The organism is Streptomyces sp. NPDC031554 (genome assembly GCF_055580685.1).
Genome location: NZ_JBVIKX010000005.1, coordinates 57,672 through 115,342, shown reverse-complemented (window position 1 = coordinate 115,342; position 57,671 = coordinate 57,672). Strand labels below are relative to the sequence as shown.

Here is a 57,671-nt window from a genome sequence, read left to right as displayed (position 1 = left end):
CCAGCGGCGCAGGGCGAGCCCGAACGACGGGGGCTGGTGGCCCTCGATGTCCCGCACCTCCAGACCGAACAGCTTCTTGCCCAGCGTGCGGCCCCACCGGGCGGTCGGCAGCGCCTCGTACACGATCCCGAAGCAGAGCAGCACGGCCAGGACCACGCCGAGGTACGCCGCCGTGGTGCCGTCCAGCAGCCAGACCGTGACGGTCTCGCCGGTGAGCTTCGCCGCGTCGATCTTGTCGTCGACGTGCTCGACCGCCTTCAGGCCGAGCGGGACCGCCGCCGCCCCGGTGACGGCCGCGAGGACGAGCGTGTCGACGAGCCGCGCGCCCAGCCTCCTGCCGATCCCGGCGGGACGCGCCGCCGCCTGCCGGCGGGCGGCGGCCTGGAAGACGTCGTCCACCGGCGGCTTCCACGGCGCCACGGGCCGGTCGTCGCCGGCGCCCGCGAGCCGGTGCACCTGCTGCGCCCAGGACTGCTGCCCGCCGCCGGGCCCCGCGGCCATGGGCGCGCTCCCGGCGTCCGGCCCGGCCGCCCGGTCCCCGTCGGCCCGCGGAGGGAGGCCGGGGGCGGGCGCGGAGACGCCGGGCACGGCCTCCGGGGGGCCGGAGAAGGGCTGGGCACCCGGTGCGGGGGCGGTCTGCGAGGCGGCCGGGGCCGTCCGCGCGGCGGGGGCGCCCTGCGCGGGCACGGCCTGAGCCGCCGCGGCACGGTCGGCGGCGGCCTTGCCCGCGCCGAATCCGGGCCTGCCGGGTGCGGCGGGCGCACCGGCCGCCGTCGGGCCCGCCGCACCGGATCCGGGCCCGGCGTCGCCCGGCCCCGCGGCACCCGGCGGGCCGAAGACCCCGGCGCCGGCCCCCGCGCCGGGCTCACCGGCGGAGCCGGCGCCCGTACGGTCCGGGGTGCGCGGGGAGGGCGTGCGGAAGGTCATCGTGCCCTCGTCCGTGGACGCCGGGCCCACGGTCGGACGGCGGGACATGAAGGTGGCGTCCGGCGCCTCGGCGGACGGCGCCGCGGCGGACGGCGGCACGGCGGACGGCGTCGTGCGGGGGTCCGGGGTCCGCGGGCCGGTCTGCGGGCCGCCCCAGGAGACGCGGCGGTCCTGGTCGCCGCCGAAGCCGGACTGGTGGGAGCGGTCCGCGCCCCACGCGGAGGCCGGTTCGGGCCGGCTGCCGTACCGCTGCGGGTCCTCGTCGAAGAAGTGCGGGCCCGTCTCCTCGACGGGGGCCGGAGCCGGGGCGGGGGACGAAGCCGGGGCCGGAGCCGGGGACGCTCCCGGCGCGGCGAGCGGTTCGCCGCCGGACGGCGCCGGTCGGCTGGTGCCGGGCACCCAGGAGGCGCCGTTCCAGTACCGGACGTATCCGGGGATGGACGGGTCCGGGTAGTACCCCTCGCGGGGGCTGTCGTCGCCTGGTGCCGGGGTTGGGGCGCTCATGTCCGTCGTCCCGTATCTGCTCGGGGGTGGGATGGGGGCCTCCACATCTACCAGACGGGCGCAACTCCCATCGCCGGTCCGGCCGTACCCACTCCTTTCCGGGCAATGACGGGCACGCGCTTCACACGTTCGGACCGCCCGTGAGAAAAGTTCTCCGAACCCGCGTGACGCTCGGCGTCCGAACCCCTTCTCCCCCGCGTACGCATCAGGAGCGAGGGGAGACACGGACATGCACCACACCGTGGTGGAACGGGAACTGCGGCTGATCCTGGGGCGGGCGGGCGGCTCGGCGTCGGTGAGGCGCCGGCCGAGCTGCTCGCCCTCCCCCTTCCGGCGGAGGACCCGTGGCCGGGCGACCCGTGGCCGTCGGACCGGTCGGAGGACGGTGGGTGACGGCGTGCGGCTCAGAACAGCTTGCCGGGGTTGAGGATGCCCAGCGGGTCGAAGACCTGCTTGAGCCGCCGCTGCATCTCCAGGCCGACGGGGCCCAGTTCGCGCGCCAGCCACTCCTTCTTCAGCACGCCCACGCCGTGCTCGCCGGTGATGGTGCCGCCCAGTTCCAGGCCGAGCGCCATGATCTCGTCGAAGGACTCGCGGGCGCGCCGCGCCTCGTCGGGGTCGGCCGCGTCGAAGCAGACGGTGGGGTGGGTGTTGCCGTCGCCCGCGTGGGCGCAGACGCCGATGGTCAGGCGATGCTTGTCGGCGATGCGTTCGACGCCCTCGAGCATGTCGCCGAGGCGGGAGCGGGGCACGCACACGTCGTCGATCATCGTCGTGCCCTTGACCGCCTCCAGGGCCACCAGCGCGGACCGCCGGGCCTGGAGGAGGAGTTCGGACTCGGCGGCGTCCTCGGCGGGGACGACCCGGGTGGCGCCGGCGGCCTCGCACAGGGCGCCGACGGCGGCGAGGTCGGCGGCCGGGTCCGGGGTGTCGAAGGCGGCCAGGAGCAGGGCCTCGGTGGTCTCCGGCAGGCCCATGCGGGTCAGCTCGTTGACCGCCGCGACCGTCGTACGGTCCATCAGTTCGAGGAGGGAGGGGACGTGGCCGCCCGCCATGATCCGGCAGACGGCGTCGCAGGCGGCGCCGGCGGAGGCGAACTCGGCGGCCAGGACCAGGTGCCGCGGCGGCCGCGGCCGCAGGGCCAGGACGGCCCGGACGACGACGCCGAGGGACCCCTCGGAGCCGACGAACAGGCGGGTGAGGTCGTACCCGGCGACGCCCTTCGCGGTGCGGCGGCCGGTGGACATCAGCCGTCCGTCGGCGAGGACGACGTCCAGGCCGAGGACGTACTCGGCGGTGACGCCGTACTTCACGCAGCACAGGCCGCCGGAGGCGGTGCCGATGTTGCCGCCGATCGTGCACGTCTCCCAGCTGGAGGGGTCCGGCGGGTAGTACAGGCCGTGTTCGCCCACCGCGCGGGAGAGCGCGGCGTTGACGACTCCCGGTTCGACGACGGCGACGCGGTCGACGGGGCTGATCTCCAGGATGCGGTCCATTTTCGTCAGGGAGAGGACCAGGCAGCCGTCGGAGGCGTTGGCGGCGCCCGACAGGCCGGTGCGGGCGCCCTGCGGGACGACCGGGACGCGCAGCTCGGTGGCGGTGCGCAGGACGTGCTGGACCTGCTCGACCGTGCGCGGCAGCACGACGGCGGCCGGGGTGCCGGCCGGGCAGAAGCTCGCCATGTCGTGGGCGTAGGAGGCCGTGACGTCGGGGTCGGTGAGGACCGCCTCGGCGGGCAGGCCGTCGAGCAGTCGGTCCAGGAGGTTGCCGGTCGTCTCGTCGCGAGGGGCTTCGATACGGCTCATGATCACAGCGTCGCACCCGCCGCCATCGGTGTGAACCCCGTCTGCGGCACCCGGCGGACAACGGCGCGCGGCCGTCGCCCTGGCGCACAGTGAGCGCCATGGAGAGCGCTGCCGAGACCGCCGCCGAGACCACCGACGCCACCGGAGCCGACGCGGCTGCCGCCGCCGGAGACCCGGCCGGGACCGCCGGTGCCGCCGCGACCGACACCGCCGCAGCCGCTGCCGCCGGGAGGCGGTCCGGGGCGGCGGGGGCCCGTTCCCGGCCGCGCCGCCGGGTGCCGGCCGGCGCGGCGGCCGGCACGGTGGCCGGCGTCCTCGTGCTGGGCGGGGTCCTGCTGTGCCTGCCCGGCGGTGAGGCGGACCGGCCGGCGTCGGCGCCCGCCGCGGGGGCGCGGGCGCAGACGGCGGTCCGGACCGGGACGGCGGCCGCGCTGCCCGATCTGGCGGTGCTGATCGGCGAGCGCGAGGCGCGGGTGCGCGCCCGTCCCGGGGACGCCCGCTCCTGGGCGGTCCTCGGCGCGGCCTACGTCGAGCAGGGCCGGCGCACCGCCGACGCGGCCGGCTTCTACCCCCGGGCCGAACGGGCGCTGCGGACCTCCCTGTCGGTGCGTCCCGCGCGCAACACGGAGGCCCTGGTCGGGCTGGCCGGCCTGGCCAACGCCCGCCGGGACTTCCCGGCCGCGCGGTCCTGGGGCGAGGCCGCGCGCACGCTGTCCCCGAAGCGCTGGACGGTGTACGCGCAGCTGATCGACGCCTACACCGGGCTCGGCGACCACAAGAAGGCGCAGGCGGCGCTGGACCGGCTGCTGAAGCTGCGCTCGGGGCCGGTGGCGCTGGGGCGGGCCGCGGCCGTCCACCGGGACCGGGGCCGGCGCGAGGACGCGGCGGCCGCGCTGTCGGACGCGGCGGCCGGGGCGACCGCTCCCGCCGAGCGGGCGGCCTGGCTGGAGCGGGCGGGGCAGCTGGCCTTCGAGCGCGGTGACCGGGAGCCGGCGCTGCGGTACTTCCAGGAGGCGGTGCGGCTGGATCCCGGCCAGTGGGCCGCGCGGGCCGGGCAGGGACGGGTGCTGGCGGCGCTGGGCCGGACCTGGGAGGCGCTGAGCGCGTACCGGGCGGCCCTGGCCGGGCAGCCGTTGCCGCAGTACGCGCTGGAGCTGGGCGAGCTGTACGAGTCGCTGGGGAGGCCGCGGGCGGCGCGCGCGCAGTACGACCTGCTGCGCGAGCGGGTCCGGCGGGAGGCGGCCGGCGGGGTGGACGGGGCGCTGGTGCTGGGCCGGTTCGAGGCCGACCACGGTGATCCGGCGGCGGCGGTGCGGCGGCTGGGCGCGGAGTGGCGGCGCCAGCCGGGGATCGAGGTCGCCGACGCGCTGGGCTGGGCCCTGCACCGGGCCGGGCGGCACGAGGAGGGGCTGCGGTACGCCGTGATCGCCACCGACCGGGCGCACCGGGGCACGGTGCGCAGCGCGCCGTACCTCTACCACCGGGGCATGATCGAGCGGCGGGTGGGACGGGAGGGGGCGGCGCGGCGGCATCTGGAGGAGGCGCTGCGGATCAACCCCTCCTTCTCCCCGCTGCACGCGCGGACGGCCCGCGCGGCGCTGGTGGCGCTGGGCGAGCCGTCGGTGGCGCGGGTGCCGGACTTCTCGTGACCGGCCCGGGCAGCCGGTGGGCGGCTGCCCGGGGCGGTTCCTAGAGGTTGCCGCGCTTGGCCTGTTCGCGTTCGATCGCCTCGAAGAGGGCCTTGAAGTTGCCCTTGCCGAAGCCCATCGAGCCGTGGCGTTCGATGATCTCGAAGAAGACGGTCGGCTTGTCCTGGACCGGCTTGGTGAAGATCTGCAGCAGGTAGCCGTCCTCGTCGCGGTCGGCGAGGATCTTCAGCTCGCGCAGGGTCTCGACGGGGACGCGGGTGTCGCCGACCCACTCGCCGAGGGTGTCGTAGTACGAGTCGGGGGTGTCGAGGAACTGGACGCCGGCGGCGCGCATGGTGCGGACCGTCTGGACGATGTCGCCCGTGTTGAGGGCGATGTGCTGGACGCCCGCGCCGCCGTAGAACTCCAGGTACTCGTCGATCTGCGACTTCTTCTTCGCGATCGCGGGCTCGTTGATCGGGAACTTGACCTTGAGGGTGCCGTCGGCGACGACCTTGGACATGAGGGCGCTGTACTCGGTGGCGATGTCGTCGCCCACGAACTCCTTCATGTTGGTGAAGCCCATGACGTTGTTGTAGAACTCCACCCACTCGTTCATCCGGCCGAGTTCGACGTTGCCGACGCAGTGGTCGACCGCCTGGAAGGTGCGCTGGGCGGGCGGCTCGACGATCGGGCTCGCGGCGACGTAGCCGGGCAGGTAGGGGCCGTCGTAGCCGCCGCGCTCGACGAGGGTGTGGCGGGTCTCGCCGTAGGTGGCGATCGCGGCCAGCACCACGGTGCCGTGCTCGTCCTTCAGCTCGTACGGCTCGGCGACCGAGCGGGCGCCGTGCTCCAGGGCGTAGGCGTGGGCGGCGCGGGCGTCCGGGACCTCGATGGCGAGGTCGACGACGCCGTCGCCGTGCGCGGCGACGTGCCCTTCGAGGAAGTGGCCCCAGGCGGTGTCGGCCTTGATCACCGAGGTCAGGACGAAGCGGGCGGAGCCGTTCTCCAGGACGTAGGAGGCGGTCTCGCGGCTGCCGTTCTCCGGTCCGGAGTAGGCGACCAGCTGCATGCCGAAGGCGGTGGAGTAGTAGTGCGCGGCCTGCTTGGCGTTGCCCACGGCGAAGACGACCGCGTCCATTCCCTTCACCGGGAAGGGGTCGGCCTGCCGGGCGGTGTCGGGGGTGTGGTGTGTGGTCTGCGTCATGGCCGAAGCGTCGCGCCACCCTGCAAGGTGCGCAATAGTTCGCCGTACCGCTGGACAAGGTGACCAGTGGTACGGCGGTCGTGGCGGCTTTTCTGTACAGGGTGACCATCTCGGAGGCGGGCGTGGCGATCGATCATCTGGACGGGCGGATCCTCGTACTGCTGGCGCGGGAGCCGCGGATCGGCGTGCTGGAGATGTCACGGCGGCTGGGGGTCGCCCGGGGGACGGCGCAGGCACGGCTGGACCGGCTTCAGTCGAACGGAGTCATCCGCGGATTCGGCCCCGAGGTGGACCCGGCGGCGCTCGGCTACCCGGTCACCGCGTTCGCCACGCTGCAGATCCGGCAGGGCCAAGGCGCCGACGTACGGGCCCACTTGGCGTCGGTGCCGGAGGTGCTGGAGCTGCACACCACCACCGGCACCGGGGACATGCTGTGCCGTCTGGTGGCCCGCTCCAACGCCGATCTCCAACGGGTCATCGACCGGGTTGTCGGCTTTGATGGGATTGTCCGGGCCTCCACCGCGATCGTCATGGAGAACCCCGTGCCCCTGCGGATCATCCCGCTGGTGGAGCAGGCCGCGGACGATCGGGAAGGACCGGGCCGGACGACGGGGTGAGGGCGTGTGAGCTTCTGGGAGTACCTGGGCAACCGACATCAGCAACTGCTCACCGACGCCTACCAGCACGCCAGCGTCGTCTTCCAGTGCATGCTGCTGGCCACGCTGATCGGCGTGCTGCTGGGGGTCGCCACCTACCGCAGCGGCTGGGGCGGCAACCTCGCCACCACCACCACCTCCACCCTCCTCACCGTCCCGTCGCTGGCCATGATCGGTCTGCTGATCCCGGTGGTGGGGCTGGGCGTGCCGCCGACGGTGATCGCGCTGACGCTGTACGGGCTGCTGCCGATCGTGCGCAACTCCATCGTGGGGCTGCGGGGCGTCGACCCGTCCCTGGTGGACGCGGCCAGGGGGATCGGGATGTCCGGCGCGATGCGGCTGGCGCGGGTCGAGCTGCCGCTGGCCTGGCCGCCGATCCTGACCGGCATCCGGGTCTCCACGCAGATGCTGATGGGCATCGCCGCCATCGCCGCCTACGCCTCCGGGCCCGGCCTCGGCAACGAGATCTTCCGCGGCCTGGCCTCCCTGGGCAGCAAGAACGCGCTCAACCAGGTCCTGGCGGGCACGCTCGGCATCATCGTGCTGGCCCTGCTGTTCGACGCCGCCTACGTCGTCCTCGGCCGGCTGACGATCCCGAGGGGGATCCGTGTCTGAGTCCCACGGTGCCGCGATCGAGCTGGAGAACCTCACCAAGCGCTACCCGGGCAGCACGGCTCCGGCCGTGGACAACGTGAACATGGAGATCAAGGCGGGTGAGATCGTCATCTTCGTGGGGCCGTCCGGCTGCGGGAAGTCGACGACCCTGAAGATGATCAACCGGCTGATCGAGCCGAGCGGCGGGCGCATCCGCATCGGCGGCGAGGACGTCACCGACATCGACCCGGTGAAGCTGCGCCGCAAGGTCGGTTACGCCATCCAGTCGTCCGGGCTGTTCCCGCACATGACGGTCGCGCAGAACATCGCGCTGGTGCCGGGGATGATCGGCTGGCCGAAGGGGCGGATCAGGGACCGGGTGGAGGAGATGCTCGACCTGGTCGGGCTGGACCCCGGGGAGTTCCGGCAGCGGTATCCGCGCCAGCTGTCCGGCGGTCAGCAGCAGCGGGTCGGCGTGGCACGGGCGCTGGCGGCCGATCCACCGGTGCTGCTGATGGACGAGCCGTTCGGCGCCGTGGACCCGATCACCCGCGACCACCTCCAGGACGAGCTGATCCGGCTCCAGCACGAGCTGCACAAGACGATCGTGTTCGTCACCCACGACTTCGACGAGGCGATCAAGCTGGGCGACCGGATCGTGGTGCTGCGCGAGCACTCGCGCATCGCCCAGTTCGACACCCCGGAGGCGATCCTCACCAATCCGGCGGACGACTTCGTGTCCGGGTTCGTGGGCGCCGGGGCGGCGCTGAAGCGGCTCAACCTCACGCGCGTGCGGGACGTGGAGATCACCGAGTGGCCGACGGTGGGCGTCGACGACCCGCTCCAGAGCATCTTCAACCGGATCCGCTCCAGCGGGACGAACGAGATCCTGCTGCTGGACAGGCGCGGCCGGCCCTACAAGTGGCTGCGGCGCGGCGACCTGATGCGGGCCAAGGGCTCGCTGGCCCGCGCCGGCACGCTGGTGACCGACACGGTGACCCGGGACGCGACGCTGCGGGACGCCCTGGAGGCGGTCCTCACCGACAACACCGGGCGGGTCGCGGTGACCGGGCGGCGCGGCGAGTACACCGGGGTCGTCGACATGGAGACGCTGATGAACTCGGTGCACGAACTGCTGGAGGCCGACCGGCTGGAGGCGCTGGAGGCCCAGCACGAACTGGAGGAGGCCCGAGCCGCGCAGACGCACGCGGAACAGGAGGGTCCCGGCGGGGAGGCGAAGGCATGAGCACCTCCGGGCTGGACGACCGGCCGGACGACCGGCTGGACGAGGAGGAGTCCCCGGCTCCGCCGCCCGCGCCCGCGCGCCGCCGCATCGGCTGGCCGAAGCTGACCCTCGTGCCGGCGTTCGTGGTCGCGATGCTGCTCGCCACCTGGCTGTGGTTCGCGCAGGCGGACCTGGACACGGTCTCCGAGAACGCGCTGGCCCGCGGGCAGGTGTCCAAGGCGCTGTGGCAGCACATCCAGTTGACGGTGATCTCGACCTTCTTCGTGCTGGTCATCGCGATCCCGCTGGGCATCGCGCTGACCCGGCCGGCCTTCCGCAGGGCCACCCCGGTCGCGATGACCGTCGCCAACATGGGCCAGGCCACCCCCGCGATCGGCCTGCTCGCCCTGCTGGTGATCTGGCTCGGCATCGGCCGCCGGGCGGCCCTGATCGGGATCATCGCCTACGCCGTCCTGCCGGTGCTCTCCAACACCATCGCCGGGCTGCGGGCGAACGACCCGACGCTGCTGGAGGCGGCCCGCGGCATCGGCATGTCCCCGCTGGGGGTGCTCACCCGTGTGGAACTGCCGCTGGCGGTGCCGCTCATCCTCGCCGGTGTCCGTACGGCCCTCGTGCTGAACGTCGGCACGGCCACGCTGGCGACCTTCGGCGGGGGCGGCGGACTGGGTGTGCTGATCACCGCCGGCATCACCAACCAGCGCATGCCGGTGCTGGTGCTGGGCTCCGTCCTGACGGTGGCGCTGGCCCTGCTGGTCGACTGGCTGGCCTCGCTGGCCGAGGTGCTGCTGCGGCCGCGCGGTCTGGAGGTGGGACCGTGAGAAGGACGCCGTACGCCCTCGCGGTGCTGCTGGTGCTGGCCTCCGGCTGCGGGCTGACCAGCGGTTCCCCCATGGTCGACGACGTCTCCCCCGGCTCGATCGGCAAGGGGGAGCCGCTCAGGGGCGCCGACCTCACCGTGACGTCGAAGTCGTTCACCGAGAGCCTCGTCCTCGGCGCGATGATGGGCATCGCCTTCGAGGCGGCGGGCGCGGACGTGCTGGACCGCACCGGCATCCAGGGCTCCATCGGCGGCCGGGAGGCGATCCGCAAGGGCGACGCCGACGCCATGTACGAGTACACGGGCACCGCCTGGATCACGTACCAGGGCAACAGCGAGCCCATCACCGACCCGCGGCGGCAGTGGGAGGCGGTGCGGGACGCCGACGTGCGCAACGGGGTGACCTGGCTGCCGCCGTCCCGGCTGAACAACACCTACGCGCTGGCGATGAACCGGGCCAACTACGAGAAGTACGGCACGAGGACGCTGTCGGAGGTGGCCGCGCTGTCCCGGTCCGACCCGGGGGCCGTCACGCTGTGCGTGGAGAGCGAGTTCGCCAACCGTGCGGACGGGCTGCCGGGCATGCAGAAGGCGTACGGCATGGACGTGCCGGCGAACCGGGTCACGCAGATGGACACCGGGATCATCTACACGCAGACGGCGAAGGGGAGCTGCACCTACGGGGAGGTGTTCACCACCGACGGCCGCATCAAGTCCATGGACCTGGTGGTGATGACCGACGACAAGAAGTTCTTCCCCAACTACAACGCGGCGCCCGTGATCAACAGCAGGACCTTCGAGAAGTGGCCGGCCATCGCCGAGGTCATCGATCCGGTGACCGCCCGGCTGGACAACGCGGTGGCGCAGGAACTGAACGCGAAGGTGGACGTGGACGGGGAGGACCCGCATCAGGTCGCGCTGGACTGGATGAAAGCGGAAGGGTTCGTGAAGTAAGGGCGCCTTCCGTTCCCGTGGCGGATTTCGTGGGGAATCCGTGACCGTCCTGCACGATTTTCGACTCCTACCGCGCGCGGAGCTTTCAGAATTGACCGGAAAACGACGCTCCGCTCCGTCCGACGCGCCCTCCGGGCAAGGGCCCCACGGCATCCGGCGCCCGTGATCGCCCGTTGTGCGGGAAAGGAACCGGGAGGAGAACACCGTTTCCCGGGTACCACGACGCCCGTTCCCGGCAGCGCCTTTGCGACGAAATCGGCTCCCCGGCAAGGAGGGCGATCGGTGAGATCACCACTCCCGACGCAATGACTAGCATGAGCCGACACCTGGATCGGAAAATCACATCTTTCTTCTTTCCGGGCCTGCGGCCGTCGTGTCGGTCGATCCGTTCTTCCTGCTCTCGAGGACCGAGGAACCGCGGAATGCCTCTGCCTGCACCACACCGTCAGCGCCGGTCAGCCCCCCTCCCCTCCACCTCGTCGGCCGTGCCCGTGACCGTGCTGCTGCTGAGCGCCGCGGCCGCGGGTGCGGCCGCCGCCACGGCCCCCGCCGGCGCCCGCACCTGGACGGCGGCCACGGCCGCGGCCGCCTGGTGCTGCGTGGCGGCCACCGTCCTCGTCTGCGGCCTGCTGCTCCGGCGGGCCCGCCGGGCCGCCGCCGCGACGGACGCCGAAGTCGCCCGGCTGACCGCGCGGTCGGCGCAGCAGTCGGCCGAGTCGGCGCACCTGGTGAACGTCACCGTGCCCGCCCTCGTCAGCCGCCTGCGGGACGGGGTGCCGGCGAAGGACGCCCTGGAACAGGTCACGCCGCCCTCCGAACCCCAACTGCGCCGGATCCTGGAGTCCTTCGGCTCCGCCCTGGAGCAGACCGTGCGGTACGCGGCGGCCACGGACGCCGAACGGCTGCGCACCCGGGAGGAACTGGCGCAGGTCACCGAAGAGGTGGCGCAGGTGACGCGGACGATCCTGCCCGACATGGTCGGTCAGCTGCGGGAGGGCAACTCGGCCGACACCGTGCTGGCCGGGTGGGAGTGGCCCCCCTCCTCCCTGCTGCGGGCACCCGTCGAGGCGTTCGTACGGGAACTCGCCCGCAGCGAGCGGCGGGCCGCCGCCGCGCAGGCCGCCTCCGCGAAGGCCCTGAGCCGGGTCCAGGCCAAGACCGTGAGCATGCTCGCCGACCTGCGCGAGATGCAGGAGCGGCACGGCGAGGAGGTCTTCGGCGACCTGCTGAAGCTGGATCACGGCACCTCCCAGCTGGGCCTGATGACCGACCGGCTGGCGCTCCTCATGGGCGGCCGGTCCAGCCGCGCCTGGAACAAGCCGATCGTGATGGAGAGCATCCTGCGCGGCGCGGCCGGCCGGATCGCGGCCTACCAGCGCGTGCGGCTGCACTGTTCGACGAACGCCGCGATCTCCGGGTTCGCCGCGGAGGGCGTGATGCACCTGATCGCCGAACTCATGGACAACGCGGCCAACTTCTCGCCGCCCATCGACGAGGTGCACGTGTACGTCGACGAGCACAGCGCCGGGCTCGTCGTCACGATCGAGGACAGCGGCCTGAAGATGGCGGACGCGGCGATGCGGCACGCCGAGGAGGCCGTGGCGGGGCACATGACCGACCTCGCCTCGCTGCCGGGCACCCGGCTCGGCCTGGCCGTGGTCGGCGGACTGGCCGTCAAGTACGGCATCAGCGTCAACTACCGTCCCTCGTCCCGCGGCGGCACCGGCGTCGTCGTCCTGCTGCCCCGGCAGCTGCTCGCCCAGCGGCGCGAGGCCGCACCCCGGGAGACGCCGCAGCGGCCTGCCGCGGCGACGCCCGCGCCCGGGTCCGGGTCCGGGTCCGCCCGGATCACGACGGGCTCCGCGCGACCGGCGACGGGGGGAACGTCCGTGCCGGGTGGAGTGACGGTGCCGGGTGGGGTGTCGGGAGCGAGTGAGGTGTCCGGGACCGGCGGGCCGCCCGCTCCCGCCGTACGGCCGGCCGCCGCGGTCCCTCCGCCGGCCCCGGCTGCGACCCAGGCCCCGGATGCGGCTGCGGCTGCGGCTGCGGCTGCGGCTCAAGCCACGGTTGCGGCTGCGGCTCAGGCCTCGGCTGCGGCCCGGACCCCGGCTGCGGCCCGGACCCCGGCTTCGCCTTCGGCCCCGTCGGAGGGGCACGGTCGTGACGCGTCCCCCCGCCCGTCGGCGGCCACGCCGAACGGTCTGCCCGTACGCGCCCCCGGCCGCACGATGGCCGAGGCCGAGCAGGAACGGCGGCAGCGCAGGGCGGCGGCCGACTCCCCCGCGCCGAACGGCGCACCGGCGACGCCTCCCGCCGCACGCGACGCGGGCACCCGCTTCGGGGCCTTCCACAGCGGGCGCACCTCCGCCGGCGAGGCCGGCCCGTCCGGGACCGGCCCCGGCACCCGGCCCGAACCGCCGGCCTCCCGGTGACCCCACGTCCTTCCCGTCCGGCGCCGGAGCCACGGCGCCCTCTTCCCGCTTCAGCTCGTGAGATCGGAGGAACGGGCCGGTGACGGGGCTCCCGGGCCCCACCGTCCCCACACCCACCATGCAGACCACCGACAACAGCCTGACCTGGCTTCTCCAGGGCCTTCTGGAACGCGTTCCCGGCGCCCGGCACGCCCTGGTCCTGTCCCGGGACGGCCTGAAGCTGTGCTGGACCGAACACCTGGCGCTCGACCAGGCGGACCAGCTGGCGGCCATCTGCTCGGGCATGCAGGCCCTCGCCCAGGGCGCGTCCGTCGAGTTCGGCGACGGGAGCGGTGGCGTCCGCCACTCCATGACCGAGTTCCACGGCGGTCAGCTCTTCATCGTGCAGGCGGGCGACGGCGCGCACCTGGCGCTCCTCGGCGAGGAGAGCGCCGACCCCGGAGTGGTGGGTCACCAGATGACCGAGCTGGTCGAGCAGATCGGTGAGCACCTGCGGGCCGAGCCCCGCGGGAGCGCGCAGGGGAGCACATCGTCGTGACGCGTCGGCCCGTGGACACCGGTGATCCCGACCGGCTCTACACGATCACGGGCGGACGCAGCCGTGCGGACGACGCGTTCGACCTGGTCACCCTGATCGTCAGCGAGAGCGCGCCCACCTCCGGGATGCAGTCGGAGCACACGCGGATCCTGGATCTGTGCCGGCATCCGACGGCCGTCGTGGAGGTCGCCGCGGAGATGGGGCTGCCGATCACGGTGGTGCGCATCCTCCTCGGCGACCTGCTCGCCATGGGCCGTATCACCGCCCGTCACCCGCCCGCGCCGCGGTCCCTCGCCGCGCTCCCCGACTCCGCCCTTCTCAAGGAGGTGCTGCATGGGCTCCGCAACCTCTGACCTGCCCTCCCTGCGTACGCCCCTGTCCGATGCCGCCGAGACAGGCCTGAAGATCGTCGTCGTGGGCGGCTTCGGCGTCGGCAAGACGACCCTGGTCCGCTCGGTCAGCGAGATCCGGCCGCTCAACACCGAGGAGGTGATGACGCAGGCGGGGGTCGGCGTCGACGAGACGCGGCAGGTGGCCACGAAGACCACCACGACGGTCGCCTTCGACTTCGGCCGGATCAGCCTCAACAAGCGCATGGTGCTGTACCTGTTCGGCGCGCCGGGCCAGGAGCGGTTCTGGTTCCTGTGGGACCGGCTCTTCTCCGGCACGCTCGGCGCGGTCGTCCTGGTCGACACGCGCCGGATGGACGACTCCTGGTACGCGATAGACCGGCTGGAACACCACAGGACGCCGTTCGTGGTGGCCGTCAACCGGTTCGACGACGAACCCCGGCGGTACTCCCTCGACGAGATCCGCCAGGCGCTCTCCCTGCCCGCGCACGTGCCGCTCGTCGACTGCGACGCGCGGGTGCGGTCGTCGGGCAAGGACGTGCTGATCACCCTCGTGGACCACCTCTACGAACTGGCCATGGCCCAGGAGATGACACCGTGACCGACACCGGATCCCGTTCCCCGCACGCGCCCGGCCCGGGGTGCCCCGCGCACGCGGGCGCCGTGCGGCTGGGCGGTCTGGAGTACCAGCAGACCCCGGCGCAGCTGTACCGGGCCCTGCGCAGGGAGCACGGGGCGGTGGCACCCGTGCTGCTCGACGGGGACGTCCCCGCCTGGCTGGTCCTCGGCTACGCCGAGGTCGGCTACGTCACCGCTCACGACGAGCTGTTCGCCCGCGACTCGCGGCGCTGGAACCAGTGGGAGAACATCCCCGCGGACTGGCCGCTGCTGCCGTTCGTCGGATACCAGCCCTCGGTGCTGTTCACCGAGGGCGAGGAGCACCGGCGGCGGGCCGGGGTCATCACCGAGGCGCTGGAGGGCGTCGACCAGTTCCAGCTGTCGCGCGACTGCCGGCTGCTCGCCGACCGGCTCATCGCGTCGTTCGCCGGAAGCGGCCGGGCCGAGCTGATGAGCATGTACGCGCACGCGCTGCCGATGCGCGCCGCGGTCCAGATGTGCGGGATGCCGCACACGGGTGAGGCCACCCGGCAGCTCGTCGAGGACCTGCGGATCTCCCTGGACGCCGCGGAGGGCGACGACCCGGTGGCCGCGTACACGCGCGTGGGCGAGCGGATCCAGCAGCTGGTGAAGGAGAAGCGGGAGCGTCCGGGCCCGGACGTCACCTCGCGCATGCTGCTGCACCCGGCCGGGCTGACCGACGAGGAGGTCGTGCAGGACCTGATCTCCGTCATCGCCGCGGCGCAGCAGCCGACCGCCAACTGGATCTGCAACACGCTGCGGCTGCTGCTCACCGACGAGCGGTTCGCCGTCAGCGTGTCGGGGGGCCGGCTCAGCGTGGGCGAGGCGCTCAACGAGGTCCTCTGGCTCGACACCCCGACCCAGAACTTCATCGGCCGCTGGGCCGTGCGCGACACCCAGCTCGGCGGACGGCTGATCCGGGCGGGCGACTGCCTGGTGCTGGGGCTCGCCGCGGCCAACACCGACCCGCAGATCTGGCCCGAGTCCCACGTGGGGGCGGAGAGCTCAGCGCACCTGTCGTTCAGCAGCGGGGAGCACCGGTGCCCCTACCCGGCCCCGCTGCTGGCCGACGTCATCGCGCGCACCGCGGTGGAGACCCTGCTGGAACGCCTACCCGACCTGGTGCTCACGGTGGAGCCGGAGCAGCTCTCCTGGCGGCCGTCCGTCTGGATGCGGGGCCTGCACTCGTTGCCGGTGGAGTTCACCCCGGTGGTGCGGTAGCGGGGCGAGGGGGAGGGTCGGCAGGCACCTGCCGACCCGGCCCGCGTGCGCCCGGGGCCCGGGGCGCGGGATCGGCCCGGGGCCCGGCGTCAGCCGGTGACGGGGGTGAAGCGCACGGGCAGTGTCTGCGGTCCCCGCGTGAAGACGCCCTGTTCCACGAGTTCGGCACCGTCGGCGAGGCGGAGGTCCGGCATGGCGTCGAGGAGCTGGCCGACCCCGATCTCGACCTCGGCCTTCGCGAGCAGGGCGCCGACGCAGAAGTGGCGGCCCAGCGCGAAGGAGAGGTGGTCGGCGGCGGCCGAGAAGGCGGTGGTCGTGGTCAGGTCGTCGCGGAAGATGTCGAACCGGTCCGGCTCCCGGTAGCGGTCCTCGTCCCGGTTGGCGGCGCCGATCAGACAGGTGACCGTGGCGCCGGCCGGTACGACACCGCAGCTGAGCGTGACCTCGGCGGCCGACTGCCGCATGATCATGTGCACGGGGGGCGTGTAGCGCAGCGTCTCGGCGAAGGCGCGGGCGATGAGCCCGCGGTCCTCCCGGACGGCCGCCAACTGCTCGGGGTGCCGCAGCAGGTTGGCGAAGATGCCCGCGATCGCCTTGTCGGTGGTCTCGCCGCCCGCGGCGAGCAGCAGGCTGCAGAAGGCCTTGATGTCCTCGTCGCTCATCCGCACGCCGTCGACCTCGGCGGCGCACAGCGTCGACAGCAGGTCGTCGCCGAGGTTGTCGCGGCGCTCCCGGATGATCGGCACCATGTACTCGGCGAACTCCACCCGGGTGCGCTCCCCCGCCGCCGCCACCTCGGGGTCGCCCGAGAGGTTGCCGAGGAAGGCGATGACCGACGTGTACCAGCGGTGGAACCGGGCGTGGTCGGCCTTGTCCAGGCCCAGCATGTCCGCGATCACGTTGACGGGGAAACGGGTCGCGTAGTCGGACACCAGGTCGGCGGAGCCGGTGGACCGGAAGGCGTCGATCAGCTCGCGGGAGTTGCGTTCGATCACCGGCAGGAACTTCTCCTGCAGGTCGCTGCCGCGGAAGGCGGGGGCGACGAGGGCCCGCCGCACCGCGTGCTCCCGTCCGCTGAGCTGGAGGATCGTCCTGCCGTGCACGGGCTCGATCTGCCAGGAGTAGTTGTCGGTGGTGAACTCGCCGCCCTTGTCCTTGAAGACGCGCTCCACGTCCTCGTAACGGGAGACGACGTAGCTCTGCGTGGCCTCGTGCCAGAAGAGGGGGGTGCTCTCACGCATCAGGCGATAGGCCCGGTAGGGATCCGCAGCGAACTCGGGCGACAGGATGTCGGGGACCTGCTGAGCGGTGGGCATGGAGCTCCCTGAGATCGGTAACAGGCTTACCGCACAAGGCTATTGATCATCCGACGGCCGGGACAGCCCGTCCCGGCGGACAGTTCGACGAGGGACGGCCCTTGGCCGAAAAGCGCTCCCGCCCAAGGGCTAACAGCTCGGTACCGAGCCCTGGTCCTTCTCCAGTTTCACGAGGGAGTCGACCGCGCCCTCGAGGGTGGTCACCGGGATCAGGCGCAGCCCCTCGGGCAGCTCGGACTCGGCGTCGGAGCACTCAGCCTTCGGCACCAGGAAGACGGTCGCGCCGTCCCGGCGGGCGGCCTGCGTCTTCAGCGCCACGCCTCCGACCGCGCCGACCTTGCCGTCCGCGTCGATGGTCCCGGTGCCGGCGATCGTACGGCCGCCCGTGAGGTCGCCGCCGCTGCCGTCGCCGTCGAGCCGGTCGACGATCCCCAGGGAGAACAGCAGGCCCGCGCTGGGACCGCCGACGTCGGCCAGCTCCAGGGCGACCTCGATGCCGTCGTCGGTGCGGTCGAGGTACCTCAGCGCGGCCTCGGTCGCGGTGTCCTGGGACTTCTCCATCTGCTCGGTGTTGTACCGCTCGATCTCCTTCGTGCTGTCCCCCGCGGGGTAGACCGAGTCACGCGGCATCACGGCCTGGTCGGCACGGAACCAGCCGTCGACCACATCGCCCAGGGTGATGTGCGCGTCCGGGCCGGTCGCCTCGATGGTCGTCATCCGCAGCTGCCCGGTCGTCTCGCGGGTGGCGGCGCCGGAGATCGTGATGACGGGGGTGCCCTTGTCCTCGCCGAGGACGTTCGCCGTCATGCCCGGCTGCGCCACCGAGAACGGCAACGGCGCGAACCCCACGGTGGCGAACAGCGCCACGAGCGGAAGGGCGCAGACGGTGAGGGCCTGGGGACGTGTGAGGCGTGAGAGCACGCGCCCAATCTAACGCGAGCCCCGCCCCCGGCCACGCCCCGGTGCCCGGCCCACACCCCCTCGCGACCGCCCGCGGGCACGCGCCCCGCCGGCCGCGAACCCGGCCCGGCCCATGCCTCACACCCCGCCCACCGCACGCCCATGCCTTCCCCCCGCTCCGCCCTCCGCCTTGCGGGCTTGCGGACTGCGGACTGCGGCCCGGGATTCGGCGATCAGCCGGCCGGTGACCGGCCGCGGCCCCGGCTCCGGCCCGCACCCGACACCCCGCCCACCGCACGCCCACGCCTTTTCCCCGCTCCGTCCTGCGGCTTGCGGCTTGCGGCCTGCGGCCGGCGCCCCGGGATCGGTGATCCGTGATCGGTCCGGCGATCGGCCGGCCGGTGACCGGCCGGCGGACGGCCGGCAGGTCAGCGGCCGATCGGTCAGCGCAGCGCCTCCGCCACCTCGCGGGCCGCTTCCATCACCCGCCGGCCGACCCGCTCCGGCACCGCGTCGGTCAGCATCACGACCCCCACGCTGCCCTCCACCCCCGTCACGCCCAGCAGGGGCGCCGCGGCCCCGCTCGCGCCGGCCTCCAGCTCGCCGTGGGTCAGGGTGTACCCCGGGTCCCCGGAAGCCGTCCGCTGCCGGGCGGACAGGATCGCCTTGCCCGCCGCGCCCCGCTCCAGGGGGTGCCGGAAGCCGGCCCGGTAGGCCACGTGATAGTCGGTCCACGTCGGTTCGACCACGGCGACGGCCAGCGCCTCGGCCCCGTCGACGAGCGTCAGGTGCGCGGTGGCCCCGATGTCCTCGGCCAGCGACCGCAGCGCGGGCAGCGCGGCTTCCCGCACCAGCGGGTGCACCTGCCGGCCCAGCCTGAGCACCCCGAGTCCGACCCGGGCCCGGCCGCCCAGGTCACGTCGTACGAGGGCGTGCTGTTCCAGCGTGGCGAGCAACCGGTACACGACGGTCCGGTTCACGCCCAGTTTGTGGGAAAGCTCGGTGACGGTCAGCCCGTGGTCGGTGTCGGCCAGCAGCTTGAGGACCCGCAGTCCCCTGTCGAGCGTCTGAGAGGTCTCCGCGGTCACGACGCCCACTCCTTAGTGGTGAGGTCGGCGGCCCCACAGCGGCGGATGCGTCACCGAGTCCCGTCAGCGACGCGCGTCAGAGGCCGCCGATCGGCAGAGGGGTCCGGCGTGTCCGGACCCGGTCGCTTCACGGCTGCGCTCCGCGGCGGCGCTGCCACGGGGCGTGTGCGTAGCGGGACAGTAGCGAAGCAGGTTCGCTCAGCGGAAGGCTCCGTCCAGAATCCGGTCAGCGGCCGGTGGGGACTACCTGTGTTTGTCCCCATACGTACGGTGCGCGATCCGGGCCGAGCGCCCCCGTGGTGCACGACGGACGCCCGCGGGCGTCACTTCATGCGGGTCGCCCACTCCCCCACCTTGGCGATGCGCTGCCGCAGCTGCCCCGCCGTCGCCTCCGCGCTCGGCGGCCCGCCGCACACCCGCCGCAGCTCGGTGTGGATGACCCCGTGCGGCTTGCCGCTCTGGTGGACGTACGCGCCGACCATCGTGTTGAGCTGCTTGCGCAGCTCCATCAGCTCCTTGTGGGAGACCACCGGCCGCCGCTCGGCCGGCAGCTCCAGCAGGTCGGCCTCGGTGTCCGGCTTCTTGCGGCTGTGCGCGATCTGCTTGGCCTGCCGCTTCTGCAGCAGCAGCTGCACCTGCTCGGGCTCCAGCAGTCCGGGGATGCCGAGGTAGTCCTGCTCCTCCTCGCTGCCGGGGTGGGCCTGCATGCCGAACTCGGCGCCGTTGTACATGACCCGGTCGAAGACGGCGTCGGACTCCAGCGCCTCGAAGGGCAGCATGTCCTGCTCGCCGGTGTCCTCGTCCTGCTCCCGGTTCGCCTCGTCCATCTCCTTCTCGGACTCGGCGTACGGGTCCTCCTCGCCCTCCTTCTTCGGCTTGTCGAGGACGTGGTCGCGCTCGCGTTCCATCTCGTTGGCGAAGCCGAGCAGGTCGGGCACGGTCGGCAGGAACACGGAGGCGGTCTCGCCGCGCCGCCGCGACCGCACGAAACGGCCGACGGCCTGCGCGAAGAACAGCGGGGTGGAGATGGTGGTGGCGTACACGCCGACCGCGAGGCGCGGCACGTCGACGCCTTCCGACACCATCCGCACCGCGACCATCCACCGGTCGGTGCCGTGGCTGAACTCGTCGATCCGGCCGGACGCGCCGGCGTCGTCGGACAGGACGAGGGTCGCCTTCGACCCGGTGATCTCCCGGATCAGCTTGGCGTAGGCGCGGGCCGACTCCTGGTCGGAGGCGATGACCAGCGCGCCCGCGTCCGGTATGGCCTTGCGGACCTCGGTGAGCCGTTGGTCGGCGGCGCGCAGCACGCTCGGCATCCACTCGCCGCGCGGATCGAGCGCCGTGCGCCACGCCTGGCTGACCGCGTCCTTCGTCATCGGCTCGCCGAGCCGTGCGGCGATCTCGTCGCCGGCCTTCGTGCGCCAGCGCATGTTGCCGCTGTAGGAGAGGAAGATGACGGGCCGCACGACGTTGTCCGCGAGGGCCGAGCCGTAGCCGTACGTGTAGTCGGCGGACGAACGGCGGATGCCGTCGTCGCCCTCCGCGTACGTCACGAAGGGGATCGGGTTGGTGTCGGAGCGGAACGGCGTACCGGTGAGCGCGAGCCGCCGCGTGGCCGGCTCGAACGCCTCCAGGCAGGCCTCGCCCCAGGACTTGGAGTCACCGGCGTGGTGGATCTCGTCGAGGATGACCAGGGTCTTGCGCTGCTCGGCCCGGTTGCGGTGCAGCATCGGCCGTACGCCGACGCCCGCGTACGTCACGGCGACCCCGTGGTAGTCCTTGCTGAGCGGCCCGGCGCTGTACTCGGGGTCCAGCCGGATGCCGATCCGCGCGGCCGCCTCCGCCCACTGCTTCTTCAGGTGCTCGGTGGGAGCCACCACCGTGACCTGCTGCACCACGTGGTGGTGCAGCAGCCAGGAGGCGAGGGTCAGCGCGAAGGTCGTCTTGCCGGCGCCGGGGGTGGCGACGGCGAGGAAGTCGCGTGGCTGCTCCTGGAGGTACTTCTCCATCGCCCCCTGCTGCCAGGCACGCAGCTTGCCGGCGGTGCCCCAGGGGGCCCGGCCGGGGAAGGCGGGGGAGAGGTGGTGCGAGTGGGAGGCGGTGCTGGCGGTGGTAGTCACGGTCTCCGTCGTGGGGCTCGGGCGGCTCGGCTACGTAGAACGACCGGGCCACCCTACCGGCGGTCCGACACGGCCGACGCGCGGACGATGCCGGGTGGCCCTTCGGTGGGACTGACGTCACACCGGCGGCTCGGACAGCTCCCGCAGCGCCTCGGAGATGGCCCCGGCATCGTCCGCGGCACCGCTGGCCACCGCGATCACCAGGCGTTCGGCGGCGTCGATGTCCGGACGCAGCTGCACACCGTTCATCGCCAGGAAGACGACGCAGGAGGTCCACGCCGTCCGTTTGTTCCCGTCGACGAAGGGGTGGTTGATCGCCAGCGACTGCAGGAGGGCCGCGGCCTTGCCGAACAGGTCCGGGTACGCCTCCTGCCCGAACATGGCGGCAGCCGGGCGGTGCACGGCCGATTCCAGCAGCCCCGCATCACGGACGACGACGTCCTGGTCGTCGACCGCGAGGCCGGCGATGACCAGGCCGTCCTCGGCCGTCAGGTAGACAGGGATCACTTGAGCCGCTCCAGCAGTTCGGCCCACTTGGCGGTCTGCTCCTTGGCCGCCTTGCGCACGAGCGCTTCATGAGCCGTCCGCGCCAGGTAGTCGTCCACGGCCCGGAGCAGTATCGCGTGCATGCTGACCCCCTCCTCCTCGGCGCGCAGCTTCAGGGCTTCCGTCTGGTCGTCGCGGAGACGCAGGTTCATGGCCATACCAGAACGGTATCCCTCCGTGGGGTCAAACTGGTACCACTCAGGAGGGGGTGCGCAGCCTCGTCGTCACCCACGCCCCCACCAGGGCCACCGCCGCCATCGGCAGGAAGACGGCGGCGAAGGCGGCCGGGTGGGAGGCGCCGGAGGCCTCGGCGGCCGTGTGCGACACGGTCCCGCCGCCGAGCGCCGCGAAGGCGGCGCCGCCCGCGGCCAGCAGCAGCACGTTGGACAGGCCGTCGGAGATCTGCAGGGCGGCCGAGTTGGCACCGGCCTCCTCGGGGGCGGAGAGCTGGAGCAGGAGCACGCTGGTCGAGGAGATCACCAGGCCCATCCCGAAGCAGCCGAAGCCCCAGGCGACGGCCACCGTCCAGGCGGGGACCGCATCGATCAGGACGCTCGGCGCGGCGGCGACGGCGGCGGCCACGAGCACCATCCCGCCGGTCATCAGCCGCTCCCGGTACGGCTCCGCGCGCGGCCGGGACTGCACCCAGGAGCCCAGCGCCCAGGTCACCCCGCCGGCCGCGAGGGAGAACCCCGCGAGGGTCGGGCTGAGGCCGCGCTGGGTGACCAGCATCAGCGGTACGAAGGACTCGGCGGCGATGAACGACCCTGCGGCCACTCCGCGCAGCAGCACCACCGACGGCAGGCCGCGGGCCGCCCGCCAGGTGCCGTGCGGAAGCAGTCCGAGGACGGCCGGCACCAGCAGGGCGACGCCCGCGGCGGCGGGCAGGAGGGAGAGCGGGCGCAGGTCCTGGGCGGCGTACTGGAGCAGGCCCGCGCCCAGGGAGATGGCGAGGGCGAGGCGGATGCGGCGCCGGCCGGAGGAGGGGGCCGCGGCACCGTCGACCGGGCCCGCGGCCCGGCGCCGTATCTGCGGCAGCGCGAGGGCCAGCGGCAGGAGCACGAGGGCGGGGATGCCGAGGAACACCCACCGCCAGCCGAGGTGCTCGGTCACCGCGCCGGACGCCAGCGGACCCACGACCGACGGCACGACCCAGCTCGCCGCGAACGCCGCCATGATCGCGGGCCGCAGCCGCTCCGGGTAGGCCCGCCCCACGACGACGTACAGGGCGACGATCACCAGCCCGCCGCCGAACCCCTGGACCGCCCGCCCGAGGATGAACAGCCACATGGTCCCGGCGGTCCCCGACAGCAGGAGGCCCGCGGCGAAGGCGGCGATCCCGCAGGTGAGCGCGCCGAGCGGGCCCCGCCGGTCGGACCACTGCCCGGCCAGCACCATGCCGAACAGGCTGGTCGTGAAGTACCCCGAGAAGGCGAAGGCGTACAGGGACAGCCCGTCCAGTTCCCGCGCGGCCACCGGCATGGCCGTCCCCACGGCGGTCGCCTCGAAGGCGATCAGCAGCACGACGGACACGATCCCGATGCTCAGGGCCCGGTGCTCCCGCCCGAGCACGGTCTCCTCCGACCGGTACGAGCCGGACTTCCGGGACATGTCTGCTGTGTCCGCGACACCGGTGTCGCGAGGTTCATGGACGGCCATGACGGTCAGGGTAAGGCCCACAACCGACACTGACCCCTGTCGGGAGACGGGACCGGGCCTCGTCCATTGGTCCTACGCCACCCAGCCCACCGGCCCCGCGCCACCCAGCCCACCGGTCCCGCGCCGGCCCGCGCCGCCCAGCCCACCGGTCCCACACCGCCCAGCCCACCGTCCCCGCGCCGGCCCCGCACCGTCGCCGCGCCGGCCCGTCCGCCGCCGGACCGCCCCGTTCGTGAACGGCGCATGGCAGTCGTGTTGCAGCCCCCACGGCTCCCTTGAGCCCCCCGGCTCGCGGGGCCTACGGTCGTCACAACCGGTTCGAAGGGGAGCACTCCCGGAGAACCGGCCGCACGGCCGTGTGCCCGAGTGGTTCAGGGGCTCGCCTGCAAAGCGAGTTACGTGGGTTCGAATCCCGCCACGGCCTCCAACTCCGTCTCTCGCCGAGGGCGTCACCGGTCTACGGTTCTCGCTCCGCCGCCTCCGGCCACGACGTGCCGAGGTCCCTGCGCATCGCCGTCTGGGCCGATTCCGTGGCCGTGAGGTAGTCGCGCACGTGGGTCCGGAACTCCGGGGCGTCCGTGGTGGCGCCCGTCGCCACCAGGTCGCGCAGCGCGCGGACCTTCCAGAAGGCCTCGTTGACCGGGGCCATGACGTCCCACGGGGCGATCAGGGCGAGTTCGTAGCGCAGCGGGTACAGGCTGCCGGAGGTGAACACCTCGTGGGCGGCGGTGCGGGCCTGTGCCGGGGGAAGGGGCTCGCGGGCGGTCTCGTACAGGCGGGTGTAGACGTCGGACAGGGCCGCCATGAACGCCGCGTACGCCTGCCGGCGGGTGTCCTGCCGGAGGGCCTCGCGGTCGCGGCGCCAGCGGAGGCGGTCGGCGAGCAGGGTCGATCCGATGCCGATCGCCGCACCGGTCAGGGTGTTCACGGGGGCCAGCCAGTCCATGCGGGGACCTTACGGCGCGTCCCGGGGCTATGCGTAGAGTCCGCCGCCCGCCTCGTCCTCGAACATGCCCGGCCAGTAGCGCCAGCCGTCGTCGGTGGGCGTCCTCGGGGTCGGGTCGCAGGCGACCGGGTCGAGGGCGGCGAGGGTGCGGGTCATGGTGGCGGCCAACTGGTCGTAGGCCTCGGTCAGTTCGTGTTCCGCGTCGAGGGTGTGCTCCCGGTGGACGAGCCAGAGGGTGAACGCCAGCGTCGAGATGTCGGCGTTCAGCGGGCGGAGCCTGGACTCCGACTCGCTCCAGGCCAGCACCGCGCCGGTGGTGCCGTCGAGGACGAGGCTGGTGTCCTCCAGGAGGTGGCCGAGGCGGATCAGCCGGTGGGCCTCCTCGGGGAGTTCGGCGTGCGGGTCGTCGGCCCGGTGCTCGGCGAGGGTGGGCAGGGGGACGTCCAGGTCGAGGAAGAACCAGACGCACTCCTCGGGCAGCCCCGTCTCCCGCAGGAAGCGGCGGGTCGGCTCGTGGGAGAGGGCGGCCGGGAAGTCGACCTCCTCGAAGCGGACGATCGCGCCGGTGTCGAACTCCTCGTCCAGCAGCCGGGGCGGCAGGTCCAGGGCGAGCCCCGAGCGGGTGCCGGGGCCCGCGACCAGTGCCAGGGGGCGGATCACGGCGGCCAGCCGCCAGAACGGGGGCACCTCGCCGTCCGCCCCCGACTCGTACAGCGCGAGGAGCTGTCCGGACGCCTCGGCCACCGCGTCGGGCCCGAAACGCCCGGCGTAGGCCGCGAACTGGCCTCTGAGCGCGGCCAGTTCGTCGGCGGCCGTGGCGAACCGCACGAGCTTCTCCAGGGAGGGCGCGAGCGGCCGGCGGTCCATCAGGTCGGGGCGGTCGTGGAGGAAGTACGTCGTCGTGATCTCGCCGGTCGCGCCGTCGAGGAGCACGGACTCGGTCCCGTCGCCCGCCGGGCCGAGGAGTCCGCCGATGACCAGCTGGCCGCGCAGGTCGTCGGGGAGCAGGTGGTCGGGGTCGGCCGTGGAGTCGGCGACCTGGCGCAGGCCGTCCGCGCGCAGCGCCTCGAACGTCAGCAGCGCGCCGACGTCGGGCAGTCCCGGGCCGGACAGCCAGCGGCGGCTCGGCGCGTGAGTGACGTACGGATCCAGCTCGGCCTCGGAGAGGGTGATCACCGGCGTGCCGGTGGTGGTGCTGGTCGTGCTCATCGGTCCCCCGTGCGTGAAGTTCGCCGTCCCACTGCTCCGCACCCTACGCGGCACCACTGACAACGGCCCTCGACAGGAAGGACGTCGGGTCACACGCGCGCGTTGCCTCCCCGCGAGGATCGCACCGGCCCTCTCCCCCGCGGACGACTCGGCGGTGGCCGGCCGGAGTCCGGTGCGTGACGTGCGGGTGCGAGCGGTGACGTGCCGGGGGCGGGCGGGGTTCCGGGGGCGGCCCGGCCCGGTCGCAGTCCGCTCCGGTGGCAGGCCGTCGCGGGCGCGGGCAGTCCGTTCCAGCCGGGCCGGGCCGGTGAACACCGCCGCGGGCGACGGGCCGTACTCCCCGCGCCCCCGTTCGCGGCCCCGTCCCCCCTGTCCCCCGTCACGCGGGGGCGGCGCTCACTGGGTCGTGACGACGGCCGCCTGCGGCCTTATCGGCAGCCGGTTCACCGGGCGGCCGGTCGCGGCCCGCACGGCGGAGGCGATCGCCGCCGGGGAGGTCACGACCGGGACCGCGCTGGCCGCCTTCGCGCCGAACGGCGCGACCACGTCCCGCTCCTCGACCAGCTTGACGATCCGGATGTCCGGCACGTCCAGCGCCGTGGGCAGGGCGTAGCCGGTGAGGTCGGGGTGGCGGACCAGGCCGCGCGGGGTGCGGAGGTTCTCGGTGAGGGCGATGCCGACGCCCTGGGTGACGCCGGCCTCGATCCGGGCGGCGAGCTGCGCCGGGTTGAGCACCCGGCCGACGTCCTGGGCGACCGCCAGTTCGACGACCCGCACCGAGCCCAGCTCGATGTCGACGTCGACGACCGCGCGGATCGCGCAGAAGGCGAGGCCGACGAACGCGTCGCCCTGCCCGGCCCCGTCCAGTGGCTCGGTGGGGTGCGGGCGGCACTGCGCGGTGGCCCACAGTTCCTTGCCGTGCAGTTCCTCGGCGACGGTCGTCGACAGGACGCCGTCGTACGAGGTGATCTTGCCGTCGGTGATCTGGAGGAGCTCGGTGGACATGCCGAACTTGTGGGCCAGCGGCTGGAGGAGCTGGGTGCGGACCATCTTGGCCGCGCGCTCCACCGCGCCGCCGGAGACCCAGGTGTGGCGGCCGCGGCAGCCGGGGCCGGCCGGGGGCTGGTCGGTGTCGACGGGCGCGACGTGCACCTCGTCGACGCCGAGGGTCTCCTGGACGATCTGGCGGGCGAGGGTGGTGAAGCCCTGCCCCGTCTCGACGGCCGCGCACAGGACGGTCGCGACGCCGTCCTGGACCTTGACGGTGGCCGTGGAGACCTCGTCGGTGCCCTCCGCGCCGAGCATGTGGACCATGCCGAGGCCGTAGCCGACGCCCCGGCGCACCGCGCCCGGCTCGCCCGCGCCCTCGGGACCGCCGGGCAGCAGCCAGTCCTCCTCGGGGGTGTCCTTGGGCAGGGCGGGCAGCGGGAAGTCCTGGACGGCCTGGAGGAGTTCGGCGACGGGTGCCGGGCAGGTCACCGTCTGGCCGGTCGGCAGGACGTCGCCGGTGGCCAGGACGTTGCGCAGCCGCAGCTCCGCGGGGTCCACGCCGAGCTTCTTGGCCAGTTTGTCCATCTGCGCCTCGTAGGCGGCGCAGACCTGCATCGCGCCCTCGCCGCGGACGTGGCCGGAGGGCGGGTTGTTGGTGCGCACGGCCCAGCCCTCGATGAAGGCGTGGGGGACGACGTAGGGGCCGCAGGCGAAGGAGACGGCGGCGGCGAGGGCCTCGGCGGAGGTGTCGGCGTAGGCGCCGGCGTCGAGGAGGATCTGCGCCTCCACCTTGACCAGCCTGCCCTCGGCGTCCGCGTGGTGGCGGTACCGCAGGAGGGTGGGGTGGCGGTGGGCGTGGCCGAGGAAGGACTCCTCGCGGGTGGCGGTGAGCTTGACCGGGCAGCCGGTGCGCAGCGCGAGCAGGCCGAGCGGGAGCTGGAAGCCCTGGTCCTCGCGGTCGGCGGTGGCGCCGGGCACACCGGTGACGACGATCTTCACCTGATCGGGGGACAGGCCGAAGCAGGCCGCGGCGGTGTCGCGGTCGCCGTGCGGGTCGGTGGAGGCCAGGTACAGCTCGACGCCGCCGTCGGGCCTGGGGACGGCGAGGCCGGCCTCGGCGCCGATGGGGGCGGGGTCGGCGCGGCCGATGCGGTACTGGCCCTCGACGACGATCTCGCCGGCCGCGGCCGGGTCTCCGTGGTGCAGCGGGATGTGCCGGATCAGGTTGCCGTCGGGGTGCAGCGGCTCGGCCTCGAAGGCGAGTTCGGGGTCGGTGACCGGGTCGAGGACCTCGTACTCGACGATGACGGCCGCGGCGGCCATCCGCGCGGTGTCGGGGTGGTCCGCGGCGACGGCCGCGATGGGCTCGCCGTGGTGGCGCACGACCTCGGAGGCGAACACCGGGCGGTCGGCCCGGCCGCGCCCGTGCAGCGGTGCGCCGGGCACGTCCTCGTGCGTGACGACGGCCCGTACGCCGGGCATCTCCCGCGCGTGGGTGGTGTCGATGGAGACGATGCGCGCGTGGGCGTGCGGGGAGCGCAGCACGGCCGCCCAGAGCAGTCCCTCGGCCCACAGGTCGGCCGCGTACGGGAAGGTGCCCTCGGTCTTGGCGCGGGCGTCGGCGGTCGGCAGGGAGGCGCCGAGGCCGTGCGGGATCGGCTCGGGGGCCGGGGCGGCCTCCGCGGGGCTTGTCGCGGTGGCTGCTTCGTCGGTCACGCCTGGCCTCCGTCCTGGCCGTACGCCGGGTCGTGGGGGTGGGGCTGCGCGGGGTTGTCGAACGCCGACGCGTGGATGCCTCCGGCGCCGGGGCCCGCCTGGTGCGGAACACGTGCCTCGTCGCCGTTCTGTTCGGCGTCCGCCGAGGAGAGCGCCTCGCGTTCGGCGACGACGTCCTCGACGGCCTGCAGGACGCCCCGGTAGCCGGAGCAGCGGCACAGGTTGCCGCAGAGCGCCTGGCGGGCCTCCAGTTCGGTGGGCGCGGGGTTGCCCTCCAGCAGGTCGTGCACGGTCATCGCCATGCCGGGCACGCAGAAACCGCACTGCACGGCCCCGCACCGGGCGAGCGCCCGCTGCACGTCGGAGGGCTGCCCGTCGACGGCGAGGCCCTCGACGGTACGGACCTCGCTGCCGGCGGTGGTGACGGCGGGGACCAGGCAGGAGGCGACGAGGCGCCCGTCCACCTGGACGTTGCAGGCACCGCACTCGCCCTGGGAGCAGCCGTCCTTGGCACCGGCGAGCCCGAGCCGCTCCCGCAGGACGTAGAGCAGCGACTCGCCGATCCAGGCGTCGGTGACGGGCCGGTCCGAGCCGTTGACGCGCAGGGCGTAGGAGGCGAGGGGGTGGTCGTCGTGGTGGGCCGCCCCCGGCGCGGGCCCGTCCTCCACGCCGGCCTCCGCGCCGTCGTCCACGCGCGTGGACGCGGCGTCGGCGTCGGCCGGCCCGGTGGGTTCGGCGGGGCCGACGGGTTCGGCGGCCCCGGCCTGTTCGCCGCTTTCGCCGTTCTCGTGACCTTCACGGCCTTCGTGGTCTTCGTCGCGTTCACGGCCTTCGTCGTACTCGCGGTACTCGCCGTGCCCGGGGTGCTCGCCGTGTCCGTCCGGGTGGGTTTCCGGCTCCGGGTCCGGCGCGGTCGCCGGGCGGGGGGACCCGGCGGCCCCTGCGGGCTCGTGGACGCCTTCCGGGCCCCGGAGGTCCTCGGTGGCCCCGGAGGGCGCCTGACGGGCCTCCACGGGGCCGGGCGCGGCCTCGTACGGCTGTCCGGGCGCGGGGTGCCCGCCGGGGTGCTCGTGGGACGCGGGGTCGGTGTCGTGCCGCGGGGGGTGTCCGAAGGCGGGGGCGTCCGGCCGGGCTCCGCCGGCCTCGGTGAGCGGGGCGCCGGCCCCGTCGGTCCCGTCGTCCCAGGACCGCTCGTCCGGCGCGGGCTCCGTCGCCCAGGGCGCGGGGGCGCCGCCCGGCAGGGTGGCCGGGGGGGTGCCGCCGCCCCACTGCTCGACCAGCGCCGAGGTGGTGAACTCGCCCGACTCGTCGGGCAGATCGCCGCCCGCGACGGGGATCGACCACTGGCCGGTCACGTCGTGACCGGGGGCCGGGGCGGGCTCGGCGGACGCGTCGACGTCGTCGAAGGTCCACTGGCCGGTGGCGCCGGGGTGGTACGTGAACCGGTCGCCGCCGGCCGTCCCGTTCGCCGGCGCGGGCCAGTCGGCGCCGGCGGCGGGGTCCGCCCAGGCGCCGTCGCCGGCCGTCGCGGGGCCGGCCCCCTCGTACGCCGCCGCCTCGATCCGCGGGGGCACGTAGCCGTGGCCGGGCGCCGCGAGCGGGCTGCCGTCGCCGCGGGCGGCCAGGAGCGCGTCGATGCCGCCCTCGGGGAGCTTCACGAAGGCGGTGGCGCCGTCGTCGTAGTCGCCCTGGGGCAGCGGGTCCCAGCGGCTGCCGCCCGGTGGCGTGCCCTGTCCGTGCTGGTCGTCGGTCATGACAGTGCCCTCCCCAGTGCTCGTCGGGCCAGTGCGGCGACGGTGCGCCGCAGGTGCAGTACGGCGGGCGGTAGCGGTTGCACGGAGCCGTCCTCGGCGGGGACCGGGTCCGGGATGCAGGCGGCGGCGACGTACTCGCCGAAGGCGTGGAGCGCCTCCGGGACGAGCGCGCGGTTGTTGTCCCAGTCGATGAGCCGGGCGACCCACTGCTCGGCCTCCAGGGGCCGCAGCGGCATCGGCGCTATGGCGCCGACCGCGCAGCGGACGCCGCGCCGGGCGGGGTCCAGGACGAGGGCGACGGAGGCGACGGCCCGTCCGGGGCCGGTGCGGCCGGTGGCCTTCAGGAAGACCTGGGGGGCGTGCAGCAGCGGCACGCGCACGTACCCGATGAGTTCACCGCCGCGCAGCATGTCCATGCCTGCCAGGAGGTGCGACACCGGGATCTCGCGGCGGACGCCGCCGGGGCCCGCGATGATCAGGGTCGCCTCCAGCGCGGCCAGCACGGGCAGCGCGTCACCGGTGGGGGAGGCGGAGGCGATGTTGCCGCCCAGGGTGCCCGCGTTGCGGATGTGCGGCGGGCCCGCGGCGCGCGCGGCGGCGGCGAGCGCCGGGATGAGGGCGGCGAAGTCGGGGCGGCCCATGCGCGCGTGGGTGAGTCCGGCGCCGAGCAGGGCGTGCCCGTCCTGGTACTGCCAGCCGCGGATCTCGCTGATGCGGCCGAGGCCGACCAGGGCGGCGGGCCTGAGCTGGCCGGAGTTGACGGCGGCCATCAGGTCGGTGCCGCCCGCCACGGGCACGGCGGCCGGCGTGACGGCGAGCGCCGCCACCGCTTCGTCCAGTGTCGCGGGCAGCGTGACGGCCTGCCCCGCCTGCGGTGCGTGCGTGGTCAAAACCGGCTGCCCCTTCCCGCTGCCCCACCTGGTCCCACCTGTGCTGCCGTACGGTACGTGCTGACAGGGCGGACGTGGCAACTCTGGCACATCTTCGCAAGGCCCGGACGCGGGGGTCCGCCAGGAGGCATTCGCCCACCTCACCGGCGAGATGGTCCGCTTTCCGGCGGCATCACCGGTGTGCCCGGATTGCCGCCCTTCGGCGATCTGCCGGGGTTTTTCCGCGACCGGGGCCGCCGTCCGGAATCAGTGGCTCGAACCCGGTGGTGCGGACCCGGCGGCTCGAACTCGGCGCCGCCGCCCCGGCAGTCGGGGCTCGGCGGTCCGGCGTGCTCTGCGGCCCGGCGTGCTCTGCGGCCCGGCGTACCCGGCGGCCCGGGGGCGGGCCTGGCTCAGCGGTCCGGGGGCGGCCCCTCGATCGGGCGGCCGAGCACGCCGGGCCGCTTCTGCCAGGGCTTGGGGCCGCCCGGCGGCCGGTAGGCGACACCCAGGGCGTCCAGGCGGCCGTAGTGGGCCTCCATCCGCCGCTCGAAGCCGGCGAAGTCGCGCCGCTCCGGGGCCGGCAGCCGGCTCCAGACGACCTCGGCGAAGGCCACGAGCCGGGGGAAGACCTGGTAGTCCACGCGCGCGGCGTCCTCCATCGCCTCGGTCCACACGTTGGCCTGCGCGCCCAGCACGTGCCGCGCCTCGTCGGGCGTCAGTCCGGGCGGCACGGGCTCGAACCGGTAGACGTCCTCCAGGCCGCGCACGTAGCCGATCGGCACGGGCTCGTCGGCGCCGCCGTCCTGCCGGTGGTCCAGGTACACCTGCTGCTCGGGGCACATGACGACGTCGTGCCCCGCGCGCGCGGCGGCGGCCCCGCCCGCGCGGCCCCGCCAGGACGACACCACGGCACCCTCGGGGAGGCCGCCCTCGAGGATCTCGTCCCAGCCGACGAGCCGCCGCCCGCGCGCGGCGAGCCAGGTGCCGAAGTGGCCGATGAACCAGGCCTGCAGTCCGTCCTCGTCGGCGAGGCCGAGTTCCTCGATGCGGGCCTGCGCGGTGGGCGAGGCGCGCCACTGGTCCTTGGGGCATTCGTCGCCGCCGACGTGGATGAACTCCGACGGGAAGAGCTCGAGGACCTCCTCGAGGACGCCCTCGTAGAAGCGCAGGGTGGCGTCGGTGGGGGCGAGCACGTTCGGATTGATCCCCCAGGTGTCCCAGACGGAGAGCGCCCGGGTGTCGACGACGTCGGTGTTGCCCAGTTCCGGATAGGCGGCGATGGCCGCCTGCGAGTGTCCGGGCACGTCGATCTCGGGGACGACGGTGATGTGCCGGTCGGCGGCGTAGGCCACGATCTCCCGGATGTCGTCCCGGGTGTAGAAGCCGCCGTGCGGCCTGTCGTCCCACAACGGTGAGGCGCGGTGGCCGAATTTCGTGCGGGAACGCCAGGAGCCGATCCCGGTCAGCCGCGGATGGCGCCCGATCTCGATGCGCCAGCCCTGGTCGTCGGTCAGATGGAAGTGCAGGACGTTGAGTTTGTGCGCGGCCATCAGGTCGAGCTGGCGCAGGACGCCGTCCTTGGGCATGAAGTGCCGGGCCACGTCGAGGAGAAGACCGCGCCAGCGGAAACGGGGACCGTCCTCGATGACCTGGCACGGGATCTCGTGGCGCGTCGCGGGCCGCACCGGAGCGCGCCGGAAGGCCTCCGGACCGAGGAGCTGACGCAGGGTCTGCGCGCCCCAGAAGACACCGGCCGGGTCGCCGCCGCGGATCTCGACGCCCCGGCCGGCGACGGCACCGAGCCGGTACGTCTCCGGCTCCATGGCGGGGTCGACCAGCAGTCTCACACCGTCGCGGGCCTGCTCGGGGCCGGTCCGCAGCGGCAGGCCGAGCGCGGCGCCGACCGTGGCCCGCAGCCAGCGTTCGGTGGTCTCCGTGCCCGGCGCGGCCCACAGGGTGGTGCGGTCGTCCAGCCGCACCCCGCCCCGCGCGGGGCCCTCGACGGCGCGCGGCGCCGGAATGATCTCGTTGCCAGAAGTCACGTCGGTCCTTCACCGCTCCGCCGGGGCCGAAGAACACCGGCGGCGCCATCGACAGCGTCGACCGAGAAGTGTCGCCGATGACGGACGACCCGGTGAAGAGGAAGAAGCGGAAGAGGTGGAAGAAGCGGAAGGAGAGGAGGCCGTTCCGGGCGGCGCGAGGGAAAAGAATCCGCCGCGGGAATCCGCGCACGGCTCGCCCCGCCGGTGGACCCGGCCTCCTCCGGCACCTCCGGGACGCCTTTCACGAAACCCCTCCGCACACGGATCGCGAAGGGCGGCGGGAAGGCGCCGCGGGGCGGGACCGGCACGTCCGGCCGGCGTTCGTCATGACGGGGAACGGAATGCGCCGAGCACGTCACGAGCGCCGGCCGGACCACCGGGAACACGGCCGGCGGGACGGTCGGGAAAAGGGACCGAAAACAGAAACGGAAGCGGAACCGGAAACGAAACCGGAATCATGTGACGGCGGTCACGGCGAGAGAACCGGACGGCCGTCCACGGACGCCGCGCGACTCCTCCCGGAAGGCACCGGGGAGAACCGGAAGGCATCCGGGAGAATTCGCCTCTCGCGCGATCGGCGGGAAAGGCCGCCGGGCCCGGCGGTCACGGAACGGGGAGCACGGGTGCGGCCGCGGCTCCGGCACGGCGCGGCGGAACGAGGAGCCGCGGGCCCCCCGCCCGGGCCGTGCCGGGCGGCGGCGCGGCGGCGGGGAAGACCGGCGTCCTCGGGCCTCGGCCCGAGGAGCACCTCACTTGTCGCCCTTGCCCTTGCCCTTGTCGTCCCCGCCGGAGCCCATGGACTCGTAGATCTCCTTGCACATGGGGCACACGGGGTACTTCTTCGGGTCGCGGCCGGGCACCCACACCTTGCCGCAGAGCGCCACGACGGGAGTCCCGTCGAGCGCGCTCGCCATGATCTTGTCCTTCTGGACGTAGTGCGCGAAGCGCTCGTGGTCACCGTCGCCGTGCGACACCTGCGGCGTCGGCTCTACGAGGGTCCCCGTTCCGGTGCCGCGCTCGGGCTCAAGAGTGCTCATACGGCCAAGGGTACTGAAGGTCACACCCGTCAGTTGAGCGAAGGGTCGTCCGGGTACGTCGCCACCATCGCCAGCTCGCTGCGCTGGCGGCGCAGGACCTCGCGCCAGAGGGTCTCCGGCGAGGGCGAGGAGACGTCACCGGGCTCGGACTCCACCACGTACCAGGCGCCCTCCGCCAGTTCGTCCTCCAGCTGGCCGGGGCCCCACCCGGCGTACCCGGCGAAGATCCGCAGGGAGCCGAGGGCCGAGGCGAGCAGCTCCGGCGGGGCCTCCAGGTCGACCAGGCCGATCGCGCCGTGCACCCGCCGCCAGCCCGGCGGCGCGCCGTCGACGGCGGCGCCGCCGGGGATCACGGCGACGCCGAGCGCCGCGTCGAGGGAGACCGGGCCGCCCTGGAAGACCACACCCGGCTCACCGGCGAGGTCCGCCCAGTCCTCGAGGACGTCCCCGACGCCCACCGGCGTCGGGCGGTTGAGGACGACACCGAGGGAGCCCTCCTCGTCGTGGTCGAGGAGGAGCACCACCGCACGGTCGAAGTTCGGGTCCGCCAGGGCGGGGGTTGCCACGAGCAGCCGCCCTGTGAGCGAGGACACCTCGGTCATGCCAGACATGATCCCCCATCTTCCCCGCGTGCGGGGAGGCAACCGGGGCACGAGGAGGGGGCGGGGCGGGCGCACGCGCGCGGTCCGGGCGCACGGACGGCGCGGCCCGCCCGCGGTGACCCCGCGTACCCGGCGGGAAACGGTTCGTGTTGTGACACAGCCATGACCTCCCTGAGTGCTCCTCGGGCTTACGGGACCGGGGTCCGCGGCGATTACTCTGTCCTCTCGGCCCTGCCCCACCACTCCACGGAACGCGAGATACATGACCGTCAACGGCTCAGACGACGTCCTGCTTGTCCACGGCGGAACCCCGCTTCAGGGCGAGATCCGGGTCCGCGGTGCGAAGAACCTCGTGCCCAAGGCCATGGTCGCCGCCCTGCTGGGCAGTGAGCCGAGCCGACTGCGCAACGTTCCGGACATCCGTGACGTGCGGGTCGTACGCGGCCTGCTGCAACTGCACGGGGTCACGGTCCGGCCGGGTGAGGAGCCGGGCGAGCTGGTGCTCGACCCGACCTACGTCGAGAGCGCCAACGTCGCCGACATCGACGCCCACGCGGGTTCCAGCCGCATCCCGATCCTGTTCTGCGGCCCGCTGCTGCACCGCCTGGGCCACGCCTTCATCCCGGGCCTGGGCGGCTGCGACATCGGCGGCCGGCCCATCGACTTCCACTTCGACGTGCTGCGGCAGTTCGGCGCGAAGATCGAGAAGCGGGCGGACGGCCAGTACCTGGAGGCCCCGCAGCGGCTGCGCGGCACCAAGATCCGGCTGCCGTACCCGTCCGTCGGCGCGACCGAGCAGGTGCTGCTGACGGCGGTCCTCGCCGAGGGCGTCACGGAACTCTCGAACGCGGCCGTCGAGCCGGAGATCGAGGACCTGATCTGCGTCCTGCAGAAAATGGGCGCCATCATCGCGATGGACACCGACCGCACGATCCGCATCACCGGTGTGGACAAGCTCGGCGGCTACGACCACCGCGCCCTGTCGGACCGGCTGGAGGCCGCCTCCTGGGCGTCCGCGGCGCTGGCGACCAAGGGCGACATCTACGTCCGCGGCGCCCAGCAGCGCTCGATGATGACGTTCCTGAACACCTACCGCAAGGTGGGTGGCGCCTTCCGGATCGACGACGAGGGCATCCGCTTCTGGCACCCCGGCGGGCAGCTGAAGTCGATCGCGCTGGAGACGGACGTCCACCCGGGCTTCCAGACGGACTGGCAGCAGCCGCTCGTCGTCGCCCTCACCCAGGCCACGGGCCTGTCCATCGTCCACGAGACGGTCTACGAGTCGCGGCTGGGCTTCACCTCCGCGCTCAACCAGATGGGCGCCCACATCCAGCTGTACCGCGAGTGCCTGGGCGGTTCCGACTGCCGCTTCGGCCAGCGCAACTTCCTGCACTCGGCGGTCGTGTCCGGCCCGACCGAACTCCAGGGCGCGGACCTGGTCATCCCCGACCTGCGCGGCGGCTTCTCCTACCTGATCGCCGCCCTCGCGGCCCAGGGCACGTCCCGCGTCCACGGCATCGACCTGATCAACCGCGGCTACGAGAACTTCATGGACAAGCTGATGGAGCTCGGCGCGAAGGTGGAACTGCCGGGCAAGGCACTCGGATAGCCCAGTCCCGCGCACACGCCGATGGGGCGGCCACCCGGACCGGGTGGCCGCCCCATCGGCGTGTTCGGACGCCCCCGAAGGGGCGCGGGGCGCTGCGTGACCGGCGGCGGACCGGTCCGCAGTCACCCCGCCGCGCTCTCAGCGGAGCGTCACTTGCCCTTGGCGGCTTCCTTGAGCTTGCTGCCCGCGGAGACCTTGACGCTGTAGCCGGCCGGGATCTGGATCGGGTCGCCGGTCTGCGGGTTGCGCGCGGTGCGAGCGGCACGGTGGGTGCGCTCGAAGGTCAGGAAGCCGGGGATGGTGACCTTCTCGTCGCCCTTGGAGACGATGTCGCCGACGACCTCGGCGAACGCGGCCAGGACGGCGTCGGCGTCCTTGCGGGTCACCTCGGCGCGTTCGGCCAGCGCGGCCACCAGCTCACTGCGGTTCATGTTCTTACTCCCGTGTTCTTCTTGCCGTTGCGGCGTGCCACGCGGCGGAGCCGCATGTTGGGCACAGCGAAGCCGATGCTGCCAGGGTCCTCGGACAGTCCCCGGACCCGGGTCCCTTGTCGGACCCTCGCGCCCAGGGACGCATCCTGCCCCCACCTGCGGCGGGAAAGCCAATCCGGCACCCGCAGGAGTCGTGAGAACACCCTTGGGAGTCACACGAAAAGGGCCAACCGACCGGCCGCCCACCCTAGAGGGCGGTCAGGGGAACCGGGTTCCACGACGCGCCGGTTTCATGGCACGTCGTGGCGATCCTCACAGCCCCCGCACACCACGGGGTCTCAGGCGCCGGCCCCGGCGGCCTTCGCGGCCTCCCGCACGGCCCCGGCCACCGCGCCGGCGACCTTGTCGTTGAAGACGGACGGGATGATGTAGTTGGCGTTCAGCTCGTCCTCGGTCACCACGTCGGCGAGGGCCTTCGCGGCCGCGAGCATCATCTCCGTGTTGACGGTGCGGGACTGGGCGTCCAGCAGGCCGCGGAACACACCCGGGAAGACCAGCACGTTGTTGATCTGGTTCGGGAAGTCGGAGCGGCCGGTGGCCACCACGGCGGCCGTCCGGCGGGCGACCGCCGGGTCGACCTCGGGGTCGGGGTTCGCGAGCGCGAACACGATCGCGTCGTCGGCCATGGCGGCCACGTCGTCGCCGTCGAGGACGTTGGGGGCGGAGACGCCGATGAAGACGTCCGCGTCCCGCACGGCCTCCTTCAGGGTGCCGGTGAGGCCCTCGGGGTTGGTGTTGTCGGCGATCCAGCGCAGCGCCGAGCCGGGGGCCGCGTCGACGAGGTCCTCGCGGCCGGCGTGCACCACGCCGTGGATGTCGGCGACGACGGCGTTCTTCACGCCGGCCGCGAGCAGCAGCTTGAGGATGGCCGTGCCGGCCGCGCCCGCGCCGGACATGACGACGCGGATGTTCTCGATGCCCTTGCCCGCGACGCGCAGGGCGTTCGTCAGGGCGGCCAGGACGACGATGGCGGTGCCGTGCTGGTCGTCGTGGAAGACGGGGATGTCGAGGGCCTCGCGCAGCCGGGCCTCGATCTCGAAGCAGCGGGGGGCGGAGATGTCCTCGAGGTTGATGCCGGCGAAGCCCGGCGCGATCGCCTTGACGATCTCGACGATCGCGTCGGTGTCCTGGGTGTCCAGGCAGAGCGGCCAGGCGTCGATGCCGGCGAACCGCTTGAACAGGGCCGCCTTGCCCTCCATGACCGGCAGCGCGGCCTTGGGGCCGATGTTGCCCAGGCCCAGCACGGCCGAGCCGTCCGTCACGACCGCAACGGAGTTGCGCTTGATGGTGAGGCGGCGGGCGTCCTCGGGGTTCTCGGCGATCGCCATGCAGACCCGGGCCACGCCCGGCGTGTAGATCATGGAGAGGTCGTCGCGGTTGCGGATCGGGTGCTTCGACGCCATCTCGATCTTGCCGCCGAGGTGCATCAGGAAGGTACGGTCCGAGACCTTGCCCAGGGTGACGCCCTCGATGCCGCGGAGCTGTTCGACGATCTCGTCGGCGTGCGCCGTGGACGTGGCCGCGATCGTGACGTCGATGCGGAGCTTCTCGTGGCCGGAAGCCGTGACGTCGAGGCCGGTCACCGAGCCTCCGTGGGACTCGACGGCCCCGGTGAGCTGGGAGACCGCGGTTCCGCTCGCGGGCACCTCCAGCCGGACCGTCATCGAGTAGGAGACGCTGGGCGCCGTTGCCATGGCCGACTTCCTCTGCTTTCACCGGTGACGCTGGATGCCGTTCGATCGTCGCACCTACTGTCGAGTAGGCGTTAGCCGCCCCGGGTTGCGAACGTTGAGTTCACAACGAAAGAGGCCCACGTCACACGGACGTGGGCCTCTTCCCTCTGTCTGTGACACCGACCCGCCATGCTCGCCTCGCGGCAAGTGGTCGCTCGTGGCGACGAAGGTTGGGCCCGGGGGCTTGGATCGAGCCGGTGTCACGTCCAGGCTAACAAACGGATCCCGGAACACCATTCCCGTGCGGGAACTTCACAGGAATCAGTCCCTCAGCAGATCGGGCACCCCGTCCGCGTCGGGTTCGTCGCGGTCCGCGGAGACGACCGTCAGCTGCTGGGTCGCCCTGGTCAGCGCGACGTACAGCACCCGCAGGCCGGCCGGGGACTCGTCGGCGATCTCGGCCGGGGAGACGACCACCGTCGCGTCGTACTCCAGGCCCTTGGCCTCCAGGCTGCCGAGGGCCACCACTCGGTCGCCGAGTCCGGCGAGCCAGCGGCGGGCCTCCTCGCGGCGGTTCATGGCCACGACGACGCCGACGGTGCCGTCCACCCGTTCCAGGAGGCGTTCGGCCTCGGCGCGGGCCGCCGCGCCCAGGGTGCCCCCCGCCGCCGTGCCCTGCCGCTCGTCCGTCCTCACGAAGCGCGGGACGACCCCCGTCGACCGCACCGCCCTCGGGGACTCGGCACCGGGCATCGCCAGGGCCAGCACCTTCGCGGCCAGCTCGGCGATCTCCGCCGGGTTGCGGTAGTTCACGGTGAGCTGGAAGCGGCGGCGCGGGCGGCTGCCGAGGGCCTCGTCGCGGGCCTGGGCGGCCTCGTCGGGGTCGGACCAGGAGGACTGGGCCGGGTCGCCGACGACCGTCCAGGTGGCGTGCCGGCCGCGGCGGCCGACCATGCGCCACTGCATCGGCGTGAGGTCCTGGGCCTCGTCGACGATGACGTGCGCGTACTCGGTGCGCTCCTGCGCGAGGCGTTCGGCCCGTTCGCGCTGCGACTCCTCGCGCACCGGCATCAGCTCCTCCAGGCCGGTGAGCTGATCCAGCGGGTCGAGTTCGCGTCTCCTGCGGGGGCGGGCCGGGGCGCCGAGGATCGCCTGGAGCTCGTCGAGCATCGCGATGTCGTGCACCGAGTGGCCCTCGCGCCTGAGCGAGCGGGCGACCCTGCGGACCTCGCCGGGGTTGAGGACGCGGCGGGCCCAGCGGCCGAGCCGGCGTTCGTCGGCCATGGCGGCCAGGACGGACTTCGGGGTCAGCTCGGGCCACCAGGCGTCGAGGAACGCGATGAAGGAGTCCTCGCCGGTCACGTCCTCGTCGAAGGAGGAGCGCAGCTCGGCGGCCAGTTCGGGGTCGCTGTGCCGGCCGGACGCGCCGGAGCGCTCCCACAGGGCGTCCAGCAGGAGCTTGCGGGCGCGGGGGCGCAGCAGGTTGACCGGCGCGGTGCCGCCGAGGGCGTTCTGCCGGATCCGGTCGAGGTCGCGGGCCTCCAGTTCCAGACGCCGCCCGAAGGCGACCACGCGCAGCCGGTCGGGCGTGCCCGCGGAAGGCTGCGGACGGGTGCCGGTGTCGTCGGTGTCGTCGGCGGACTCCCCGAACGCGAGCTGTCCGGCCGGTGACGCGCCGCCCGGCCGCCCCCCTTCGAGCGCCCCGCGCGCCGCCTTCCGCAGCACCTTGAGCATCCGGTACGACCCCTTGGCGCGGGCCACCGCCGGGGAGTCGTACAGGGTGGCCTCCAGGCCGTCGACGAGGGAGCCGATGGCGCGGATCGCGACCTGGCCCTCCTCGCCGAGGGAGGGCAGGACGCCCTCGGTGTACGCGACGAGCAGCGGGGTCGGGGAGACGATCAGGATGCCGCCCGCGTAGCGGCGCCGGTCCTGGTAGAGGAGGTAGGCGGCCCGGTGCAGGGCGACGGCCGTCTTCCCGGTGCCGGGGCCGCCCTCGACGTAGGTGACGGAGGCGGCGGGGGCACGGATGACCATGTCCTGCTCGGCCTGGATGGAGGCGACGATGTCGCGCATGGTGTGACCGCGGGCCTGGCCGAGGGCGGCCATGAGGGCGCCGTCGCCGATGACGGGCAGTTCCCGGCCGTCGAGGCGGGCCGTCAGCCGCGGCCGCATCAGGTCGTCCTCGACGCCGAGGACGCGGCGCCCCTTGGAGCGGATGACGCGGCGGCGCACGACCCGGCCGGGGTCGACCGGGGTGGACCGGTAGAACGGGGCGGCGGCCGGGGCGCGCCAGTCGATGACGAGCGGGGCGTAGTCCTCGTCGAGGACCCCGATGCGCCCGATGTGGAGGGTCTCGGCGATGTCGGCGGTGTCGTCGTCGCGGATCGCGCCGTCGGCGGGTTCCACGGCGGTGTAGGCGCCGTCGGGGCCCTTCTTGCCGTCCTTGCCGGCGAGCAGGTCGATCCGGCCGAAGAGGAAGTCCTCGAACTCGTTGTTGAGGCGGTTGAGGTGGACCCCCGCCCGGAAGACCTGGGCGTCCCGCTCGGCCAGGGCGCCGGGCGTGCCGACCTGGCCGCGGCGGGCCGCGTCGTGCATGAGGAACTCGGCCTCGTGGATCTTCTCCTCGAGGCGCCGGTACACCCGGTCCAGGTGTTCCTGTTCGACGCTGATCTCACGGTCACGAACTGAGTCCTGAACCGAGTCGACCGCGGTTTCCTGCTGAGCCTGAGCGGCCACCGGGCCCCCTTCTGACGTGCTGGGCAGCCGTCAACCGTACGCGAAGGGGGCCACTGCGGGCTACGGCGCGTCGACCTCGACGAGCTTCTTGCCGTCGAAGGTCATGACCTCGAAGTGGTCGATCTCGTTCGGGGTGAACGCGGCGCCGCCCTGGACGTAGAGCGGGTTCTTGGCCTGATCGGTCTTGGCGCCGGGCAGGCCGTAGCCCCACTCGGGGACGGACCACGACGAGATGGTCTCCCGTTCGCCGTTCTTGCCGACGGCGATGAGCGAGCACTTGTTGGGGCCCGCCACGTTCTTCAGCTCGACGACGGCCTCGGTGCCCCAGGCCTTCTCGCCCATGGCGACGGTCGCGGTGACCTTGGTGCCCGGGTCGGTGCCGGTGACCTTGTCCGAGAGCGTCTCGAAGGCCGACCTCGCGGGGCTCGCACCCGCCTCGACGGCGGTGCCGCCGCCGCTGTCGCCGCCCCCGGCCGCCACGGCCACGAGCGGGCCGCCGATGATCAGCGCGACACCGGCTGCAATCATGTACATGCTGCGCCGGCGCTTCCGGGCACGCTGGTCGGAGACCTCGACGACGAGCTTCTCGGCCAGCCGCGGGCCCGGCTTCGCGGACAGGGACTCGCCGATCGCGGGGGTCCCGGCGCCCGGCAGGTCCGCGAGCGCGGCCAGCATCGGTTCCATCCCGGCGAGTTCGTCGAGTTGCTGGGCGCACCACTCGCACCCGGCGAGATGCGCCTCGAAAGCGGTTGCCTCGGCGTCGTCGAGGATCCCGAGGGCGTAGGCGCCGACGGTCTCGTGTTCGCTCGGGCTCGGAGATCCCTGCACAGCTCCCTGCATGGGGCCAGACATACCCGAACCACCCGTTCCGAATCCCCCGTAAACACTCATCACGCCGTCACCCCCCGCTCCTCGAGAGCCAGCTTCATCGACCGCAGGGCATAGAAGACCCGTGAGCGCACGGTGCCGCTGGGTATGCCCAGCGTCTCGGCCGCCTCATTGACGGTACGCCCTTTGAAGTACGTCTCGACGAGCACCTCCCGGTGGGCCGGGGTCAGGTCGTCGAGAGCGTCGGACAGCGTCATCAGCCACAGCGCCTTGTCGATCTCGTCCTCCGCGGGGATGACCTCCAGCGGCGACGGGTCGACCTCCTGCGGCCGGGCCTGCCGGCTGCGGTGGCCGTCGATGACGATGCGCCGTGCGACCGTCACCAGCCAGGGGCGTACCGATCCGGTCGCCCGGTTGAGCTGACCGGCGTTCTTCCAGGCACGGATGAGTGTCTCCTGCACGACGTCCTCCGCGCGCTGCCGGTCACCGGCAACCAGTCGCAGAACGTACGCAAGAAGGGGTCCGGCATGCTCCCGATACAGAGCACGCATCAGCTCCTCATCAGGCTCCGAGGGCTGGGACATGCGATGTCGGGCCCTCGATCCACGTTCATTGGCCACGGCCGCATCCTTGCGCACGCCCACCTCCGGTGTCCGGGGGTTCCCCCGAGTCGGTCGCTCCCCCACCGGTACGGACGCGGTCCGGCGAGTGTTCAAACCGGAGTGACAGATTTCTGCGAGGTGACACGACAAGGGGAACATGAGGGCACATTCCCGCCCCTCTTTCTTTACATTTCCCCCACAGGGGTGACGCGGCGGCGGACTGCCCGGCGACACGCGAAGGTAAACGACGTGTAATCGAAATCACTTCGACGATTCTTCGACGCCATCGACACGAACACCCCATAGCGGACACCGCACTTGCCGCCCGGCGACGGTCAGGCGCGGGCGAGCGCCGCGCGCCGGCGGTGCCGGGCGACCCGTTCGCGGTTCCCGCAGACCTCGCTGGAGCACCAGCGCCTGCGCCGCCCGCGCGAGGTGTCGACGTACACGATCGGGCAGTCGTCCCCCGCGCACTGCCGCAGGGCAGCCCGCGCGGCGGGATCGGTCAGCAGCGACACCGCGTCGCGGGCGACCACCGCGAGCAGCGCCGCGCACTCCGGCGCCCCCTCCAACTCCCGCACCAGAGCGCCGTCCTGCGCGCGCACGGCACGGGGCACCGGGGGCGCGGCCCGGGCGACGGCGTTGACGTGCGCGAGGGCGGGGCCGTACGCCGTCCGCGTCTCGCCGGAGAGCCACCCGGACACCAAGTGACGGACACTGCCCCGGATTTCCCGGAAGGCGGGCGGCCAGGAGGGACCGGCGTGGGTCAGCGGCGTGCCGGGCGGTACGAGACCGGACCCGCCGATCCAGGCGCACAACGGCGCCACGGCGTCGAGCCGTTCGAGGGGGTGGGCGGTGGCGAGCAGGTCCAGGCAGATCCGCCCGGTGTCGAAACGGAGGTCGTAGGGGGACGTGCCCGTGCCCAGTGCCATGCGCCTGTCACCACCGCGAGGAGAGGCTGCCGGAGGAAGCGTCACCTTTCACAGTGCGGGGTGGGACCGGTCCGCCGGAAGCCCCCGGACCGGACACCTCGGCCCGCGGGGGGTCCGGGAGTCCGGGGTCCGGGAGCCCGGGAGTTCCTTCTCCACGCCGGTCCGGGCATCCCGGCCCGCCCGGCGTTCGAGGACGAGGCCGTTCAGGCCGAAGCGGGGGTCCGGGGGCGGCAGCCCCCGCGACGGGGGTCCGGGGGCGCGGCCCCCTCGACGGTCACCGCACCCCCGGTCCGCTCCTCACCCGTCGGCATACTTCGCGTCGGCCGCCGGGTCCAGCGCCAGCCGGTACCCCCGCTTCACCACCGTCTGGATCAGCTTCGGCGCCCCGAGGGCGGTCCGCAGCCGGGCCATCGCCGTCTCCACGGCGTGTTCGTCCTTCCCCGCCCCGGGCAGCGCCCGCAGCAGGTCGGCGCGCGGGACGACCCAGCCCGGCCGCCGCGACAGCGCCCGCAGCAGGGACATCCCGGCGGGCGGTACGGGCCTGAGACTGCCGTCGACCAGCACGGCATGTCCCCGGATCTCCATCCGGTGGCCGGCGACGGGCAACGCGCGGGCCCGGCCCGGCAGTTCCGTGCACAGCAGTTGCACGAGGGGTCCGAGGCGGAACCGCTCGGGCGAGACGGTCTCCACCCCGCGCGCCTGCAGGGGCAGCGCGGTGACCGGGCCGACGCAGGCGGGCAGGACGTCGTGGTGCAGGGCGGCGAGCAGGTCGGGGAGCAGTCCGCGTTCCTCGGCGCGGGACAGCAGGGAGGCGGCGGCGGGCGCGCTGGTGAAGGTCACCGCGTCCAGGCCGCGCGAGACGGTGGCGTCCAGCAGCCGGTCGAGGGGCGAGACGTCCTCCGGGGGCATCCAGCGGTACACGGGCACGCCCACGACCTCCGCTCCCCCGGCCCGCAGCGCCTCCACGAAGCCGGGCAGCGGTTCGCCGTGCAACTGGACGGCGACGCGGCGGCCCTCGACGCCCTCCTCCAGCAGCCGGTCGAGCACCTCGGCCATCGACTCGCTGGACGGTGACCAGTCCTCGGTGAGCCCGGCGGCGCGGATGGCGCCCTTCACCTTCGGGCCGCGGGCGAGGAGTTCGACGCCGCCGAGGCGGGCGAGGAGCTGTTCGCCGAGGCCCCAGCCGTCGGCGGCCTCCACCCAGCCCCGGAAGCCGATGGCGGTGGTGGCGACCACGACGTCGGGCGCGTGGTCGAGGAGGTCCTTGGTGGCGGCGAGGAGTTCGCCGTCGTCGGCGAGCTGCACGATCCGCAGGGCGGGCGCGTGCAGCACCGCCGCCCCGCGCCGCTGGAGCAGCGCCCCGAGCTCGTCGGCGCGGCGTGCGGCGGTCACCCCCACCGTGAAGCCGGCGAGGGGCCCGTGGTCTTCGGCACCCCGGCCGTCCGGGTCGTGGTCCGGTCGCTGCTGTCGCTGCTCGTACATCACTCTCGTCCCGCGGTGGAGTCGTATGGCCCTACATGCCGAGCGAGCCTGCCAAGGGTGCGTGACAGACTCGGTTCGGCTTCGTGTCGCCGGTGTTACGTCACACCTCGGCGTAGCTGAGCTGCGACTTCGCCTCAGATGCGGTACCGGATGCCGCGATCCGGCCGGCCGGACGACGAAGGTATACGGACCAGGTGACCACGAAGCACACGCCGTAGAAGGCGAGGAAGGCGACGAAGGCGCCGGTTCCGGTCCCGTAGGAGAGGAAGGACTGCCGGAAGGCGAGGTTGATGCCGACGCCGCCCAGCGCGCCGACGGCTCCGATGAGCCCCATGGAGGCGCCGGAGAGCCGGCGTCCGTGAGCGGCCGCCTCCTCGCCCACGAGCCCCTTCGCGACGGCCTTCGCCTGGAAGATGCCGGGGATCATCTTGTACGTCGACCCGTTGCCGAGGCCGGTGAGGACGAACAGGACGACGAAGACGCAGACGAACAGCGGCAGCGACTTCCGCATGCTGGCGAAGACCAGGACGGCGGTGGCGGCGGCCATGCCGACGTAGTTGTAGAGGGTGATGCGGGCCCCGCCGTAGCGGTCGGCGAGCCAGCCGCCGACGGGACGGATGAGGGAGCCGAGGAGCGGGCCGACGAAGGTGAGGTAGGCGGCCTGGAGGGGCGTGCGGCCGAACTGGTTGGTGAGCACCTGCCCGAAGGCGAAGGAGTACCCGATGAACGACCCGAACGTCCCGACGTAGAGGAAGGACATGATCCAGGTGTGGCCGTCCTTCGCGGCGTCGATCGCGGCGCCGGTGTCGTTCTTCACGGACGCCAGGTTGTCCATGTACAGGGCGGCGAGGGTCGCGGCGACGAGGATCAGCGGGATGTAGATCCCGAGCAGCACCCGGGGCCCGCCGCTCGCGCCGATGACCGCGAGGGCGGCCAGCTGGATCACCGGTACGCCGATGTTGCCGCCGCCCGCGTTGAGGCCGAGCGCCCAGCCTTTCTTGCGCAGCGGGAAGAAGGCGTTGATGTTGGTCATCGAGGAGGCGAAGTTGCCGCCGCCGACGCCGGCCAGCAGCCCCACCAGGAGGAAGGTGCCGAACGAGGTGCCCGGCTCCATCACCACGAACGCCGCGGTGGCGGGGACGAGCAGCATGGCGGCGGAGACGATCGTCCAGTTCCGCCCGCCGAACACCGCGACGGCGAAGGTGTACGGCACCCGGACGACGGCGCCGACGAGGGTCACCATCGAGGTGAGCAGGAACTTGTCGGCGGGGGTGAGGCCGTACTCCGGGCCCATGAAGAGCACCAGCACCGACCACAGGGTCCAGATCGAGAACCCGATGTGCTCGGAGAGGACGGAGAAGAGGAGGTTGCGCCGGGCGATCTTCTCGCCCCCGGCGTTCCAGAAGGCCTCGTCCTCCGGGTCCCACTCCTCGATCCAGCGGCTCCCCTTCTTCGCGGAGGCCGGGCCGGTGCTCGGTTCGGTCGGGGGTGCGGGGGCTGTACCAGGGGCTGACATGACGCCTCCACGTGCTCCGGGGCTCGGTGGTTCGCGGGGATGAGCGGTGATGAGTCCCGAAGGTAGGGAGGGCGCGTTTCCGGTCTGTGGCTGTGGGTGACCGGAAGGGAACGTTGCTCTCACCTTGCGCGGAGGCGGCATGAGAGGTCAGGCCCGGTGGGCCCCCGGGCGTCCGTCCGGCCAGATCCTCGGGCGCCGGCCGGCCGCCAGGTCCTCCACCCAGCCGAAACAGACGACGCAGCCCGCGGTGAGCAGCCAGACGGCCGGCAGCTGGGGCCAGGGGCTCACCAGGATCCAGTGGGCGTCCGTCTCCAGGACGCCCACGTCCCACAGGCGGTCCCACAGCGACGCCACGACCACGATGCACACGTTGTGCCAGAGGTAGACCGTCACGGCACGTGCGTTGAGCAGGGTGACCAGCCGGTCCCAGCGGCGCAGGCGGCGGGGCCACTCCTGCCACGCGGGGCTGAGGTGCAGGAGCAGCAGGACGGCCGCGAAGGACCACAGGGCCTGCGCGAACGGCATGTCGTCGAGGTCGTGCCCGGTCCTGAGGTCCTGGGTGAGGGCGTACCAGAGGCCGGCGCACCCCACCACCGGCGCGAGGGAGGGCACGACGTACCGCGGCAGCCGGCGCAGGACGCCCTCCTGGTGGGCCATGCCGAGCAGCCAGCACGCGCCGAACGCGCCGATGTCGCTGAGCGCCGACTCCAGCCGCCAGCCGGGGACGGTCGGCAGGCCGGACTCCAGGGCGGCCGACAGCGCGACCGGTGCGAGGATCGTCGGCCAGGGCGCGGCCCGCAGGGCGCGCCGCAGCAGCGGGGACAGCAGCACGAACCAGAGGTAGGCGCGCAGGTACCACAGGGGTACGCCCACGGCGGCCGACCAGTCCTCGCCGATCAGCCCGGGGACGCCGGGCAGGTTCTCGCCGTAGGGCGGGTCGCTCAGCGGGAGGATCCAGAAGGTGAGGTGGAGCCACCACCAGCCGGGGTGGCCCTCCTCGTCCGGTCCCCAGCCGCCCAGCAGCATGCCCGTGACGCCGACCGCGCCGAGCAGCCACAGGGGCGGCAGGAGGCGGCGGAGCCGGCCGCGGACGACGGCGGCCGCGGGACGGCGGCGCAGGGATCGGGCCATGAGGTTGCCGGCCAGCGCGAACATCACGCCCATGGAGGGGAAGACGACCGGCAGCCAGGCCCAGCCCATGAGGTGGTAGAAGACGACGCGGAACAGGGCGACGGCGCGGAGGAGGTCGAAGTAGCGGTCCCGGGAGGCCGGTCTCCGCCGCTCCCCCGCCCCGTCCCGGGCCTCCGGTGCCTCCTGCACCTCCGGCATCTCCTGCGTCCGCCCCGCCTCGGGGGTCGCTTCCGCCTCCTGTGTCCCCTCGGTCCCACGGCCCGTCCCGCGGCCCGTTCCGGACGGTGTCCGCGGGGAGGGACCGCTGGGGCGGGTGCTCGTCGGGTCGGTGGAGCGGCTGCTCCTCGGGTCGGTGGGCCGGACGTCCGTCGGGTCGGTGGGCCGGATGCTCATCGGGTCGCCCCCTCGTGCGCGGCGGGCCGCGTCTCCTCGGCGGGCGGGGCCGCCACCTGGCCCATCCGGCGCAGTTTCTGCCAGCGCAGCCGGCCGCCGGTGAGGGCGGTGATCCAGGACTGGAGCAGGACGACGTACATGAGCTGGCGGTAGAGGAGCTGTTGCAGGGGCAGGGAGATCAGCGGGGTCAGACGCTCCCGGTCCAGGACGAAGGCGTACGCCGCGCAGGCCGCCTGGACGGCCAGGACGCCGAACCAGGCCGCGATCGTCCTCCCCGTCGGGCCGAACAGCAGCCCGTAGACCAGGAACAGGTCGATCAGGGGCGCCAGCAGCGGGGCGACGACCATGAACAGGGAGACCAGGGGCAGACCGACCCGGCCGAAGCGGCCCGAGGGGCCCCGTTCCAGCAGGGCGCGGCGGTGTTTCCAGATGGCCTGCATGGTGCCGTAGCACCAGCGGTAGCGCTGGGACCACAGCTGCTGCACCGACTCCGGGGCCTCGGTCCAGGCGCGGGCCCTCTCGGCGTAGACCACCTTCCAGCCGTCGCGGTGCAGCGCCATGGTGATGTCGGTGTCCTCGGCGAGGGTGTCGTCGCTCATGCCGCCGACCCGGTCGAGGGCGGTGCGGCGGAACGCGCCGACCGCGCCCGGGATGGTCGGCATGCAGCCCAGGACGTCGTACATCCGGCGGTCGAGGTTGAAGCCCATCACGTACTCGATGTGCTGCCAGGCGCCGATGAGGGTGTCCTTGTTGCCGACCTTGGCGTTGCCGGCGACGGCGCCGACGCGCGGGTCGGCGAAGGGCTGCACCAGCTCGCGGACGGTGGAGGGCTCGAAGACGGTGTCGCCGTCCATCATCACGACGATGTCGTGCCGGGCGTTGGCGATGCCCCGGTTGAGGGCGGCGGGTTTGCCCGCGTTGAGCTGGCGGACCACGCGTACGCCGGGCAGGCCCAGGTCCTCCACGATGCGGGCGGTGCCGTCGGAGGAGCCGTCGTCGACGACGAGGATCTCCACCGGGTGGTCGCTCCTGACCAGGGAACGGACCGTGTTCTCGATGCACTTGGCCTCGTTGTACGCCGGGACCAGCACCGACACCGGTTCGGTGACCGGCGCGTCGGGGCCCCACACGAAGCCGGCGCGGCGGGTGCGGCGGGTGTGGACGGCGGACAGCAGCAGCATCAGGCCGAAGCGGGCGAAGACGAGGAAGCCGATGACGGCGAGACCGACGACGAGCACGCCGGTGAGGTCGTCGGCGGCGGCGACCAGGGCGGTCCAGGCGCGGCCCTTCCACAGGTCGAGGCCGCCGACCTCGGTGTGCGCGCTGGGCGCGTCGAGCGCCTCGGTGAGGGTCTCGAACGCGTATCCCTGCGCCTGGAGCCGGGGGAGGTAGGTGTCCAGGGCCCGGACCGTCTGGCTGCGGTCGCCGCCGGAGTCGTGCATCAGGACGATCGCGCCCTCGCCGCCCTCGGGCGTGGCGTTGCGGATGATCCGCGCGACGCCCGGCCGGCGCCAGTCCTCGCTGTCGTCGCCGGTCAGGACGGTGAGGTAGCCGCGGCTGCCGACGTACCGGGTCACCGGCCAGGTGTTGTTGTCCAGGGCGGAGGCGGTGGAGGAGTACGGCGGGCGGAACAGGGAGGTGCGGATGCCCGCGGCGCCGGCGAGGGCCAGCTGGTTCTGGGTCAGCTCCCAGTCGATGCGCTTCTTCGACTGGTAGGAGAGGTCGGGGTGGTTGAAGGTGTGCAGGCCGATCTCGTGGCCCTCGTCGACCATGCGCCGCACGAGGTCCGGGTGGCGGCTGGCCATCGTGCCGGTGATGAAGAAGACGGCGTGCGCACGGTGCTTCCCGAGGACGTCGAGGACCTGCGGCGTCCAGCGGGGGTCGGGGCCGTCGTCGAAGGTGAGGACGATCCGGTGGTCCGGGACGTCGATGCTGGTGGCCCGGCCGCCGCGGGTGTCGACGACGGGGCCGCCGTCGCGGATCGCCTGCGGCACCCGGTCGGCGGCGGCGTCCGAGCGGACGCGGTGGTCGGCGAGGACCTCACTGTGCACATAGCCGCGCAGCAGCAGCATCGCCATCATCGCGAACAGCACCACGAGGGGCAGCAGACGGCGCAGGCGCAGGGGTGGCCGCAGGCGTCTGCGGGCGGCGGCCGCCGGGGACCCGCCCCCGGCGGGGAGCCGGCCGGCCGCCGGGGCCCGGCGACCGCGGGACCGGCCCCGGCCGGCACGGCGTCCGGTCGCGGGCGGCCGCGGTGCGCCGCCCTGCTCGTGGTCGCCGCCGGGCGCGGACGGGGCCGGGCCGTGCGCGGGGTGGGTGGAGTCTCCGGCGGACCTTCGGGTCGCGGACCGGTTGCTGCGTGGAGCCATGAGGGACGTTCTTTCGGGGACGAGGACGGGCCGGCCGACGCCGGAGGAGGACGGGGACTGCGGTGCCGGATGTGACGGCGTTGCGGGCACGGCGGTGCCGGATGTGACGGCGGTGCCGGTGGGCCCGGAGGCTGTGACGGGGACGAGGACGGGCCGGGCCGGGGTGCCGGGGCCGGTGGCCGCGCGGGTGGGCCGACGGCGCCGAAGGCGGGTCGGCGCCGGGCGTCGGCGGCCGTACGGGACGGGGCCGCGGGCCGGCACGGGCCGGACCGGCCCGCCACTGCGCGGACGCGCGCGACGGCGCGGGCCCGACCTGCGGGGTCGGATCGGGGCGGGACGGGGTCGGGTCGGGGTGGGACTCAGACGACGGTGCCGGACACCGTCACGCGGAGGGAGGCGTCATCGCCGCCGGAGACCGACGAAGAGGACGGGCCCGACGAGCCCGACGGCGCGGGACCGGTTCCCGGACCGGCCTCCGGGGCCGCGGCCGTACCGGTCTCCTCTCCGGAGCCGGACCCCGAACCGGAACCGGAACCCGGAACCGAACCGGAACCCGGAACCGAACCGGAACCCGGTCCGGCTCCCGAGCCGGACCCGGCACCCGGCTCCGCCCCGACGACCACCGGGTCCGCCGCGCCTCCCGCCACCGTGGTCCCCGCGCCTCCCGCCGGGGAGGGCGAGGGCGGCGGGGTGGGTTCCGCGGTGGCGGAGGGGGACGGCTCGGGCGACGGCGGAGGTGCGGCCGGGCTGCTGGGCGCCGGGGCCGGGGCCGGGGGCGCGCCGGTGAGGACCGGGCTGGGCCGGCCGGAGCCGCTGGGCAGGGGCCGGGGCGCGGCGGCGGGCCCGCTCGGCGGCACGACGGCGCTGCCCGAGGCGCTGGGCCGCACACCCTTGCCGGACGGGAGCACGGCGGGCCCGGAGGCCGCCTCCTGGCCGGGGCGGCCGGGCACGGCGAAGCCGGGCGGCGTCGGGGTGGGCGAGGAGCCGGGCTCGTCGGAGGTGTCGACCCGGGCGGCCGGCTCGTCGTCCTTCTGGCCCGGTACCGGCAGCCAGGGCGCACCGGCGTTCCCGGACAGGAGCGTGGCGACGATGACGACGGCGTAGGTGGCGCAGGCGAGTCCGACGGCGATGCCGATCCGGCGGAAGGTACGGCTGCGGCGGCCCGACTCGTCGACGAACACGGGTACGTCGGAGGCGTCCGGACCGCCGCCGCGCGGGCCCGTTCCCGGCGGCGGGGAGTCGAGCTGGACGGTCACCTCGTCGGGGTCCTCGCCCTCCGCGTCCGTGCCGGGCAGGAGGACGGAGGCTTCTCCGGCCTCCCCCCAGGGGTCCCGGAGCCCGCCGTTCGACCGTTCGTTTTCGGAAAGGGCGTTCGACACCGGAGGCTCACCGGTATGTACCGAGTCGTCCCGGTATCCGCTCGGGACCCGACCGCCCGCCCCGGGGCCGGCCCCCGGGAGGAGGTCGCGATCACCGCGCCCCGGTCCACCCCCCACGGCCCGTCGCGCACCGTCGGGACATTCCCGGGTTCCTCCCTTCACCGCTGGTACGTCTCCGGTCGGCGATGCCATCTCCGGCCACTCCGGCCGGGCGTCTTCGCGCCAATTCTTCACGTGTGCGTTTCCCCCCACGGGACACCACGGGTCTGTTGCTGGATGCGCCTGGGACGACGAGCACATGCCGACGAAACCGGGCCCCCACCCGGTCGGCGCACCCCTGTGACCCCAGCGTGCTCAGGGCGACGAATCTAGCGCAGGCACGGGGGCGATGTGTGCGATGTCTCTTTTATGGGTACACGCCATGTTCATGTCGATGGCCGGAATCCAACCGTCGGCCGGGCGCTCCAACCACCCTTCCTCGAGGCCGAGTTCGGCCGCGGCCCGGCGCAGCGCGTCGAGCGCCGGATGGACCAGCCCCTTTCGCCACACCAGCGACACGGGGGACAGCGGGACCGGGTCGACGAGCGGTCGCAGCACCGCTCCGGGCATGGCCGGAAAACCTACTACCGCAAGAATCGGCGAGGGCTCCTTGGCCATGATCCGGCGGAACTCCTCCTCCCCCACGGCGAGCGGGACGGGCGGCGCGACCTCGATGCCGCGCCCCTCGAACAGCAGCCGGGCGAGGCCGGTCCACTCCGGGGTCCGCGGGTTGCCCGCGCCCGCGTACACCCGCTCGCCCGCCAGCGCGGACAGCGGCACCCGGGCCGCCGACGCCAGCGGGTGCCCCTCGGGCAGCAGGACCGCCATCGGCTCGTAGCGCACGAGCTGGTGGTCCAACCGGGCGCGCAGCGTCGGGTCCAGGCCCGCGTACCGGCCGAACGACGCGTCCAGCCGGCCCGCCGCGATCTCCACGGCCGCGCCGGTCAGACCGCTTTCGAAGCGGGCCATCAGCTCGTGCTCGGGGGCCAGTTCGCGGGCCCGGTGCAGCACCCGGCGGCCGGTGGCGAGCCCCGGGGAGTTCAGGTCGACCAGGAGCGGCCGGGCCGGGCCGAACGCGGCGAGCAGGTCGTCCAGCGCGCGGAGGACCTCGCGCGCGTGGGGCACCAGCCGCTCGCCCTCGGCGGTGAGCGTCACCTGCCGGGTGGTCCGCAGGAAGAGTTCGGCGCCCAGCTCGCGCTCCAGCCGCCGCACGTCCCGGCTGAGGGCCTGCTGGGCGACGTAGAGGCGGGCCGCGGCGCGTGTGAAGTGGAGTTCCTCGGCGACGGCGAGGAAGGCGCGCAGCAGGCGGGGATCGAGACGGTCGGGCATCCGGTGAATTTACAACGCGGATGCGTGAATCGGCTCCGAACAGGTGTTGGACCCCGGGACCGGCCGCGGGTGACGGTGGGCGCATGCCGCAGCCCAACCCCTACCGCCGTCTCCTCGCCGTCCCCGGCGCCCGCGCCTTCACCGCCGGGAACCTCATGGCCCGCCTGCCCATGGGCATGTTCAGCGTGAGCGCGGTCGTGATGATCGCCGGCACCCGCGACTCGTACGCCCTCGCCGGTGCCGTCACCGCGACCGGGCTGGCCGCGACCGCGGTGGTCGCGCCCTGGACGGCGCGGCTCGTCGACCGGTACGGGCAGGCCCGGGTCGCCGTGCCGGCCACGTTGTTCGCGGCGCTCGGCGGTCTCGCGCTGGTGCTGTGCGTGCGCGGGGGCGCCCCCGACTGGACGCTGTTCGCCGCGTACGCCGCCACCGCGACCACGCCCAACACCGGCGGCATGTCGCGTGCCCGCTGGAACCATCTGCTCCGGGGCGACCCGGCCGGCCTGCACACGGCGAACTCCTTCGAGCAGGCCGTCGACGAGCTGTGCTTCATGCTGGGACCGGTGCTGGCGGCCTTCCTGTGCGGCACCTTCTTCCCGGAGGCGGGCACGCTGGCGGGTGTGGCGCTGCTGGTGACCGGGGTGCTGGTGTTCGCCGCCCAGCGCGCGACCGAGCCGCCGCCCCGTCCCCGTACGGAGGCCGGGTCGTCGCCGCTGCGCGCCCCCGGTGTCGTACCGCTGCTGGCCTGCTGCACGGCGCTGGGGGCGGTGTTCGGGGCGACGGAGGTCGTGACGATCGCGTTCGCGGACGCGCGGGGGCACGCCGCGGCGGCCGGTGCGGTGCTCGCGCTCCAGGCCGCCGGTTCGTGCGCGGCGGGACTGGCCTTCGGGGCGCTGCGGCTGTCGGGGCCGGCCGCGCGCCGGCATCCGTGGAGCGTGGCCGCGATGACCGTCCTGCTGACGCTGCCGCCGCTCGCGGCGGCCGTCGCCGGTTCCCTGCCGCTGCTGGCCGGCGCGCTGCTGGTGGCCGGGATGGCGACCGCGCCGACGATGGTCACCACGATGACGCTGGTCCAGGAACGCACCCCCGAGGGCCGCCTCAACGAGGGCATGACCCTGGCCGTGACGGGCCTGCTCGGCGGCATCGCCTGCGGCAGCGCCGCCGGGGGCTGGGCGGCCGACCACGTCTCCCCGGCGGCCGGTTACGGCCTGCCCGTGCTGGCGGCGGCGACGGCCCTGCTGATCTCCGTGGGGACGGTGCGGCAGGCCGCGCCGCGGACGCGCGGGCGGGAACAGCCGGCCCCGGCCGGGTCCGCCGCTTCCGGTTGACGTGACCGCCCGACGCGACCGCGGCTCGTCCGACGGACAGCGCGGACAGCGCGGACAGAGCACGAACAGCAGAGAACCCCGCCTCCCTGAGGAGGCGGGGTTCTCTGTTCACATGGGGTGGTGGAGATGGCGGGAATCGAACCCGCGTCCAACGGTGCTAAATCAGGGCTTCTCCGTGTGCAGTTCGCTGCGATTTTCTCGGCCCCGGCGATCACGCGAACAAGTCGCCGACGGGCCCAGCCACTGTTTGATTTCCCATCGAACCCCGTGACCGGGCTCGATGGTTTAGTCCCCTAGATTATGCCAGGATCCGGGTCGGGAACACTCCCGGGCTGACACCCATTAAGGGTCCTTCACTCACTGCTTATCAGGCAGCGAGGGCGAAGGACTGGGAATCGCTCTTGGAATTGGCGATTATTTTTTGCGACATATGGTTAACGAGATCATTGCCGCTTCCTCGACACGCTTCCCCTGCTTCAACAGCCGCTGTCGAAACCGATCATCCCCATGTTGATTTTTCAATGCCCCCGAGGGGGCGGCTCGTCCCTGCTGCGAGGGACTGTCGCCATCGTACGTGACCAACGCACCGTGATGCCAGCCTGTTCCCGCCGGTCGGCCGGTCGGCCGTTCACCGGGTCCCGCACCGGTCCGCCGCGGACGGCCGGCGGACCGCTAGTGGGCCGCCCGCTGCTTGCGCTTGGCCGCCGCGATCGCGCGGTCCGACTCCCGGCGGTCCTGCTTCTCCCGCAGGGTCTGCCGTTTGTCGTACTCCTTCTTGCCCCGCGCCAGCGCGATCTCGGCCTTGGCGCGGCCGTCCTTGAAGTACAGGACGAGCGGCACGATCGTGTGCCCCGTCTCCTCCGACTTCGACGCCAGCTTGTCGATCTCCTCGCGGTGCAGCAGCAGCTTGCGCTTGCGGCGCGCGGAGTGGTTGGTCCAGCTGCCCTGGCTGTACTCCGGGATGTGCGCGTTGTGCAGCCACGCCTCGTTCCCGTCGATCTGCACGAAGCCGTCGGTCAGCGAGGCGCGGCCCTGGCGCAGCGACTTCACCTCGGTGCCGGTGAGCACCAGGCCGGCCTCGTAGACGTCGATGATCGCGTAGTCGTGCCGGGCCTTCTTGTTCTGCGCGACGATCTTGCGCTGGCCCTTGGTCTTGTCCGCGGCCGGTTTGCCCTGCTTCGGCTGGGACTCCTTGGGTACGTACATTGCCTTGTTCATAGTGCGGCCATTTTCGCACCTGAGGGGGGTGTGGGGGAAAGCCGATTACCGGGAGCGGGTGCGGACGCTCACGAAGCGTCCCCGAGCCCGCTCAGGACGGTCTCCGCCCGCTCCAGCGCCCCGTCGTCCGCTTCCAGGTCCGGGGTGACGCCGGTGCCGTCGATGGTCCGGCCGGACGGGGTGCGGTAGTGGCCGACGGTCAGCTCGGCGACCGAGCCGTCGGGCAGCCGGCTCGGCATCTGGACCGAGCCCTTGCCGAAGGTGCGCGAGCCGACGACGACCGCCCGGCCGCGGTCCCGCAGGGCGCCGGTGAGGAGCTCGGCCGCGCTCATGGTGCCGCCGTCGACGAGCGCCACCAGGGGGCGCGTGGTGTCGCCCCCGGAGTCGGCGTGCAGGGCGCGCTGCTCACCCTCGACGTCGTAGGTGGCGACGAGGCCGCCGTCGAGGAAGGCCGAGGCGGTGGAGACGGCCTCGGTGACCAGGCCGCCGGAGTTGCCGCGCAGGTCCAGGACGATCCCGGCGCCGGCCGGGGCCGCGTCGACGGCGGTGCGGACGGCGGTGCCGGCCCCCTTGGTGAAGGCGGTGATCCTGATGACGGTGACGCCGTCGGCGAGGGTGCGCACGGTGACCGAGTCGGTGGACAGGCGGGCCCGGCGCAGCGTCTGGGTCCACACGCGCGTGCCGCGCTCCAGGCCGAGACGGACGGTCGTGCCGGCGGGCGCGTCCGTCGCGTCACCGCGCAGTAAGGAGACGACGTCGGTGACCGGGCGTCCGTCGACGGTCCGGCCGTCGACGGCCCGCAGCCGGTCGCCCGCCCGGATCCCGGCGGCGGCGGCCGGCGACCCGGCCTGCACCTTCGTGACCTCGATCCGGCCGTCCCGCTCGCGCCGCGCCTCCAGGCCGACCCCGGTGTACTGGCCGTCGAGGGACTCCGCGAACTCCTCGTACTCGCTCTCGGAGTACACCGCCGCCCAGCGGTCCCCGCTGCGGCTGACGGCGCGCTCGGCGGCCTCCAGGGGCGATTTCCCGTCGGCCATCGCCTCCTCGGCGGCCCTGGTCACGGCCTCGGGGGGAGTCACGGGAGCGGTGGCGCGGGCCGCCTCGGCGGCCCGGACCTCGTCCCCCGGCAGCGAGCCGGTCGCCGCGCCCGCCACGAGCACGCCGGCGAAGACCAAGGTCAGGGCGGCCCCGTGGCCGAAGCGGCGGGGCGAACAGAGCGGGTCGCGGCCTGACATGGCGGTGAGTCTAGGCGAACGCGAAGGGGGCGTACGGTGTCTTGGCCGTACGCCCCCCTTGGCATGCGTCACACCTTCAGGTACTTGCGCAACGCGAAGAACGCCGCCAGAGCGGGCATCAGCAGGCTGGTGGCGAGGATCAGCGGGAGCTTCGTCAGCACGGCGTCCCAGCCGATGAAGTTGATCAGGTTCAGCTTCTCGGACAGGGCCAGGCCGTTGTCGATGATGAAGTACCGGGCGAGCACCAGGAATCCGCACGCGACACCGCCGCCGATGAGTCCGGCGACCGCGGCCTCCGCGATGAACGGCGCCTGGATGTAGAAGCCCGAGGCGCCGACCAGGCGCATGATCCCGGTTTCCCGCCGTCGGCTGAACGCCGAGACGCGCACGGTGTTGACGATCAGCATCAGCGCCACGACGAGCATCAGCGCCATCACCGCCCGCGCCGCCCAGTTCATGCCGTTGAGCAGTCCGAAGAGGTTGTCGAGGATGCCCTTCTGGTCCTGCACCGACTGCACGCCGTCCCGCCCGTCGAAGGCGGTCGCGATGACCGCGTACTTCTGCGGGTCCTTCAGCTTGATCCGGTACGACTCCTGCATCTGGTCCGGCGTGAGCGAACTGGCCAGCGGGGAGTCGCCGAACTGCTCCTTGTAGTGCTTGTAGGCGTCGTCCTGCGACTCGTAGGTCACCGAGTCGACGACCGCCATCTTGCCGAGGTCGGACTTGATCTGCTTCTTCTGGTCCTCGGTCACCGCGCCCTTGGCGCAGTTGGGGTCCGACTCGGCGTCGCTCTTGTTGCAGAGGAAGATCGAGACGTTGACCTTGTCGTACCAGTAGCCCTTCATCGTGTTGACCTGGTCGCTCATCAGGAGCGACCCGCCGAACAGGGCGAGCGAAAGGGCGACGGAGACGACGACGGCGAAGGTCATCGTCAGATTGCGGCGGAGACCGACACCGATCTCGGACAGTACGAACTGGGCGCGCATGGCGGGTTGTTCAAGCCTTTCCGTGGACGGTCGCGGTCAGTGCTGGTAGCCGTAGACGCCGCGGGCCTGGTCGCGGA

At 73.4% G+C, this 57,671-nt stretch carries 47 protein-coding genes, 1 tRNA gene and 1 other RNA gene (2 of these 49 cut by a window edge); 14 read left to right on the top strand and 35 right to left on the bottom strand.

Translation table 11 applies throughout. The annotated features are described in order from the left end of the window. On the bottom strand, positions 1–1,431 hold the 5' portion of the coding sequence (locus ACZ5FU_RS15240; protein ID WP_469045429.1) for an RDD family protein. Its footprint begins 123 nt before the window's first position; the window shows 1,431 of its 1,554 coding nt (coding positions 1–1,431); the start codon lies at positions 1,429–1,431; its stop codon lies beyond the left edge, outside the window. A gap of 404 nt (positions 1,432–1,835) precedes the next feature. Continuing rightward, on the bottom strand, positions 1,836–3,242 hold the full coding sequence (locus ACZ5FU_RS15235; protein ID WP_469045428.1) for an FAD-binding oxidoreductase: 1,407 nt from the start codon (positions 3,240–3,242) through the stop codon (positions 1,836–1,838). Positions 3,243–3,334: 92 nt separating this feature from the next. On the opposite strand from ACZ5FU_RS15235, the gene ACZ5FU_RS15230 reads away from it, so the two are divergent. After that, positions 3,335–4,885 carry a tetratricopeptide repeat protein gene (locus ACZ5FU_RS15230; RefSeq protein WP_469045427.1) on the top strand — a complete coding sequence of 517 codons (1,551 nt, stop codon included), beginning with the start codon at positions 3,335–3,337 and terminating at the stop codon, positions 4,883–4,885. A 40-nt stretch (positions 4,886–4,925) separates the two neighbouring features. Here the strand turns inward: ACZ5FU_RS15230 and hppD are convergent, their stop codons facing one another. Next, positions 4,926–6,071 carry a 4-hydroxyphenylpyruvate dioxygenase gene (hppD, locus tag ACZ5FU_RS15225; protein ID WP_451531318.1) on the bottom strand — a complete coding sequence of 382 codons (1,146 nt, stop codon included), beginning with the start codon at positions 6,069–6,071 and terminating at the stop codon, positions 4,926–4,928. 122 nt (positions 6,072–6,193) lie between these two features. On the opposite strand from hppD, the gene ACZ5FU_RS15220 reads away from it, so the two are divergent. From ACZ5FU_RS15220 to ACZ5FU_RS15175, 10 genes are all read left to right on the top strand, one after another. Next, a complete protein-coding gene (locus ACZ5FU_RS15220; RefSeq protein WP_451531328.1) occupies positions 6,194–6,688 on the top strand; it encodes an Lrp/AsnC family transcriptional regulator in 495 nt (164 codons plus the stop codon). Positions 6,689–6,694: 6 nt separating this feature from the next. Then, positions 6,695–7,342 (top strand): ABC transporter permease, encoded by a 648-nt coding sequence (locus ACZ5FU_RS15215; RefSeq protein ID WP_468643768.1) that lies wholly within the window; start codon positions 6,695–6,697, stop codon positions 7,340–7,342. After that, the gene (locus ACZ5FU_RS15210; RefSeq protein WP_451531320.1) at positions 7,335–8,567 is read left to right on the top strand and encodes a betaine/proline/choline family ABC transporter ATP-binding protein; all 1,233 of its coding nucleotides are present in this window, start codon (positions 7,335–7,337) and stop codon (positions 8,565–8,567) included. Before ACZ5FU_RS15215 ends, ACZ5FU_RS15210 begins: the two co-directional genes overlap by 8 nt. Further along, entirely contained in the window at positions 8,564–9,385 is an 822-nt protein-coding gene (locus ACZ5FU_RS15205; protein ID WP_451531321.1) for an ABC transporter permease, read from the top strand. The genes ACZ5FU_RS15210 and ACZ5FU_RS15205 overlap by 4 nt, the downstream gene beginning before the upstream one ends. Positions 9,386–9,456: 71 nt before the next feature. Beyond that, positions 9,457–10,338 carry a glycine betaine ABC transporter substrate-binding protein gene (locus ACZ5FU_RS15200; RefSeq protein ID WP_468643906.1) on the top strand — a complete coding sequence of 294 codons (882 nt, stop codon included), beginning with the start codon at positions 9,457–9,459 and terminating at the stop codon, positions 10,336–10,338. A 422-nt stretch (positions 10,339–10,760) separates the two neighbouring features. Continuing rightward, positions 10,761–12,770 carry a sensor histidine kinase gene (locus ACZ5FU_RS15195; protein ID WP_469045426.1) on the top strand — a complete coding sequence of 670 codons (2,010 nt, stop codon included), beginning with the start codon at positions 10,761–10,763 and terminating at the stop codon, positions 12,768–12,770. Positions 12,771–12,849: 79 nt separating this feature from the next. Further along, positions 12,850–13,308 carry a roadblock/LC7 domain-containing protein gene (locus tag ACZ5FU_RS15190; RefSeq protein ID WP_451531323.1) on the top strand — a complete coding sequence of 153 codons (459 nt, stop codon included), beginning with the start codon at positions 12,850–12,852 and terminating at the stop codon, positions 13,306–13,308. After that, positions 13,305–13,661, top strand: a complete 357-nt coding sequence (locus ACZ5FU_RS15185) for a DUF742 domain-containing protein (RefSeq protein WP_451531324.1) — start codon at positions 13,305–13,307, stop codon at positions 13,659–13,661. Before ACZ5FU_RS15190 ends, ACZ5FU_RS15185 begins: the two co-directional genes overlap by 4 nt. Beyond that, a complete protein-coding gene (locus ACZ5FU_RS15180; RefSeq protein WP_451776166.1) occupies positions 13,642–14,259 on the top strand; it encodes a GTP-binding protein in 618 nt (205 codons plus the stop codon). Before ACZ5FU_RS15185 ends, ACZ5FU_RS15180 begins: the two co-directional genes overlap by 20 nt. Further along, positions 14,256–15,518, top strand: coding sequence for a cytochrome P450 (locus ACZ5FU_RS15175; RefSeq protein WP_451531326.1), 1,263 nt, complete (start codon positions 14,256–14,258; stop codon positions 15,516–15,518). The genes ACZ5FU_RS15180 and ACZ5FU_RS15175 overlap by 4 nt, the downstream gene beginning before the upstream one ends. Before the next feature lie 89 nt (positions 15,519–15,607). Here ACZ5FU_RS15175 and ACZ5FU_RS15170 read toward each other — a convergent pair whose 3' ends face one another. The 7 genes from ACZ5FU_RS15170 to ACZ5FU_RS15140 form a co-directional block, all read right to left on the bottom strand. After that, positions 15,608–16,834: a cytochrome P450 gene (locus tag ACZ5FU_RS15170; protein WP_451531327.1), complete on the bottom strand. Its 1,227-nt coding sequence runs from the start codon at positions 16,832–16,834 to the stop codon at positions 15,608–15,610. A 129-nt stretch (positions 16,835–16,963) separates the two neighbouring features. After that, entirely contained in the window at positions 16,964–17,755 is a 792-nt protein-coding gene (locus ACZ5FU_RS15165) for a S16 family serine protease (RefSeq protein WP_451529876.1), read from the bottom strand. Between the two features lie 422 nt (positions 17,756–18,177). Further along, positions 18,178–18,822 carry an IclR family transcriptional regulator gene (locus tag ACZ5FU_RS15160; protein ID WP_451529877.1) on the bottom strand — a complete coding sequence of 215 codons (645 nt, stop codon included), beginning with the start codon at positions 18,820–18,822 and terminating at the stop codon, positions 18,178–18,180. Between the two features lie 323 nt (positions 18,823–19,145). Continuing rightward, entirely contained in the window at positions 19,146–20,945 is a 1,800-nt protein-coding gene (locus ACZ5FU_RS15155; RefSeq protein WP_451529878.1) for a DEAD/DEAH box helicase, read from the bottom strand. Positions 20,946–21,062: 117 nt separating this feature from the next. Then, positions 21,063–21,452 carry a type II toxin-antitoxin system death-on-curing family toxin gene (locus ACZ5FU_RS15150; RefSeq protein ID WP_451529879.1) on the bottom strand — a complete coding sequence of 130 codons (390 nt, stop codon included), beginning with the start codon at positions 21,450–21,452 and terminating at the stop codon, positions 21,063–21,065. After that, positions 21,449–21,649, bottom strand: coding sequence for a ribbon-helix-helix protein, CopG family (locus ACZ5FU_RS15145; RefSeq protein WP_016826066.1), 201 nt, complete (start codon positions 21,647–21,649; stop codon positions 21,449–21,451). Before ACZ5FU_RS15145 ends, ACZ5FU_RS15150 begins: the two co-directional genes overlap by 4 nt. A 40-nt stretch (positions 21,650–21,689) precedes the next feature. Then, entirely contained in the window at positions 21,690–23,150 is a 1,461-nt protein-coding gene (locus ACZ5FU_RS15140; RefSeq protein WP_451529880.1) for an MFS transporter, read from the bottom strand. Positions 23,151–23,502: 352 nt separating this feature from the next. Between ACZ5FU_RS15140 and ACZ5FU_RS15135 the strand changes: the two genes are divergently transcribed. After that, positions 23,503–23,577: transfer RNA gene (locus ACZ5FU_RS15135), tRNA-Cys, on the top strand. 30 nt (positions 23,578–23,607) lie between these two features. Here the strand turns inward: ACZ5FU_RS15135 and ACZ5FU_RS15130 are convergent. The 8 genes from ACZ5FU_RS15130 to ACZ5FU_RS15095 all read right to left on the bottom strand — a co-directional run bounded on the left by ACZ5FU_RS15130 (position 23,608) and on the right by ACZ5FU_RS15095 (position 34,318). Continuing rightward, complete coding sequence (locus tag ACZ5FU_RS15130; RefSeq protein WP_469045425.1) at positions 23,608–24,096, bottom strand: hypothetical protein; 489 nt, start codon at positions 24,094–24,096, stop codon at positions 23,608–23,610. 27 nt (positions 24,097–24,123) lie between these two features. Further along, positions 24,124–25,305, bottom strand: coding sequence for an SUKH-4 family immunity protein (locus ACZ5FU_RS15125; RefSeq protein WP_451776172.1), 1,182 nt, complete (start codon positions 25,303–25,305; stop codon positions 24,124–24,126). A 396-nt stretch (positions 25,306–25,701) separates the two neighbouring features. After that, complete coding sequence (locus ACZ5FU_RS15120) at positions 25,702–28,011, bottom strand: xanthine dehydrogenase family protein molybdopterin-binding subunit (protein ID WP_469045424.1); 2,310 nt, start codon at positions 28,009–28,011, stop codon at positions 25,702–25,704. Then, entirely contained in the window at positions 28,008–29,765 is a 1,758-nt protein-coding gene (locus ACZ5FU_RS15115) for a (2Fe-2S)-binding protein (protein ID WP_469045423.1), read from the bottom strand. Before ACZ5FU_RS15115 ends, ACZ5FU_RS15120 begins: the two co-directional genes overlap by 4 nt. Then, positions 29,762–30,655 (bottom strand): FAD binding domain-containing protein, encoded by an 894-nt coding sequence (locus ACZ5FU_RS15110; protein ID WP_451529885.1) that lies wholly within the window; start codon positions 30,653–30,655, stop codon positions 29,762–29,764. The genes ACZ5FU_RS15115 and ACZ5FU_RS15110 overlap by 4 nt, the downstream gene beginning before the upstream one ends. Before the next feature lie 392 nt (positions 30,656–31,047). Beyond that, positions 31,048–32,679 (bottom strand): beta-N-acetylhexosaminidase, encoded by a 1,632-nt coding sequence (locus ACZ5FU_RS15105; RefSeq protein WP_451529886.1) that lies wholly within the window; start codon positions 32,677–32,679, stop codon positions 31,048–31,050. Positions 32,680–33,428: 749 nt separating this feature from the next. Beyond that, entirely contained in the window at positions 33,429–33,716 is a 288-nt protein-coding gene (locus ACZ5FU_RS15100; protein WP_451529887.1) for a DUF3039 domain-containing protein, read from the bottom strand. Positions 33,717–33,745: 29 nt separating this feature from the next. Beyond that, complete coding sequence (locus ACZ5FU_RS15095; protein ID WP_451529888.1) at positions 33,746–34,318, bottom strand: YqgE/AlgH family protein; 573 nt, start codon at positions 34,316–34,318, stop codon at positions 33,746–33,748. 262 nt (positions 34,319–34,580) lie between these two features. On the opposite strand from ACZ5FU_RS15095, the gene murA reads away from it, so the two are divergent. Continuing rightward, positions 34,581–35,927, top strand: coding sequence for a UDP-N-acetylglucosamine 1-carboxyvinyltransferase (murA, locus tag ACZ5FU_RS15090; RefSeq protein WP_451529889.1), 1,347 nt, complete (start codon positions 34,581–34,583; stop codon positions 35,925–35,927). A gap of 149 nt (positions 35,928–36,076) precedes the next feature. On the opposite strand, the gene ACZ5FU_RS15085 is transcribed toward murA, so the two are convergent. The 12 genes from ACZ5FU_RS15085 to ACZ5FU_RS15030 form a co-directional block, all read right to left on the bottom strand. After that, positions 36,077–36,358, bottom strand: a complete 282-nt coding sequence (locus ACZ5FU_RS15085; RefSeq protein ID WP_451529890.1) for an HU family DNA-binding protein — start codon at positions 36,356–36,358, stop codon at positions 36,077–36,079. Positions 36,359–36,696: 338 nt separating this feature from the next. Next, on the bottom strand, positions 36,697–38,112 hold the full coding sequence (locus ACZ5FU_RS15080; RefSeq protein ID WP_451529891.1) for an NAD-dependent malic enzyme: 1,416 nt from the start codon (positions 38,110–38,112) through the stop codon (positions 36,697–36,699). 300 nt (positions 38,113–38,412) lie between these two features. Then, positions 38,413–40,827: a HelD family protein gene (locus tag ACZ5FU_RS15075; RefSeq protein WP_451529892.1), complete on the bottom strand. Its 2,415-nt coding sequence runs from the start codon at positions 40,825–40,827 to the stop codon at positions 38,413–38,415. 60 nt (positions 40,828–40,887) lie between these two features. Further along, the gene (locus tag ACZ5FU_RS15070; protein WP_451529893.1) at positions 40,888–41,667 is read right to left on the bottom strand and encodes an anti-sigma factor family protein; all 780 of its coding nucleotides are present in this window, start codon (positions 41,665–41,667) and stop codon (positions 40,888–40,890) included. 50 nt (positions 41,668–41,717) lie between these two features. Then, positions 41,718–42,239 (bottom strand): sigma-70 family RNA polymerase sigma factor, encoded by a 522-nt coding sequence (locus ACZ5FU_RS15065; RefSeq protein WP_010039908.1) that lies wholly within the window; start codon positions 42,237–42,239, stop codon positions 41,718–41,720. A 353-nt stretch (positions 42,240–42,592) separates the two neighbouring features. Next, positions 42,593–43,189 (bottom strand): CGNR zinc finger domain-containing protein, encoded by a 597-nt coding sequence (locus ACZ5FU_RS15060; protein ID WP_451529894.1) that lies wholly within the window; start codon positions 43,187–43,189, stop codon positions 42,593–42,595. A 297-nt stretch (positions 43,190–43,486) separates the two neighbouring features. Further along, the gene (locus ACZ5FU_RS15055; RefSeq protein ID WP_451529895.1) at positions 43,487–44,671 is read right to left on the bottom strand and encodes a uroporphyrinogen-III synthase; all 1,185 of its coding nucleotides are present in this window, start codon (positions 44,669–44,671) and stop codon (positions 43,487–43,489) included. A 100-nt stretch (positions 44,672–44,771) separates the two neighbouring features. Next, positions 44,772–46,187 (bottom strand): nitrate/nitrite transporter, encoded by a 1,416-nt coding sequence (locus ACZ5FU_RS15050; RefSeq protein WP_468643710.1) that lies wholly within the window; start codon positions 46,185–46,187, stop codon positions 44,772–44,774. Between the two features lie 147 nt (positions 46,188–46,334). Further along, entirely contained in the window at positions 46,335–47,516 is a 1,182-nt protein-coding gene (locus ACZ5FU_RS15045; RefSeq protein WP_469045510.1) for an acyltransferase family protein, read from the bottom strand. A gap of 191 nt (positions 47,517–47,707) precedes the next feature. Continuing rightward, the gene (locus ACZ5FU_RS15040) at positions 47,708–49,792 is read right to left on the bottom strand and encodes a bifunctional polysaccharide deacetylase/glycosyltransferase family 2 protein (RefSeq protein ID WP_469045509.1); all 2,085 of its coding nucleotides are present in this window, start codon (positions 49,790–49,792) and stop codon (positions 47,708–47,710) included. Between the two features lie 647 nt (positions 49,793–50,439). After that, complete coding sequence (locus ACZ5FU_RS15035; protein ID WP_469045422.1) at positions 50,440–51,459, bottom strand: translation initiation factor IF-2; 1,020 nt, start codon at positions 51,457–51,459, stop codon at positions 50,440–50,442. 354 nt (positions 51,460–51,813) lie between these two features. Next, positions 51,814–52,827, bottom strand: a complete 1,014-nt coding sequence (locus ACZ5FU_RS15030) for a LysR family transcriptional regulator (RefSeq protein WP_468643706.1) — start codon at positions 52,825–52,827, stop codon at positions 51,814–51,816. Positions 52,828–52,910: 83 nt separating this feature from the next. On the opposite strand from ACZ5FU_RS15030, the gene ACZ5FU_RS15025 reads away from it, so the two are divergent. Beyond that, on the top strand, positions 52,911–54,155 hold the full coding sequence (locus tag ACZ5FU_RS15025) for an MFS transporter (RefSeq protein ID WP_468643704.1): 1,245 nt from the start codon (positions 52,911–52,913) through the stop codon (positions 54,153–54,155). Positions 54,156–54,273: 118 nt separating this feature from the next. Here ACZ5FU_RS15025 and ssrA read toward each other — a convergent pair. From ssrA to ftsE, 5 genes are all read right to left on the bottom strand, one after another. Next, positions 54,274–54,662: a transfer-messenger RNA gene (gene ssrA / locus ACZ5FU_RS15020) on the bottom strand. Between the two features lie 165 nt (positions 54,663–54,827). Beyond that, complete coding sequence (gene smpB, locus ACZ5FU_RS15015; protein ID WP_451529901.1) at positions 54,828–55,361, bottom strand: SsrA-binding protein SmpB; 534 nt, start codon at positions 55,359–55,361, stop codon at positions 54,828–54,830. A gap of 80 nt (positions 55,362–55,441) precedes the next feature. Further along, positions 55,442–56,608, bottom strand: coding sequence for a S41 family peptidase (locus ACZ5FU_RS15010; RefSeq protein ID WP_469045421.1), 1,167 nt, complete (start codon positions 56,606–56,608; stop codon positions 55,442–55,444). A gap of 68 nt (positions 56,609–56,676) precedes the next feature. After that, positions 56,677–57,594 carry a permease-like cell division protein FtsX gene (ftsX, locus tag ACZ5FU_RS15005; protein WP_451529903.1) on the bottom strand — a complete coding sequence of 306 codons (918 nt, stop codon included), beginning with the start codon at positions 57,592–57,594 and terminating at the stop codon, positions 56,677–56,679. Between the two features lie 36 nt (positions 57,595–57,630). After that, on the bottom strand, positions 57,631–57,671 hold the 3' portion of the coding sequence (gene ftsE, locus ACZ5FU_RS15000) for a cell division ATP-binding protein FtsE (protein ID WP_067235911.1). The gene runs 649 nt beyond the window's last position; the window shows 41 of its 690 coding nt (coding positions 650–690); its start codon lies beyond the right edge, outside the window; it ends in the stop codon at positions 57,631–57,633.

Excerpts from the sequence above, each read along its gene's own strand:
- ACZ5FU_RS15230 (WP_469045427.1), top strand. The coding sequence starts at position 3,335 with ATGGAGAGCGCTGCCGAGACCGCCGCCGAGACCACCGACGCCACCGGA.
- ACZ5FU_RS15125 (WP_451776172.1), bottom strand. The coding sequence starts at position 25,305 with ATGAGCACGACCAGCACCACCACCGGCACGCCGGTGATCACCCTCTCC.
- ACZ5FU_RS15195 (WP_469045426.1), top strand. The coding sequence starts at position 10,761 with ATGCCTCTGCCTGCACCACACCGTCAGCGCCGGTCAGCCCCCCTCCCC.
- ACZ5FU_RS15100 (WP_451529887.1), bottom strand. The coding sequence starts at position 33,716 with ATGAGCACTCTTGAGCCCGAGCGCGGCACCGGAACGGGGACCCTCGTA.
- ACZ5FU_RS15170 (WP_451531327.1), bottom strand. The coding sequence starts at position 16,834 with ATGCCCACCGCTCAGCAGGTCCCCGACATCCTGTCGCCCGAGTTCGCT.
- ACZ5FU_RS15045 (WP_469045510.1), bottom strand. The coding sequence starts at position 47,516 with ATGCCGGAGGTGCAGGAGGCACCGGAGGCCCGGGACGGGGCGGGGGAG.
- ACZ5FU_RS15060 (WP_451529894.1), bottom strand. The coding sequence starts at position 43,189 with ATGGCACTGGGCACGGGCACGTCCCCCTACGACCTCCGTTTCGACACC.
- ACZ5FU_RS15050 (WP_468643710.1), bottom strand. The coding sequence starts at position 46,187 with ATGTCAGCCCCTGGTACAGCCCCCGCACCCCCGACCGAACCGAGCACC.
- ACZ5FU_RS15205 (WP_451531321.1), top strand. The coding sequence starts at position 8,564 with ATGAGCACCTCCGGGCTGGACGACCGGCCGGACGACCGGCTGGACGAG.
- ACZ5FU_RS15010 (WP_469045421.1), bottom strand. The coding sequence starts at position 56,608 with ATGTCAGGCCGCGACCCGCTCTGTTCGCCCCGCCGCTTCGGCCACGGG.
- ACZ5FU_RS15095 (WP_451529888.1), bottom strand. The coding sequence starts at position 34,318 with ATGACCGAGGTGTCCTCGCTCACAGGGCGGCTGCTCGTGGCAACCCCC.
- ACZ5FU_RS15025 (WP_468643704.1), top strand. The coding sequence starts at position 52,911 with ATGCCGCAGCCCAACCCCTACCGCCGTCTCCTCGCCGTCCCCGGCGCC.
- ACZ5FU_RS15180 (WP_451776166.1), top strand. The coding sequence starts at position 13,642 with ATGGGCTCCGCAACCTCTGACCTGCCCTCCCTGCGTACGCCCCTGTCC.
- ACZ5FU_RS15200 (WP_468643906.1), top strand. The coding sequence starts at position 9,457 with ATGGTCGACGACGTCTCCCCCGGCTCGATCGGCAAGGGGGAGCCGCTC.
- smpB (WP_451529901.1), bottom strand. The coding sequence starts at position 55,361 with ATGTACGTACCCAAGGAGTCCCAGCCGAAGCAGGGCAAACCGGCCGCG.
- murA (WP_451529889.1), top strand. The coding sequence starts at position 34,581 with ATGACCGTCAACGGCTCAGACGACGTCCTGCTTGTCCACGGCGGAACC.
- ACZ5FU_RS15140 (WP_451529880.1), bottom strand. The coding sequence starts at position 23,150 with ATGGCCGTCCATGAACCTCGCGACACCGGTGTCGCGGACACAGCAGAC.
- ACZ5FU_RS15115 (WP_469045423.1), bottom strand. The coding sequence starts at position 29,765 with ATGACCGACGACCAGCACGGACAGGGCACGCCACCGGGCGGCAGCCGC.
- ACZ5FU_RS15085 (WP_451529890.1), bottom strand. The coding sequence starts at position 36,358 with ATGAACCGCAGTGAGCTGGTGGCCGCGCTGGCCGAACGCGCCGAGGTG.
- ACZ5FU_RS15065 (WP_010039908.1), bottom strand. The coding sequence starts at position 42,239 with ATGTCCCAGCCCTCGGAGCCTGATGAGGAGCTGATGCGTGCTCTGTAT.
- ACZ5FU_RS15070 (WP_451529893.1), bottom strand. The coding sequence starts at position 41,667 with ATGCAGGGAGCTGTGCAGGGATCTCCGAGCCCGAGCGAACACGAGACC.
- ACZ5FU_RS15145 (WP_016826066.1), bottom strand. The coding sequence starts at position 21,649 with ATGGCCATGAACCTGCGTCTCCGCGACGACCAGACGGAAGCCCTGAAG.
- ACZ5FU_RS15080 (WP_451529891.1), bottom strand. The coding sequence starts at position 38,112 with ATGGCAACGGCGCCCAGCGTCTCCTACTCGATGACGGTCCGGCTGGAG.
- ftsX (WP_451529903.1), bottom strand. The coding sequence starts at position 57,594 with ATGCGCGCCCAGTTCGTACTGTCCGAGATCGGTGTCGGTCTCCGCCGC.
- ACZ5FU_RS15130 (WP_469045425.1), bottom strand. The coding sequence starts at position 24,096 with ATGGACTGGCTGGCCCCCGTGAACACCCTGACCGGTGCGGCGATCGGC.
- ACZ5FU_RS15030 (WP_468643706.1), bottom strand. The coding sequence starts at position 52,827 with ATGCCCGACCGTCTCGATCCCCGCCTGCTGCGCGCCTTCCTCGCCGTC.
- ACZ5FU_RS15040 (WP_469045509.1), bottom strand. The coding sequence starts at position 49,792 with ATGATGGCGATGCTGCTGCTGCGCGGCTATGTGCACAGTGAGGTCCTC.
- hppD (WP_451531318.1), bottom strand. The coding sequence starts at position 6,071 with ATGACGCAGACCACACACCACACCCCCGACACCGCCCGGCAGGCCGAC.
- ACZ5FU_RS15055 (WP_451529895.1), bottom strand. The coding sequence starts at position 44,671 with ATGTACGAGCAGCGACAGCAGCGACCGGACCACGACCCGGACGGCCGG.